We start from the raw sequence: 56,922 nt of genomic DNA on the forward strand, positions 1-56,922 counted from the left end.
CCCCAGCAGCCGAAGACGATGGAAACGGGCACCGGACGACCTAAGCCGGACCGCAGCTGCTCGCAGCTTCTATGCAACGTCGTATGACGGCCCAGTCGGCATAGCCGGCACACAACGCCTCCCGCACCAATAAAAAAGCCGCGCCCAACCAAGGGCGCGGCTTTTTGTCATTCCCCACACACCCGGGGAAGCGCGACTCAGCTAAAAAAGCTCTTGACCTTATCCAACCAGGACTGCTCCTGCGGACTATGCCGCGAGCCGCCTTCGTGGACCGAGCGATCGAACTGGCGCAGCAGTTCCTTCTGCGCCTCGGTCAGCTTGACCGGCGTCTCGACGTTGACGTGCACGTAGAGGTCGCCGGGCGTGCCAGAGCGGACGCCCTTGATGCCCTTGCCGCGCAGGCGGAAGGTACGGCCGGTCTGGGTGCCTTCGGGGACCGGGAAGCTGGCCTTGCCATTCAGCGTCGGCACTTCGAGGTCGCCGCCCAGCGCAGCGGTGGCGTACGAGATTGGCATCTGGCAATGCAGGTCGTCGCCGTCGCGCTCGAACACCGGGTGCGGCTTGATATGGACCTCGACATAGAGGTCGCCCGGAGGGCCGCCGTTGATGCCGGGTTCGCCATTGCCGGTCGAGCGGATCCGCATGCCTTCGTCGATGCCGGCCGGGATCTTGACCTCGAGGGTCTTCTGCGTCTTGATCTTGCCCTGGCCGTGGCATTTGACGCACGGCTTGGGGATGTACTTGCCGGTGCCGTGGCACTTCGGGCAAGTCTGCTGCATCGTGAAGAAGCCCTGCGACACGCGCACCTGTCCGATGCCCTTGCAGGTGGGGCAGGTTTCGACGTGCGAGCCGGGCTCGGCGCCGTTGCCGTGGCAGTGGTCGCAATCGTCCCAGTGCGGCACGCGGATCTGCGCCTCGTGGCCGTGCGCGGCCTGCTCGAGCGTGATCTCCATGCTGTAGCGCAGGTCGGCGCCGCGATAGACCTGCGGACCGCCGCGTTGCCGCCCGCCGGCCGCCTGGCCAAAGATGTCGCCGAAGATATCGCCGAAGGCCTCGGCGAAACCGCCGTAGCCCTGGGCACCGCCGAAGCCGCCCGCCATGTTCGGGTCAACGCCCGCGTGGCCGTACTGATCGTAGGCCGCCTTCTTCTCGGGATCGGAGAGCATCTCGTAGGCCTCCTTGGCCTCCTTGAATTTCTCCTCCGCATCCTTGCTGTCCGGATTGCGGTCCGGGTGGTACTTCATCGCGAGCTTGCGATACGCCTTCTTGATGTCGTCGTCGCTCGCGTTCTTGCCCACCCCGAGCACTTCGTAGTAGTCACGTTTTGCCATGGTGGCTCAAACCCTGATTGGCCGACCGGTGCGCACATGCGCGCCGGTCGACGAATAGCAAAAAGCCGAGCGGGGAAATCCGACGGCGCCGGCCCGCAGGTCCGCGCTTGGTCCGATATCCGCCGCCCGGCGTCGGGACAGGCATGGCGCCGGCGCAAGGCCCGCGCCATCCCATGTCCGTCGCATTACTTCTTGTCGTTGACTTCCTTGAACTCGGCATCCACGACGTTGTCGTCCTGCGGCTGCGCTTCGTGCGCACCGCCGGCCGCGCCAGCGCCGGCACCAGCCCCCGCCGCGCCGGTTTCGCCGGCCTTGGCCTGCATGTCGGCGTAGACCTTCTCGCCCAGCTTCTGGCTGACCTCGGACAGCGTCGCGACCTTGGCGTCGATCTCGGTCTTGTCGCCGCCGCGTGCGGCGTCTTCCAGTTCCTTGATCGCAGCCTCGATCTTTTCCTTCTCGCCCGACTCCAGCTTGTCGCCGTACTCGGTCAGCGCCTTGCGGGTCGAGTGCACCAGCGCGTCGGCCTGGTTGCGCGCGTCGGCCAGTTCGCGGGCCTTGCGGTCTTCCTCGGCGTTGGCCTCGGCGTCCTTGACCATGCGCTGGATCTCTTCTTCCGACAGGCCCGAATTCGCCTTGATGGTGATCCGGTTTTCCTTGCCGGTCGCCTTGTCCTTGGCGCCGACGTGCAGGATGCCGTTGGCGTCGATGTCGAACGACACCTCGATCTGCGGCATGCCGCGCGGCGCCGGAGCGATGCCTTCCAGGTTGAACTCGCCCAGCAGCTTGTTGCCGCTGGCCATCTCGCGCTCGCCCTGGTAGACCTTGATGGTCACCGCCGGCTGGTTGTCGTCGGCCGTCGAGAACACCTGCGCATGCTTGGTCGGGATCGTGGTGTTCTTGCTGATCATCTTGGTCATCACGCCGCCCAGCGTCTCGATGCCCAGCGACAGCGGGGTCACGTCGAGCAGCAGCACGTCCTTGCGATCGCCGGACAGCACCGAGCCCTGGATCGCCGCGCCAACCGCAACGGCTTCATCCGGGTTCACGTCCTTGCGGGCATCGCGGCCGAAGAACTCGCGCACCTGCTCCTGCACCTTGGGCATGCGGGTCATGCCGCCGACCAGGATCACGTCGTCGATATCGCTGACCTTGACGCCGGCGTCCTTGATCGCGATGCGGCACGGTTCGATGGTGCGCGTGATCAGTTCCTCGACCAGCGCTTCGAACTTGGCGCGCGTGATCTTCAGGTTCAAGTGCTTCGGACCCGAGGCGTCGGCCGTGATGTACGGCAGATTGATTTCCGTCTGCTGCGAGCTCGACAGTTCGATCTTGGCCTTTTCGGCCGCTTCCTTCAGGCGCTGCAGCGCGAGCACGTCCTTGGACAGGTCGACGCCCTGCTCCTTCTTGAACTCGGCGATGATGTAGTCGATCAGGCGCTGGTCGAAGTCCTCGCCGCCGAGGAAGGTGTCGCCGTTGGTCGACAGCACTTCGAACTGCTTTTCGCCGTCGACATCCGCGATCTCGATGATCGAGATATCGAAGGTACCGCCGCCGAGGTCATACACCGCGATCTTGCGGTCGCCCTTCTCGTTCTTGTCCATGCCGAAGGCCAGCGCGGCCGCGGTCGGCTCGTTGATGATGCGCTTGACCTCCAGGCCGGCGATGCGGCCCGCGTCCTTGGTGGCCTGACGCTGGGCGTCGTTGAAGTACGCCGGCACGGTGATGACCGCTTCGGTCACCGGCTCGCCGAGGTAGTCCTCGGCGGTCTTCTTCATCTTGCGCAGCACTTCGGCCGAGACTTGCGGCGGGGCCAGCTTCTGGTCGCGCACCGACACCCAGGCGTCGCCGTTGTCGGCCTTGACGATCGAGTACGGCATCAGGCCGATGTCCTTCTGGACTTCCTTCTCTTCGAACTTGCGGCCGATCAGCCGTTTGACGGCGTACAGGGTGTTGCGGGGATTGGTCACTGCCTGGCGCTTGGCGGGGGCGCCGACCAGGATCTCGCCGTCTTCCATGTAGGCGATGACCGAGGGGGTGGTACGCGCCCCTTCCGAGTTCTCGATCACCTTGGGCGTGTTGCCCTCCATGATCGCGACGCAGCTGTTGGTGGTACCGAGGTCGATACCGATGATCTTACCCATTTATTCTCTCCTCTTGAGCCATCGCTATCCGCGCGGCCTCAACTCAACCTGAGGCCGAAGTGTGGCCGGCCGGCACCTTTTCAAGGGCGGAACCGGCAAATCCGAGTAATTTTGTTGGTTTTTAGGGCGCCGGGCGCCGGCGCCGCCGGGGGCGAGAATCGGCCCGAACCGTCACTTATGTCAAATCAATTCTTGCGGCCGCGTTGCCATTGCACGTCGGTCTGCCCACCGGCCCGGTTGGCGACGCGCGCCAGCACGAACAGCAGGTCCGACAGTCGGTTCAGGTACTGGCGGGGCGCCTCATTGACCGCTTCGACCGCGCCGAGGGCGACCAGCGCCCGTTCGGCCCGCCGGCAGACGGTGCGGCAGACATGGGCCAGCGCCGCCGCGCGGGTGCCGCCCGGCAGAATGAACTCGGCCAGCCGGGGCAGATCGGCGTTGTAGTGCGCCAGCCAGTCGTCGAGTTGGGCGACCTGCTCGGGCTTGACCAGGGTGTATCCAGGGATCGACAGCTCCCCGCCCAGATCGAACAGGTCGTGCTGGATGTGCAGCAGCGCCGCGCGGATGTCGTCGGGCAGCGCCTCGGTCAGCAGCACGCCGAGCTGTGCGTTCAGTTCGTCCACCTCGCCGATGGCGGCGATGCGCAGGCTGTCCTTGCCGGTACGGCTGCCGTCCCCCAGTCCGGTGGTGCCCGCATCGCCGGTGCGGGTGGCGATCCGGCTCAATCGATTGCCCATGGAAGTCCTCCGTCTCGATGTCGCATTATGGCGCGCCATGCACGCGGCGTAGAATAACGGGGTCCGCAACACCGGGCCGCCCCGTGCGGCCGCATCCTGACACGGGCGGCGGCTCGCCCGGTCGCAATGAACGACGACCGTCCATGCCGACCGCAGCCAGACAAGGCCAAGCCGCCTGCCTGGCCCGCCCAGCCCCGCCGGAGACCAGCATGAACCATCCCACGCCCCACGCCGACCTGATTCGCCGTCCGCTGCCGCCGGAGGTGGCCGACGCCCTGCAGGCGCGCTTCGGCGAGCGCTTCACTACCTCGGCGGGCGTGCGCGAGCACCACGGCCGCGACGAATCGCCGTTCCCGCCGGCCCCGCCCGATGGGGTGGTGTTCGCCCACAGCACCGAGGAAGTCGCCGAGGTCGCCCGGCTGTGCAACGCCCACGGCGTGCCGCTGATTCCCTACGGCGCCGGCTCGTCGCTGGAAGGCCATCTCCTGGCCGTGGCCGGCGGCATCAGCCTGGACCTGTCGCAGATGAACCAGGTGCTGGCGGTCCAGCCGGAGGACCTGACCGTCACGGTGCAGCCCGGCGTCACCCGCAAGCAGCTGAACCAGGAAATCAAGGACACCGGCCTGTTCTTCCCGATCGACCCGGGCGCCGACGCCTCGCTGGGCGGCATGTGCGCGACGCGGGCGTCGGGCACCAACGCCGTGCGCTACGGCACCATGCGCGAGAACGTGCTCGCGCTGACCGTGGTGACCGCCGACGGCCGCGTGATCAAGACCGGCACCCACGCCCGCAAGTCCTCCGCCGGCTATGACCTGACCCGGCTGTTCGTCGGCAGCGAAGGCACGCTGGGCATCATCACCGAGATCACGGTGCGGCTGTATCCGCAGCCCGAGGCGATCTCGGCCGCGGTCTGCGCCTTCCCCGACATGGGCAGTGCGGTACGGGCCGTGATCGACACCATCCAGCTCGGCGTGCCGGTCGCGCGCGTCGAGTTCGTCGACGCGCTGGCGATCCGCGCGATCAACCGCCACGACCGCCTGACGCTGCCCGAAAGCCCGCATCTGTTCTTCGAATTCCACGGCACCGAGGCCGGCGTGCGCGAGCAGGCCGAGACCGTGCAGCAGATCACCGCCGAGCATGGCGGCCAGGGCTTCGAATGGGCGACGCGGCCGGAAGACCGCAGCCGGCTGTGGAACGCCCGCCATACCGCCTACTTCGCGATGCTGCAGCTCAAGCCGGGGTGCCGCGCGGTGACCACCGACGTCTGCGTGCCGATCTCGCGGCTGGCCGACTGCGTGGTCGAGACCGAGCGCGACCTGATCGCCTCGAGCCTACCCTGCCCGATCGTCGGCCACGTCGGCGACGGCAATTTCCACGTGGCGATCCTGACCGACCCCGACAAGCCCGAGGAACTGGAACAGGCGGAAGCGCTGAACGCGGCGATCGTCGCGCGCGCGCTGGCGATGGGCGGCACCTGCACCGGCGAGCACGGCGTCGGCCTGCACAAGATGGACTTCCTGGTCAGCGAGCATGGCGAAGACGCGCTGGACGTGATGCGCGCGATCAAGCGGGCGCTGGACCCGAACGGCATCCTGAATCCGGGCAAGATCTTCCGTCCGAGCCGCTGAACCGCTAAATCACTGAACCGCTGAGCCGCCCCCTCAAGCCCACCCGAAACCGACCATGGCCGCGCTGTTCAACCGCATCCCGCCGCTCCACCTGCTGATCGCCTTCGAGGCGGCGTCGCGGCTGGGCAGCTTCGCCCGCGCGGCCGAGGAGCTGTCGGTCACGCCCAGCGCGGTGTCGCACCGGATCAAGAATCTCGAGGAGCTGTGGGGCGAGGACCTGTTCGTGCGCGCCAACACCGCGCTGCGGCTGACCGCGGCGGGCACGCGCTATCTGCGCAATGTGCAGGACGCCCTCAAGTCGCTGAACGAGCTCGCCCGGCCCGAGTACAACAAGATGCGCACGCGGCTGCGGGTCGCCACGCCGCCGACCTTCGGCCGCCAGCATCTGGTGCCGCGGCTGCCCGAGTTCGGGGCGCTCTATCCGCATATCGACCTGGAACTGCAGCTGGCGATCCCCTTCCTCGACGTGAAAGCCGAGGACACCGACGTCGAGATCCGCTATGGCACCGGCCGCTACCCGGACCTGAAGACCACGCGGCTGCTGGTGGAGCCGGTGTTTCCGGCCTGCGGGCGCGAGTACTATGAACGGATCGACGGACGCGCGATCACGCGGCCCGAGCACCTGGCCAATCTGGTGCTGCTGCGCAGTCCGCTGGAGCCGTGGAAGCCGTGGTTCGAGACTGCCGGGCTGGACTGGCCCGAGCCGCAGAGCGGCCCGCAGTTCAACGACATCGGCTTCATGCTGGAGGCGGTCGCCTCGAACCAGGGTGTCGCCCTGGTGCGCCAGCGCATGGCGCGGCACTGGCTGTCGCTGGGCCAGATGGTGCGGCTGCTCGATATCGAATCGGAGTCGCCGCATGGCTACTACATCGTCGAGCGCGAACAGGCGCCGCTCAAGCCCGAGGCCCGCTACTTCGTCGACTGGCTGCTCAGCCTGGAGTGGTAGGGGCATGCCCCTCGCCGGGCGCCCGGCTGCTGCCGGCCCGGCCGCCCGGTCCCGGCATGGCCTCGGCGCCGCGCCAACCAGCCGCGCCGCACGCGTGGCAGGCCCGCCAAGCCGCCACGGCATGAGCGATTTTGATCGGCGCGGCGCGCCGAATTCACGTGCGGCGGCGGCTGCGCGGCCATCGCCTGCGCTATAGTCTGCCGTCCCCCGCCTCGCCTGCGCCGCCAGGGCCGCGAGGCCATACAGGAGTCGCCATGAACGCCCCGCAAGACGCTGCCATCCCCGCGGCCTCCTCCGCCGCGCTGGCCGCCGCGCTCTCGCCCGAGCAGACCGCCGAGCTGCTGCGCGAACTCGCGCGCATCCTCCCCGAGCCCGCGCTGCTGACGCGCCCCGAAGACACCGTGCCCTATGAATGCGACGGCCTGGCGGCCTATCGCCAGGTGCCGCTCGCGGTGGTGCTGCCCGATACCGAGGAACAGGTGATCGCGATCCTGCGGCTGTGCCACCGGCTGCGGGTGCCCGTGGTGCCGCGCGGCGCCGGCACCAGCCTGTCCGGCGGCGCGATGCCGATCGCCAGCGGCGTGGTGCTGTCGCTCGCCAAGTTCAAGCGCATCGTGTCGATCGATCCGCTGTCGCGCACCGCCATCGTCCAGCCCGGCGTGCGCAATCTGGCGATCTCCGAAGCCGCCGCACCGTACGGCCTGTACTACGCGCCCGATCCGTCCTCGCAGATCGCCTGCACCATCGGCGGCAACGTCGCCGAGAATTCCGGCGGCGTGCATTGCCTGAAATACGGCCTGACCGTTCACAACGTGCTGCGCGTGCGCGCGATCACGATGGAAGGCGAGGTGGTCGAGTTCGGCAGCGCCGCGCCCGACGCCCCGGGCCTGGACCTGCTCGCGGTGCTGATCGGCTCGGAGGGCATGCTGGCGGTCACCACCGAGGTCACCGTCAAGCTGGTGCCGCGGCCGCAGCTGGCGCAGGTCATCATGGCCAGCTTCGACGACGTCGAGAAAGGCGGCAATGCGGTCGCCGACGTGATCGCCGCCGGCATCATCCCGGCCGGGCTGGAGATGATGGACAAGCCGGCCACCGCCGCGGTCGAGGAATTCGTCCATGCGGGCTATGACCTCGATGCCGCCGCGATCCTGCTGTGCGAGTCCGATGGCACGCCCGAGGAAGTGGCCGAGGAAATCGAGCGCATGAGCGAGGTGCTGCGCGCATCCGGCGCGACCCGCATCGCGGTGTCGCAAAGCGAGCCCGAGCGGCTGCGCTTCTGGAGCGGCCGCAAGAACGCCTTCCCCGCCGCGGGCCGGATCTCGCCCGACTACTACTGCATGGACGGCACCATCCCGCGCAAGCACATCGGCACGTTGCTCAAGCGCATCGAGCAGATGGAGCACAAGTACGGCCTGCGCTGCATCAACGTCTTCCATGCCGGCGACGGCAACATGCATCCGCTGATCCTGTTCGATGGCGCGGACCATGACGAGTGGCAGCGCGCCGAGCTGTTCGGCGCCGACATCCTGGAGACCTGCGTCGAGCTCGGCGGCACCGTCACCGGCGAGCACGGCGTCGGCGTCGAGAAGCTCAATTCGATGTGCGTGCAGTTCGCGCCCGAGGAGCGCGAGGCCTTCCTGCGCGTGAAGGCGGCCTTCGATCCGGCGCGGCTGCTCAATCCGGACAAGGCCATTCCGACGCTGGCGCGTTGCGCCGAATACGGCAAGATGCACGTGCGCCGCGGCCTGCTGCCGCATCCGGACCTGCCGCGCTTCTGAGCGAGACCCGCACGCCGATGGCCGACTACCGTCAAGCCCCTCGCCAAGCACCGCGCCAGGCCACTCGCCAGGCGCCGGGCCAGCCCCGGCGCGACGATCCGCGCCGGCGCCAGGAAGCGTTCGTCCGCCAGTACCTGGGCAAGCCGGAGACCGGCTGGCGCCAGCGGTGGTACACGATCATCTTCGAGGCGGATACCCGCGAGGGCCGGCAGTTCGATGTCGCGCTGCTGCTGGCGATCGTGGCCAGCGTGATGGTGGTGATGCTCGACAGCGTGCCGGCGATCCATGCGCGGTTCGGCATAGCCTTCACGGTGCTCGAGTGGATGTTCACGCTGCTGTTCACCGCCGAGTACGTGATGCGCATCCTGGTGGTGCGGCGGCGCCTGCGCTATGTGTTCAGCTTCTTCGGCATCATCGACTTCGTCTCGATCATGCCGACCTGGCTGGCCTTCTTCATGCCGGAGCTGGCCTTCCTGATCGACGTGCGGCTGCTGCGGCTGCTGCGCGTGTTCCGGATCCTGAAGCTGACGGTCTACTTCGAGGAGGCGCAGATCCTGTATCGCGCGCTGGCCAACAGCCGCCGCAAGATCGCCGTGTTTCTCGGCACGGTGTTCATCATCACCGTGATCCTCGGCACCGTGATGTACGTGGTCGAGGGGCCCGAGAACGGCTTCGTCAGCATCCCGCGCAGCATGTACTGGGCGGTCGTGACGCTGACCACCACCGGCTACGGCGACATGGTGCCGAAGACCGCCGTGGGGCAGTTCATCACCTCGCTGACCATCCTGCTCGGCTACGGCATCATCGCCTTCCCGACCGGCATCGTCGGCGCGGAACTGGCCGCCAGCATCATCCGGCGCCCGCTGACGACGCGCACCTGCGTGCATTGCCTGACCGAGGGGCACGACCCCGACGCCTCCTATTGCAAGCACTGCGGCAAGAAGCTGCCGCCCTATCAGGTCGAGGTCGGCGACCAGACCTGACGTCCCGCGGCGACGAACGACGGAACGCCAGGACAACAGAACGACAGAACAGAAGCGCCCGCCGGGCGCGGCCATGTGCCGCCCCCAAGCGCCTGAACCGAAGACAACCAGAACCCTAGCCATCCCCTGCCCACGCCATGCAAGACAAGCTCGACGCCTTCCGCGATGCCATCCGGCACGCCGCCGCCAGCCGTACGCCGCTGCGCTTCACCGGCGGCGGCAGCAAGGATTTCTACGGCCAGCCGCCCGAGGGCGAGCTGCTGGACACGCGCGGCCATGCCGGCATCGTCGACTACGACCCCGCCGAGCTGGTGATCACCGCGCGCTGCGGCACGCCGCTGGCCGAGATCGAGGCGACGCTGGCCGAACGGCGCCAGATGCTGGCCTTCGAGCCGCCGCACTTCGCCGGCGCCGACGGCGTCAGCCGCGCGACGCTGGGCGGCGCGGTCGCGGCGGGCCTCTCGGGTCCGCGCCGGCAATCGGTCGGCGCGCTGCGCGACTTCGTGCTCGGCGTGCAGATGATGGACGGCCGCGGCGACACGCTGCAGTTCGGCGGCCAGGTGATGAAGAACGTCGCGGGCTACGATGTCTCGCGGCTGATCGCCGGCTCGCTCGGCACGCTGGGCCTGATTCTCGAAGTCTCGCTGAAGGTGCTGCCTGTGCCGTTCGACGACGCCACGCTGCGTTTTGAACTTGGCGAGGCCGACGCGCTGCAGCGCCTGAACCAGTGGGGCGGCCAGCCGCTGCCGATCGCGGCCTCGGTCTGGCACGACGGCGTGCTGCACGTGCGGCTGTCCGGCGCGGCGGCGGCGTTGCGCGCCGCGCGCGAGCGTCTCGGCGGCGAGGCGATCGAGCAAGGCGAGGCGCAGGCCCTGTGGCAAGCGCTGCGCGAGCAGACCCATCCGTTCTTCGCGCCGTCCCATGCCGGCGCGCCGCTGTGGCGCCTGGCGCTGCCGACCACGGCCGCGCCGCTGGCCCTGCCACCGGCGGCGGGCGGCACGCAGCTGATCGAATGGGGCGGCGGCCAGCGCTGGTGGATTCCCGCGCAGCCGGTACCGGCCGCGCAGGTGCGCGCCATCGCGCAGGCCGCGGGCGGGCACGCGACGCTGTTCCGTAACGGCGACAAGTCCGAAGGCGTGTTCACGCCGCAGTCGGCGCCGCTGATGGCGATCCACGCGCGGCTGAAGGCGGCCTTCGATCCGGCCGGCATCTTCAATCCGGGGCGGCTGTACCCGGACCTCTGAATTTGGCGCTCCATTCCCGGCTCCATTCCCGGCTCCATTGCGCGCCATCCCCGATCCGCTAGACAAACGCCCCGGCAAGTCCCCACGACAAACACAGGCGACAAGCCCGACGACAAGCCAAACGACAAACCGGCGCGACAACCACTCTGGTCCCTATCATGCAAACGACCCTGGCCGATTTCCTCCGCGACACGCCCGATGGCGAAGAAGCCAAGTCCATCGTCGGCAAGTGCGTGCACTGCGGCTTCTGTACCGCGACCTGTCCGACCTACCAGCTGCTCGGCGACGAGCTCGACGGGCCGCGCGGACGCATCTACCTGATGAAGCAGGTGCTGGAAGGCAACCCCGTCACCGAAAGCACGCGCCTGCATCTGGACCGCTGCCTGACCTGCCGCAACTGCGAATCGACCTGCCCGTCGGGCGTGACCTACGGCCGGCTGGTCGATATCGGCCGCCAGGTCGTCGACGAGCGGCTGGCCGAGCAGGGCCTGCATCGTCCGGCACGCCAGCGCATCGCGCGCTGGGTGCTGCGCGAAGGGCTGACGCGCCCGCGCCTGTTCGGCGCGGCGATGCGCATGGGACAGCTGGTGCGTCCGCTGCTGCCCGAGGTGCTGCGCAACAAGGTGCCGGTGGCCGCGCCGGCCGGCGCGTGGCCGCAACGCGAGCACGCCCGCAAGATGCTGCTGCTGGCCGGCTGCGTGCAGCCGTCGATGTCGCCCGACATCAATGCCGCGACCGCGCGCGTGTTCGATCGTCTCGGCGTGCAGATGGTGGTCGCGCCCGAGGCAGGTTGTTGCGGGGCAATCCGCTACCACAATGGCGACCATCCGGGCGGGCTCGACAATATGCGCCGCAATATCGATGCATGGTGGCCGCACGTCGAGGCCGGCGCCGAAGCCATCGTGATGAACGCCTCGGGCTGCGGCGTGATGGTCAAGGAGTACGGCCATCTGCTGCGCCATGACCCGAAGTACGCCGAACGCGCGGCGCGCATCTCGGCGCTGACGCGCGATGTGTCCGAACTGCTGCCCGCGTTTGCCGAGCCGCTGCAACGCCTGGCCGAGGCTGCGCCGCCGCCCGCGCAGCGCGTCGCATGGCACCCGCCCTGCACGCTGCAGCACGGCCAGCAGATTCGCGGCAAGGTGGAGGCGCTCTTGACCGCACTCGGCGTGGAGGTCAAACTCTGCGCTGACAGCCACCTGTGCTGCGGATCGGCGGGTACCTACTCGGTGTTGCAGCCGGACCTGGCCTATCGCCTGCGCGACGACAAGCTCGCCAAACTGCAGGCCACGCAGCCGGACACCATCGTGTCCGCCAATATCGGCTGCATCACCCATCTGCAAAGCGGCACGCAGACGCCGGTGCTGCACTGGATCGAACTGGTGGATCGCATGCTCGGTTGACGGTGCGCGGGAGGCTGCCGCCGGTGGAATCGCGGTGATTCCGCCTGGCCGACCAACCTGCCCCTCGCATGCTCCAGACGCTTGCCATCCTGCTGGTATTCCAATCCGTGGGCGAGGTGTTCAGCTACGCGCTGCGCCTGCCCGTGCCCGGTCCCGTGATCGGCATGATCCTGCTGTTCTGCTGGCTCGCGATCGACGATCGCCTGCTGGCGATCATCCAGGGCACCACCGCCGAGCTGCTCAAGCATCTGTCGCTGCTGTTCGTGCCGGCCGGCGTCGGCATCATGGTGCACGGCAGCCGTATCGGCGGCGAATGGATGCCGATCATCGTCGCGCTGGTGTTGTCGACCTGGCTGGCGATCGCCACCACGGCGCTGGTCACGCGCGCGCTGATGCGCAAACCCCCGGCCTCCCCGGCGTCCTCGGCGTCCTCCGCCGGCCCCTCCGCGGACGATGCCGCCACCGACGCGGGAGAGCGCCAATGACCCCGCGCCTGAACGAGATCTGGGTCTATCTGGCCGCCAGCCCGCTGCTCGGGCTGACCGCGACGCTGCTGGCCTATGTGTTCGCCTTCCGCATCTACGAACGCGCGCGTTTCTCGCCGCTGGCCAATCCGGTGATGATCTCGGTCGCGCTGCTGGTCGCAGTGCTGACGGTGACCGGCACGCCGTACCAGACCTACTTCGACGGCGCGCAATTCGTGCACTTCCTGCTTGGTCCGGCCACGGTGGCGCTGGCGGTGCCGCTCTACCAGCAGCTGCCGAAGCTGCGCGCGCACGTGCTGCCGCTGCTCGGCGGGCTGCTGGCCGGCTCGCTGGTCGCGGTGGTGTCGGCGGTCGGCATCGCCTGGCTGCTGGGCGCTTCTCCCGAGGTGGTGCGCTCGCTGGCGCCCAAGTCGGTGACCATTCCGATCGCGATGGGCGTGGCCGAGAAGATCGGCGGCCTGCCGTCGCTGACCGCGGTGCTGGTGATGGGCACCGGCATCATCGGCGCGATCAGCGCGACCAAGATCCTGAACCTGCTCGGCATGCGCGACTACAGCGTGCGCGGCTTCGCCACCGGGCTGGCGGCGCACGGCATCGGTACCGCACGGGCCTTCCAGGTCAATCAGGAGGCCGGCGCCTTTGCCGCGCTCGGCATGGGCCTGAACGGCGTGCTGACCGCGGTGCTGGTGCCCTTGCTGGCGACGTGGATGCCGCGCTGAGCCGGGCTTCGCGGCTGGTACACGCAAGCATGCGCTTGGGCGTGCCTGGGCCCGTGTCTGAACGCGGGCCTGGGCGCGCCTGAGCCTGGCTGAGGTTCCTGAACGCAGCCAAACGCATCCAAGCACGCTCGCGCCCGGCGCCGCAGGACCGAACGACAACCGAAGGGAGAACGCGATGGTACTGAAGCTCGCTCTGGCGCTCGTCTCGCTGTTCGTGCTGTGGGGCGCGCTGGCGCCCGACCAGCTCGGCACCACCATGCAATGGCTGCTGACGGGCGTGATCGCGCGCTTCGGCTGGTTCTACCTGCTGTCGATGTTCGGCTTCCTGGTGTTCGCGCTGTACCTGGCGTTCGGCCGCTTCGGCAGCATCCGGCTCGGCGGGGAGGACGCCGAGCCGCAGTTCCACCGGCTCAGCTGGTTCTCGATGCTGTTCGCCGCCGGCATGGGCATCGGCCTGGTCTTCTGGGGCGTGGCCGAGCCGGTCTCCCACCTGATCAAGCCGCCGCTCGGCCTCGAAGCGCTGACGCCGCAGGCGGCCGGCACCGGGCTGCGCTACGCCTTCTTCCACTGGGGGCTGCATCCGTGGGCGGCCTACTCGATCGTCGCGCTGGCGCTGGCCTTCTTCCAGTTCAACCGCGACCGGCCGATGCTGATCAGCACCACCTTCGAGCCGCTGATCGGCGAGCGCGCCAACGGGCCACTCGGCAAATGGATCGACGTGCTGGCGCTGATCGCCACCGCCTTCGGCGTGGCCACCTCGCTGGGACTGGGCGCGCTGCAGATCAATGCCGGCCTGTACCGGGTGTTCGGCATACCCAACGATATCGCGGTCGAGCTGATCATCATCGCGGTCGCCGGCGCGCTGTACATCCTGTCGTCGCTGAGCGGCCTGACGCGCGGCATCCAGTGGCTCAGCAACCTGAACATGGTGCTGGCCGTGCTGCTGCTGTTGACGGTGTTCGTGCTGGGGCCGACGTCGTTCATCCTGGACGCGCTGACCACCACGGTCGGCGCCTACCTGGACAACCTGGTCGGCATGAGCATGCGCATGACGCCGTTCAGCAAGGGCACCTGGGTCGCCGACTGGACGCTGTTCTACTGGGCCTGGTGGATCGCGTGGGCGCCCTTCGTGGGCACCTTCATCGCGCGCATCTCGAAGGGCCGCACCATCCGCGAGTTCATCGTCGGCGTGCTGCTGGCGCCGACGCTGATCAGCTTCCTGTGGTTCGGCGTCTTTGGCGGCGCGGGGCTGTATGCGTCGATGTTCGAGAACGTGCCGGTGGTGCAGGCGGTGCAGCAGGACCCCTCGCTGGCGCTGTTCGCGCTGCTGGAGGCCTACCCGGCGGCGACGCTGACCTCGATCCTGGCGATCGTGCTGGTCACGGTGTTCTTCGTGACCTCGGCCGACTCGGCCACCTTCGTGCTCGGCATGATGTCCGACCACGGCAATCCGCGTCCGCCGGCGCGGCTCAAGCTGATCTGGGGCGTGCTGATCGCGCTGATCGCCGGGGTGCTGCTGGTGTCCGGCGGGCTGAAGGGGCTGCAGTCGATGTCGATCCTGGCGGCGCTGCCCTTCGCGGTGGTGATGGCGGCGATGTGCTTCAGCCTGTTCCGCGCGCTCGACGAGGAATCGAACCGGCTGGAGCGCCGCCACCGCGCGCGCGACCGGCTGCTGGAGCGGCTGCTGCGCGACCGCGAGACCCAGCCGCCGGCGGGGCCGCCGCAGGACTGAGCCCCCGGGCGCCGGCCAGCATCGGCTCAGCGCGGTTTCGGCGCAGGTTTCGGCGCAGGTTTCGGCGCAGGTTTCGGCGCAGGTTCGGCGCAGGTTCGGCGCAGGTTCGGCGCAGGTTCGGCGCGAGTTGGGCGCGAGTTGGGCGCGGGTTCGGCCGGCTGCGGCTTCCGCTTCAGCGCGCCGGCTCGGCCAGCAGCGTCTCGATGTCGGCCTCGATGTCCTCGGGCTTGGTGGTCGGCGCATAGCGCTTGTACACCGTGCCGTCGCGGCGCAGCAGGAACTTGGTGAAGTTCCACTTGATCGCCTCGATGCCGAGCAGGCCGGGCTTCTGCCCGGTCAGCCAGCGATACAGCGGATGCGCGTTGGCGCCGTTAACGTCGATCTTGGCGAACATCGGAAAGCTGACCTGGAAGCGCGTTTCGCAGAACTGGCCGATCTGCTGCGCATCGCCGGGCTCCTGCTTGCCGAACTGGTTGCACGGGAAGCCGAGTACCGCGAAACCGCGCCCGGCATGGCGCTCGTGCAGCCGCTGCAGGCCGGCGTACTGCGGCGTGAAGCCGCATTCGCTGGCGGTATTGACGATCAGCAGCACCTTGCCCTCGAACTGCGATAGCGAAACCGGCTGGCCGGCCAGCGATTCGGCGCTGAACTGGTAGACGTTGTCCATGGCGTGTTCCTGTCGGCGAATGGGTTGGGAGCAAACACTATAATGGCCTACCCCTTGTTGCCAACCGTTTCTTTCGATGTTTGCCGAACCATGTCGGTCATAGCCGCGAATCTCCAAACCGTGCGGCGTCGCCTTGCCGCCGCCGAACTCGAGGCGGGCCGATCGGCCGGCGAGGTGTCGCTGCTGGCGGTGTCCAAGACCTTCCCGCCCGGCGCGGTACGCACGGCCTTCGAGGCAGGCCAGCGCGCCTTCGGCGAGAACTATGTGCAGGAAGGCCTGGACAAGATCGCCGCGCTGGCATCGCTGCGCGAGCAGCTGTCGTGGCACTTCATCGGTCCCCTGCAAAGCAACAAGACGCGCGCGGTGGCCGAGCACTTCGACTGGGTGCATTCGGTCGACCGGCTGCGCATCGCCGAGCGGCTGTCGGCGCAGCGCCCCGCCTCGATGGGACCGCTGCAGGTCTGCATCCAGGTCAATATCAGCGGCGAGGCCAGCAAGAGCGGCGTCGCGCCGGCCGACGTGCTGGCCCTCGCGCGCGCCATCGCGCCGCTGCCCAATCTGCATCTGCGGGGGCTGATGGCCATTCCCGAGCCGGCGGACGATATCGCGGCGCAGCGCCGCCCCTTCGCCGCGCTGCGCGCGCTGCTGGCCGCGTTGCGCGAGGACGGCCTGGCGGTCGACACGCTGTCGATGGGCATGTCCGGCGACCTCGAGGCGGCGGTGGCCGAAGGCGCGACGATCGTGCGGGTCGGCACCGCGATCTTCGGCGCCCGTCCGCGGCCGGCCGAAAGCGGCATGAACCCGGCCGGCGCGCCGTGATGCGGCCCTGATGCGGCCCTGACGCTGCCCGGGCTGGCGCGAACCGTCCCGGGACCGGCTGCCGACGTTCCGATTTCCCGATTCCCCGATTCCCGACTCACAGCGAGACCCACCCATGCTCACCACTCTGACCTTCGGCTTCGTCGGCGGCGGCAACCTCGCCACCGCCCTGATCGGCGGCCTGATCGCCCGCGGCGTGCCGCCTTCGTCGATCCGCGTCGCCGATCCCTACGCGCCCGCGCGCGAACGGCTGGCGCGCGAGCAGCGCGTGCATACCGTCGAGACGCCCGACGTCGAACTGGCCGGCAGCGACGTGATCGTGATGGCGACCAAGCCGCAGCAGTTCCGCGAGGCGGCCGAGCAGCTGCTGCCGCATCTGCGCACCGCCGGCAGCCGCGGCCTGGTGGTCAGCGTGGCCGCCGGCATTCGCCTGCAGGACATCCAGCGCTGGCTCGGCGGCCATGCGCGCGTGGTGCGCTCGATGCCCAATACGCCGGCGCTGGCCGGCAAGGGCATGACGGGGCTGAGCGCGCCGGCCGCCCTGTCGGCCGAGGACCGCGCCGTCGCCACCGCGCTGGCCGAGGCGGTCGGCCAATGCCTGTGGCTGGACAACGATGCGCAGATGGACGCGGTCACCGCGGTCTCGGGCAGCGGCCCGGCCTATGTGTTCTACGTGATCGAGGCGATGGAGCGCGCCGCCACCGAGCTGGGCCTGAGCGCGGCGCAAGGCCGCCAGCTGGCGATCGAGACCTTCCGCGGCGCGGCCGCGCTGGCGGCGCAATCGAGCGAGCCGGTCGCGACGCTGCGCGAGCGTGTGACGTCCAAGGGCGGCACCACCTACGCGGCGCTGACGGTACTGGAGCAGTCGGGCGTGGGCGAGGCCTTCGTCAAGGCCGTGCACGCCGCGGCGGCGCGCGGCGCGGAAATGGGCGAGGAATTCGGCCGCGAGGGTTGAGGCGGGATTGCAGGACGGTCGTCCCCGCGCAGGCGGGGAGACCGCGACTTTCCGGCGCCGCTCGTTCCCGAGGTCGCTGGTCCCCTATGCGGGAACGACAGGACTACCGCAGCGCGTACGCCAGCGCGGTGCCGGCAAACACCCAGGCGCCCAGCCAGTTGTTGTGGCGGAACGCCGCGAAGCACTGCATGCGGTCGCGCCCGCGGATCAGCGTGTAGTGGTACACGGCGGTCGCCGCGGCCGCCGCCAGGCCGAGCCAGTACGGCCAACCCAGTCCGAGCATGCCACCGGCCAGCGCCATCAGCGCCAGGAAGCCGGCGTAGCAGATCATGATCGCCGCGACATCGAAGCGGCCGAACGTGATGGCCGAAGTCTTCATGCCGATCAGCAGATCGTCGTCGCGATCGACCATCGCATACGCGGTGTCGTAGGCGACCGACCAGAACACATTGGCCAGCAGCATCAGCCAGGCCACCGGTGGCACCTGCTCCTGCACCGCGGCGAAGGCCATCGGGATACCGAAGCCGAACGCGATGCCCAGGTACGCCTGCGGAATCGCGAAGAAGCGCTTGAAGAAGGGATAGGTCGCCGCAACGATCACCGCCACCACCGACAGCCACTTGGTCAGCGCATTGAGCGGCAGGATCAGCAGGAAGGCCAGCACGGCCAGCGTGCCGGCCACCGCCAGCGCCTCCCAGGGCTGGATGCGCCCGGCTGTCAGCGGCCGCTCGCGGGTGCGCTTCACATGCTTGTCGAAGTCGCGGTCGGCCCAGTCGTTCATCGCGCAGCCGGCCGAGCGCATCAGGAACGTACCGACCACGAAGATCCAGAAGATGGGCCACGGCGGCGGCCCGCCGGCGGCCATCCACAGCGCCCACAAGGTCGGCCACAGCAGCAGCAGCGTGCCGATCGGCTTGTCGATGCGCACCAGGCGCGCGTACAGGGCGAGACGTTCGAACATCGGGGTCGGGTGGTGGGACGGGGACAGCGGCACGGGATTGGCGGAGGGATCGGGAGCGGCGAGGGATCGGAAGGACCGGCGAGGGACCAGGATGGAGCGGACGAGGATCGGATCAGGATCGGCATCGTGGCCCGGCGGTCGCGGGCAGATCGATCGCCCCTGGCGAGGCCCCTGCCACAACCTGGAACGATACGCCGCCGGCGCGGCGGCGGCGCATCGTCAGGACGCGAGCCTGCTCAGGCCAGCATCGAGCGCAGCATCCACGCGGTCTTTTCGTGCGTCTGCATGCGCTGGGTCAGCAGGTCGGCGGACGGCTCGTCGGCGGCGGCCTCGACCAGCGGGAAGATCGAGCGCGCGGTGCGCACCACGGCCTCCTGGCCCTCGACCAGCTTGCGGATCATCTCGGTGGCCTCGGGCACGCCCTCTTCCTCCTGGATCGACGACAGCCGCGCGTATTCCTTGTAGGTGCCCGGTGCCGGATAGCCCAACGCGCGGATGCGTTCCGCGATCGAGTCGACCGCCAGCGCCAGTTCGGTGTACTGCGTCTCGAACATCAGATGCAGCGTGTTGAACATCGGGCCGGTGACGTTCCAGTGGAAGTTGTGCGTCTTCAGATAAAGCGTGTAGGTGTCCGCCAGCAGCTTGGACAGGCCCTCGGCGATCTTCTTGCGGTCCTTGTCCGAAATCCCGATGTTCACGCTCATCTCGTTCTTCTTCGCCATGATCGATACGCTCCGTTCTGATGTGGCCACGACTAACTGCGGAAAAAAATGCGACAGGGGCCGCCAGCTCTGCGCCAGCGGCCCCGGCATCGCATTATGGCATCCGAACGGCGGCGCGGACAAACCCGCGCCGGCCGTTCGGGCGCCCTGCGCCGACCTTCAGCGTACGGTCAGCGGACGTTCAGCGCCCGCTCCACCCCTTCCGCATAGGCCGGATCAACCTTGCGGAAGTGCGCGAGCTGGACCTGCACGATGTCGGCCGGCACGCCCTGCATCGCCGCCGCGATATTGCCGAACAGGCGCTGGCGCTGACCCTCGTCGAACAGCTGGAACAGCGCGCGCGGCTGGCTGTAGTAATCGTCGTCGTCCGCCCGGTGGTCGAAGCGGTCCGCCACCGCGCCCACCGCCAGCGGCGGCTCGACCGCGCGCTCGCCGGCGGCGAAAGCGCCCTGCCGGTTCGGCTCGTAGTTCAGCTTGCTGCCCTGGTTGCCGTCCACGCGCATCGCGCCGTCGCGGTGGAAGCTGTTGTGGAACGGGCATTTCGGCGCGTTGACCGGGATCTGGTGGTGATTGACGCCCAGCCGGTAGCGCTGCGTGTCCCCGTACGAGAACAGCCGGCCCTGCAGCATCCGGTCCGGCGAGAAGCCGATGCCGGGCACGATGTTGGACGGGTTCATCGCCACCTGCTCGACCTCGGCGAAATAGTTGTCCGGATTGCGGTTCAGCTCCAGCACGCCGACGTCGATCAGCGGGTAGTCGGCATGCGGCCACACCTTGGTCAGGTCGAACGGATTGATGCGATACGTCGCGGCGTCGGCCTCGGGCATGATCTGCACCTGCAGCTTCCAGCGCGGGAAATTGCCTTGCTCGATGTTCTCGTACAGGTCGCGCTGCGCGCTCTCGCGGTCGCCGGCGACCACTTTGGCCGCTTCCTCGTTGGTCCAGTTGGCGATGCCCTGCTGCGACTTGAAGTGGAACTTGACCCAGAAGCGCTCGCCCGCCGCGTTGATGAACGAGTACGTATGCGAGCCGAAGCCGTGCATCTGCCGGTAGTTCTGCGGCAGGCCGCGGTCGCTCATCAGGATCGTGACCTGGTGCAGCGATTCGGGATGGCGCGACCAGAAGTCCCAGACCGCGATCGGATCGCGCAGGTTGGTGCGCGGATTGCGCTTCTGCGTGTGGATGAAGTCGGGGAACTTGAGCGGATCGCGGACGAAGAACACCGGCGTGTTGTTGCCCACCACGTCCCAGTTGCCCTCGTCGGTATAGAACTTGACCGAGAAGCCGCGCACGTCGCGCTCGGCATCGGCGGCGCCGCGCTCGCCGGCCACCGTCGAGAAGCGCAGGAACAGCGGGGTCTGCTTGCCGACCTCGGCGAAGATCGAGGCCTTGGTGTACTGCGTGATGTCATGCGTCACGGTGAAGGTGCCGTGGGCACCCGAGCCCTTGGCATGCACGCGCCGCTCGGGAATGACCTCGCGATCGAAGTGCGCCAGCTTCTCCAGGAACCAGACGTCCTGCAGCAGCATCGGACCGCGCACGCCGGCGGTCAGCGAATTCTGGTTGTCGGCGACCGGCGCGCCGGCGGCGGTGGTGAGGGTGTCCTTGTCCTTGCTCATCGTGACCTCTGCTGGTGGGGATAGGGTGGTACGGAGTAACCGGGGAATACCGGAAATACGGAAATACCGGGATGCGCGAAACGGCTGCATCAACGACCGCGAGACTACGCGGCGTTTGCGATGCCGCCGTGACGCCGCCGCAGGCTGTCGCCCATCAATAGACGGTGGCGAAACAGGCCAGGCAGTCGGTCAGCTGACGGCGCAGGTCGCGCCAGACGGCGCCCGGGGCGGGCAACGGCAAGGGACGGTTGCGGTTCATGCTGACTCCTTTTGCGAGCGGTATCGTGCGTCGATGGAAGGAGTTTAACAATCACCTATTGGTATAGGAATTTAATTATTTAAAACTATGATATAGCGTAAAGCTAACAGGCGGGCCGGCGGGGAAGAAGGCGGAACGAAGCGGCAGACGGCGAGGAAAAGGCGGCGGGGGAAGCGAGCCGAAAGGAGCCCGAAAGAGGTCGCTGCATCCGGCGGGTCCGAGGCGCAGCGCGGCGCCGGCCGCGCTCGGAGAAACGGTCTGGAGAGGGTCCGGAAAGCCTCAGGCCGCCTTGGCCAGCGCGTCCGGCGTCAGCTTCCGCACGCCCGGCAGTTCGCAGGCCGCCACCGCCGCGCACAGCGCTTCCATTGCCGGCAGCCGGGTGAAGCTCTTGCGCCAGGCGAGCACGACGCGGCGATCGGGCACCGGCTCGGCGAACGGCACGTAGGACAGCAGATCGTTGCCGGCGTGCATGTCGGGCACCGAGGTCCGCGGCAGCACGGTAATGCCGACACCGCTGGCCACCATATGGCGGATGGTCTCGAGCGAGGAGCCCTCGAAGGTCTTCTGGATGCCGTCGGCGGCCTGCGAGAAGCGCGACAGTTCCGGGCAGACGCCCAGCACATGGTCGCGGAAGCAGTGGCCGCTGCCCAGCAGCAGCATGGTTTGCTGCTTCAGTTCGTCGGGCGCGACGTTTTCCGCCTTTTCCAGCTGATGCCCGCGCGGCACCGCGACGACGAAGGGCTCGTCGTACAGCGGCCGCACCGTCAGGCCGGAGTCCGGGAATGGCTCGGCCATGATCGCGCAGTCGATCTCGCCCTGCTTGAGCAGTTCGATCAGCTTGACCGTGTAGTTCTCCTGCAGCATCAGCGGCATCTGCGGCACGGTGTGGATCATCTGCTTGACCAGCGCCGGCAGCAGGTACGGCCCGATCGTGTAGATCACGCCGACGCGCAGCGGCCCGGCCAGCGGGTCCTTGCCCTGCTTGGCGATCTCGCGAATCGCCATGGTCTGTTCCAGCACCCGCTGCGCCTGCGCGACGATCTGCTCGCCGACCGCGGTCACCGAGACCTCGGAGGTGCCGCGCTCGAAGATCTGCACGTTCAGCTCGTCTTCCAGCTTCTTGATGGCCACCGACAGCGTCGGCTGCGACACGAAGCAGGCCTCGGCGGCACGGCCGAAATGGCGCTCTCGCGCGACGGCAACGATGTACTTCAGTTCGGTCAGCGTCATGTCGTATCGGCTTGGGATTGTGGTGGAGCGGGCGATGCCGGGATGGTCCGAAAGAGGTGTCCCGGCGGGCTGATGCAGCCGGCGAGACAGTCGGATCGCCGGTCGAATCGCCGCGAAAGCACGTGACAGAAGTGCTTCGCAAATTATCGCTTTTCAGAAGCGATAGATTTTACCTTCGAATCGAGGTTCTGTCAGAGCCGCGCGGCAAAGCGGCGTGCACTGCTCTTGACCACCGGCGCGGCGAAGGCGGACTTCCGAGCTTGCGGCCCGGGATTCTCGGCTCCCACGCCCTCACGCCCTCACGCCCTCACGCCCTCACGCCCTCGGGCCCTCACGCCCTCAGGCCCTCACGCCCCGACGCCCTCGCCCTTTCACGCCTTCACGCCTTCACGCCTTCACGCCTTCAAGTAATGCTCCCGCCCGCCCAGCCAGCGCGACAGATGCGCCTGCGCCGCTTCGGGGTAACGGCTCAGCAGCAGTTCCGCCGCCTGCTGCGCCGGCTCGACCAGCCAGGCGTCGGTTTCGAGATCGGCAAAGCGCAGCATCGCCTCGCCCGACTGGCGCGCCCCCAGGAACTCGCCCGGCCCGCGAATCTGCAGGTCGCGCCGGGCGATCTCGAAGCCGTCGGTCGTCTCGCGCATCGTCGCCAGCCGCTGCTTGGCGGTCGGCGACAGCGGCGCCTGGTACATCAGCAGGCAGACCGACTCCGCGCTGCCCCGGCCGACGCGGCCGCGCAGCTGATGCAGCTGCGCGAGGCCGAAGCGCTCGGCATGCTCGATCACCATCAGCGAGGCGTTGGGCACGTCGACGCCGACCTCGATCACCGTGGTCGCCACCAGCACCTGCAGCCGGTTGGCCGAGAACGCGTCCATCACGGCGGCCTTCTCGGCCGGCGGCAGGCGCCCATGGACCAGCCCGACCTCCAGGTCCGGCAAGGCGGCGGCCAGCGTCTCGTAGGTTTCCTGCGCGGTCTGCAGCTGCAGCGCCTCGCTCTCCTCGATCAGCGGACAGACCCAGTAGACCTGCCGGCCCTGCGCGGCGGCGTGGTGCACGCGCTCGATCACCTCGTCGCGGCGCGCGTCGTTGACCAGCCGCGTGACCACCGGGCTGCGGCCGGGCGGCAGCTCGTCGATCACCGACACGTCGAGGTCGGCGTAGTAGGTCATTGCCAGCGTGCGCGGGATCGGCGTGGCCGACATCATCAGCTGGTGCGGCACGGTGGCGGGCTCGTCGGCGTGTGGTGCGGACCCCGCGCCGTCCTGCTCGGCCCCGTCCGCCTTGCCGCGCAGAGCCAGCCGCTGCGCCACGCCGAAGCGGTGCTGCTCGTCGACGACCGACAGACCCAGCTTCGCGAAACGCACCGTGTCCTGGATCAGCGCGTGGGTGCCGATCGCAAGTTGCGCCTGGCCCGACTCGACCCGTGCCACGGCCTCGCGCTTTTCGGTGCGCTTCAGGCTCCCGGCCAGCCATACCACCTCGACGCCCAGCGGCGCGAGCCAGCCCGACAGCTTGCGGTAATGCTGCTCGGCCAGGATCTCGGTCGGCGCCATCAGCGCGGCCTGGTAGCCGGCGTCGATCGCCTGGCAGGCGGCCAGTGCCGCGACGATGGTCTTGCCGCTGCCGACATCGCCCTGCAGCAGCCGGTGCATCGGGTGCGGCGCGCCCATGTCGGCGGCGATCTCCTTGACCACGCGCTGCTGCGCGCCGGTCAGCGCGAACGGCAGCGCGGCGAGGAAACGGTCCAGCAGGCCGCCGGCGCGGCGCGGCATCGGCGGCGCGTTGCGGGCGCGGCGCGCCGCCTGCGCGCGCTTGAGCGACAGCTGCTGGGCCAGCAGTTCGTCGAACTTGATGCGCACCCACGCCGGGTGCGAGCGGTCGATCAGCGCGGCCTCGTCGACCTGCGGCGGCGGCGCATGGAGCAGCCGCAGCGATTCGGCCAGCGGCTGCAGCTTCAACGGCGCCAGCGGGCCGTCCAGCAGCGGCCGCGGCAGCGTCTCCGGCAGCGGCGTGCGCTGCAGCGCCCCGCCGATCGCCTTGCGCAGATAGGCCTGCGAGATGCCGGCGGTAGCGGGATAGACCGGCGTCAAGCGGTCCGGCAGCGGCTCGTCGGGGCCGACCGGGCGCACGACCGGATGGATCATCTCGGCGCCGAAGAAGCCGCCGCGGACCTCGCCGCGCACGCGCAGCCGCACGCCCTCGGCCATCTGCCTGGCCTGGCTGCCGTAGAAATTGAGAAAGCGCAGCGTCAGCTCGCCGCTGTCGTCGGCGATGCGCACCACCAGTTGCCGGCGCGGCCGCAGCGTGACCTCGCTGGACACCACCTCGCCCTCGACCTGCACGGCGAAGCCCAAGCCCGCGCGATGCACGGCCTCCCTGATCGGCAGCAGCGTGGTCTCGTCCTCGTAGCGCATCGGCAGATGCAGCACCAGGTCGACGTCTCGCTTCAGGCCCAGCTTGGCGAGCTTGGCCATGGCCGACGACGGTGCGGCGGCCTTGCCGGATTTGGCGGGCGCGTCGGCCTTGGCGGGCGCGCCGGACTTGGCCGACTTCGCGGCCTTGGCGGCCGGCTTGGCCGATGGCGGCTGGGCGTCTGGCTCGGGCGTGCGTTCGCTGGCGGTGACGGGCATCGAGGCGTGGTCGGCAGGGCGCGGCGGCGCCGCGGGCGTGTCGGATCGGATCGTGGGAAACGGCGGGGCCGTCGGCGCTCCGCGGGTCGCCCCGGCGGAATACCCGCCATCACGGCCATGGCGGCAAGCCTGGCGGCCGAAGCCTTACAATAGCGGGTCCGCCGATTGTACCCATGCCTGCGCCGCGCGCTCCAGGCGCCACCGGCGGTATCCCGACCCGCTGCCCCTTTTGCACCTGCCGCCGGCCTCGTTGCGAGGCGCCGGTCCCTGTCCTTTTATGCTGACGCTGTCCGATTTCGACTTTCCGCTGCCCCCCGAACTGATCGCCCAGACCGCGCTGCCCGACCGCAGCGCGAGCCGGCTGCTGGTCGTGCGGACCGGCGCGGACGGCGCCACCGAGCTGGACGATCGCGCCTTCGCCGACCTGACCGACTATCTGCGCCCGAACGACCTGCTGGTGTTCAACGACACCCGCGTGATCAAGGCCCGCTTCTTCGGCCAGAAGGCCAGCGGCGGCAAGGTCGAAGTGCTGGTCGAGCGCGTGCTCGACGCCGACACGGTGCTGGCCCAGGTGCGCGCCTCGAAGACGCCGGCCGAGGGCAGCACGCTGCGGCTGGCCGATGCCTTCGATGTCACGGTCGGCCCGCGCGTGGACCAGTTTTTCACGCTGCGCTTTCCCGAGCCGGCGCTGGACCTGATCGAGCGCTTCGGCCGCCTGCCGCTGCCGCCCTATATCACGCACGATCCGGACGCCTACGACGAGAGCCGCTACCAGACCGTCTATGCGCGTCATCCGGGCGCGGTGGCGGCGCCGACGGCCGGGCTGCATTTCGACGACGCGCTGTTCGCCCGGCTCGACGCCCACGGCGTGCAGCGCGCCTTCCTGACGCTGCACGTCGGCGCCGGCACCTTCCAGCCGGTGCGCACCGAGAACCTGGCCGAGCACAAGATGCATTCGGAGTGGTACGCGATCTCCGAGGAACTGGCGCAGGCGGTGCGCGACACCCGCGCCGCCGGCGGCCGCGTGATCGCGGTCGGCACCACCTCGCTGCGCGCGCTGGAATCGGCCGCGACGCCCGAAGGCGAACTGCGGGCCGGCAGCGGCGACACCGACATCTTCATCACGCCGGGCTATTGCTTCCGGCTGGTCGACGCGCTGATCACCAACTTCCATCTGCCCAAGTCGACGCTGCTGATGCTGGTGTCGGCGCTGGCCGGCATCGAGCCGATCCGCATCGCCTATCGCCATGCGGTCGAGCAGCGCTATCGCTTCTTCAGCTACGGCGACGCGATGCTGCTGCAGCGCCAGCCCTGAACCGCCGCCCGCGCCCTGCCCCGGCACGCCCCGGCCCACCGAATCTCCGCCACCCCTACGCCATGCTCGAATTCGAACTGCTCACCACCGACGGCAACGCCCGCCGCGGCCGCGTCACCCTGAACCACGGCGTGGTCGAGACGCCGATCTTCATGCCGGTCGGCACCTATGGCTCGGTCAAGGCGATGTCGCCGCTGGAGCTCAACGGAATCGGCGCGCAGATCATCCTGGGCAATACCTTCCATCTGTGGCTGCGGCCCGGGCTGGAGGTCATCGACACCCACCAGGGCCTGCACCGCTTCATCGGCTGGGACAAGCCGATCCTGACCGATTCGGGCGGCTTCCAGGTGTTCTCGCTGGGCGAGCTGCGCAAGATCACCGAGGAAGGCGTGACCTTCGCCTCGCCGGTCAACGGCGACAAGCTGTTCCTGTCGCCCGAGATCTCGATGCAGATCCAGCGCACGCTGAACTCGGACATCGTGATGCAGTTCGACGAATGCACGCCGTACGAGATCGAGGGCCGCCCGGCCACGCACGAGGAGGCCGCGCGCTCGATGCGCATGAGCCTGCGCTGGGCCAAGCGCTCGCGCGACGAGTTCGAGCGGCTGGCCAACCCGAACGCGCTGTTCGGCATCGTCCAGGGCGGCATGTTCGAGGACCTGCGCGACGAATCGCTGGCCGGGCTGTCGGAGCTCGGCTTCCATGGCCTGGCGATCGGCGGCCTGTCGGTCGGCGAGCCCAAGGAAGACATGATGCGGGTGCTCGAACACGTCGGCCCGAGGCTGCCGGCGGACAAGCCGCACTATCTGATGGGCGTCGGCACGCCGGAGGACCTGGTGGCGGGCGTGGCCTCCGGCGTCGACATGTTCGACTGCGTGATGCCGACCCGCAATGCCCGCAACGGCTGGCTGTTTACCCGCTTCGGCGACGTCAAGATCAAGAACGCGGCGCACCGCAACGACCCGCGGCCGCTGGACGAAAGCTGCGCCTGCTACACCTGCCGCAATTTCTCGCGGGCCTATCTGCACCATCTGCACCGGGTCGGAGAAATTCTGGGCGCGCGGCTCAATACGATCCACAATCTGTATTACTACCTGCAGCTGATGCGCGAAATCCGCGAGGCGATCGAGCAGCACCGCTTCGACGCCTTCCGCCGCCAGTTCGCCGCCGACAGGGCGCGCGGCACGCAGTAAGACGGCCCCGGCCGCCCTGCCGCCGGCGGCCCGCGACGGGCGGGCCCGGCAAGGCGACACAAGCCGCTGAACGGGCCGAACCGGGTGATAGAATGCCCGATTCCTTGAATCAATTTTGTGACGGAGAAGCAACGTGCTGATTTCGAACGCATTTGCCCAGACCGCCGGCGGGGCCGGCGGCGCGGCGGGTGGCCTGATGAGTTTCCTGCCGATCATCCTGATGTTCGCGGTGCTGTGGTTCATCATGATCCGCCCGCAGATGAAGCGGCAGAAGGAAGCCAAGGCGATGCTGGAAGCGCTGGCCAAGAACGACGAAGTCGTCACCGCCGGCGGCATCCTGGGCCGGGTCACCAAGGTCAACGAGCAGTATGTGACGCTGGAAATCGCCGAAGGCACCGAGATCACGGTGCAGAAGAACGCCGTCACCGCGGTGCTGCCGAAGGGTTCGCTGAAGGCGCTCTGAGCCCCTCGCTCTCTCAGGCCTTGCGGGTCCGCCGCAAGGTTCCGGCACGCCGCCAATAGCGTGCCCGCACAGCCGCCTGGCCCAGCCCCGGGAAGTCTCCGGTCGGGCCAGGCGGCTGTTTGCCAACCGGTTGCCTGCGCGATACGCCCGCGGAATCCCGTCCGCGCGCTGCGCCGGCCGTAGAAAGACCGTAGAAAGACTGGCCGAAGATGAATCGCTATCCGCTTTGGAAATACCTCGTGATCCTGGTGGCGCTTGCCATCGGCATCATCTATACGCTGCCCAACTTCTTCGGCGAGGCGCCTGCGGTGCAGGTCTCGTCGGGCAAGGCCACCGTCAAGGTCGATCTGGCGATGCAGAAGCAGATCGAGCAGGTGCTGGCGCAGAACGGCTTGCAGCCCGACGGCGTGTTCTATGACGTGTCGGGACAGTCCGGCTCGGTCAAGGCGCGCTTCCGCACCACCGACGAGCAGCTGCGCGCCAAGGACGTGCTGTCGCGCGCGCTCAATCCCGATCCCAACGATCCGACCTATGTGGTCGCGCTGAACCTGCTGTCCGGCTCGCCGAAGTGGCTGACCTCGCTGCATGCGCTGCCGATGTACCTGGGCCTGGACCTGCGCGGCGGCGTGCACTTCCTGCTGCAGGTCGACATGAAGGGCGCGGTCGACAAGAAGCTGGACAGCCTGGCCGGCGACGCGCGCACCGTGCTGCGCGACAAGGGCATCCGCCACGGCGGCGTGGACCGCAACGGCGACCGCGTGACGGTGCGCTTCAACAACCCCGAGGACGCCACCCGCGCCCGCGGCGTGCTGGCCGACAGCCTGCCGGACCTGACCTTCGCGATGGACGGCAACAACGTGGTCGGCACCTTCACCGAGGTGGCGCGCCGCGCGGTGCAGGACGCCGCCGTGAAGCAGAACATCACCACGCTGCACAACCGCGTCAATGAACTGGGCGTGGCCGAGCCGGTGATCCAGCAGCAAGGCGCGGAGCGCATCGTGGTGCAGCTGCCGGGCGTGCAGGACACCGCCAAGGCCAAGGACATCATCGGCCGCACCGCCACGCTGGAGGCCCGCCTGGTCGATCCGGACGCACCGCGCGCCCCGCGCCAGGGCGATCCGATCCCGTTCGGCAGCGAGCTGTTCCTGCACGGCAACGGCGCCCCGGTGGTGCTGAAGAAGCAGGTGATCTTCACCGGGGACCGCATCGAAAGCGCGTCGGCCGGCTTCGACCAGAACCAGCGCCCCTCGGTCAACATCAAGCTCGACGCCCAGGGCGGCCGCGTGCTGCGCGACGTCTCGCGCGAGAACATCGGCAAGCCGATGGGCATCGTGCTGTTCGAGAAGGGCAAGGGTGAAGTGCTGACGGTGGCGACGATCCAGTCCGAACTGGGCTCGAGCTTCCAGATCACCGGCTCGTACTCGACCGAGGCCGCCAACGACCTCGCGCTGCTGCTGCGCGCCGGCTCGCTGGCCGCGCCGATGGACATCATCGAGGAACGCACCATCGGCCCGTCGCTGGGCGCCGACAACATCGAGAAGGGCTTCGACTCGGTGGCCTACGGCTTTGCCGCGATCGCCGTCTTCATGGTGCTGTACTACCTGCTGTTCGGCGTGTTCTCGGTGATCGCGCTGGGCGTCAACCTGCTGCTGCTGATCGCGGTGCTGTCGATGCTGCAGGCCACGCTGACGCTGCCCGGCATCGCGGCCATCGCGCTGGTGCTCGGCATGGCGATCGACGCCAACGTGCTGATCAACGAGCGCATCCGCGAGGAACTCCGCGCGGGGGCGTCGCCGCAGATGGCGATCGCGGTCGGCTTCGACCGCGCCTGGGCCACGATCCTGGACTCGAACGTGACCACGCTGATCGCCGGCCTGGCGCTGCTGGCCTTCGGCTCGGGCCCGGTGCGCGGCTTCGCGGTGGTGCACTGCCTGGGCATCCTGACGTCGGTGTTCTCGGCGGTGTTCTTCAACCGCGGCCTGGTCAACCTCTGGTACGGCCGCAAGAAGAAGCTGCAGAGCGTGTCGATCGGCCAGATCTGGAAGCCCGGCCCGGACAACAAGGGCACCGTGGCCAACAAGTGAGGGCAATGAGCGTGAGCGCGGCGGGGCCCTGCCCCGCGGCTCCGGCCTGACGGCCAGACTCGAACGTCACCCTCGAACGTCACCTTCGCACGATACCCTCGAACGAAACACCCGAACGCAGCACGCTGCAGCAGATACAGGATTCACCATGGAATTCTTCCGCATCCGGCGCGACATTCCGTTCATGAAGCACGCGTTGATCTTCAACGTGATCTCCTTCGTGACGTTCTTCGCCGCCGTCTTTTTCCTCTGGCAGAAGGGCCTGCACCTGTCGATCGAATTCACCGGCGGCACGGTGATGGAGGTCAGCTACCAGCAACCCGCCGACCTGGAACGGATCCGCGGCCAGGTCGGCAAGCTCGGCTACACCGACGTGCAGGTGCAGAACTTCGGCACCTCGCGCGACGTGATGATCCGCCTGCCGCTGCAGAAAGGCGCCGACGGCAAGCCGGTCAGCTCGGCACAGCAGAGCGAGCAGGTGATGGGCGCGCTCAAGGCGGTCTCGCCCGACGCCAACCTGCAGCGCGTCGAATTCGTCGGCCCGCAGGTCGGCAAGGAGCTGGCCACCGACGGCCTGCTGGCGCTGCTGTGCGTGATCGCCGGCATCGTGATCTACCTGTCGATCCGCTTCGAATGGAAGTTCGCGGTGGCGGGCATCATCGCCAACCTGCACGACATCGTGATCATCCTGGGCTTCTTCGCCTTCTTCCAGTGGGAATTCTCGCTGTCGGTGCTGGCGGCGGTGCTGGCGGTGCTCGGCTATTCGGTCAACGAGTCGGTGGTGATCTTCGACCGGATCCGCGAGAACTTCCGCAAGTTCCGCAAGATGAATACCCACGAGGTCATCGACAACGCGATCACCAGCACCATCTCGCGAACCATCATCACGCACGGCTCGACCGAGATGATGGTGCTGTCGATGTTCTTCTTCGGCGGTCCGACGCTGCACTACTTCGCGCTGGCGCTGACGGTGGGCATCCTGTTCGGCATCTATTCGTCGGTGTTCGTCGCCGCGGCGCTGGCCATGTGGCTGGGCGTCAAGCGCGAGGACCTGATCAAGGGCGAAAAGAAGGCCGGCGGGGCAGACCGCGACGATCCGAACTACGGCGCGCAGGCATGACGTGCCGCTAGCCAGTAAGCAGGCGTAAAAAAACGGGGCTCAGGCCCCGTTTTTTCATTGCCCCGCTCCCGGCGGAAGGAAGCAAACCGGCTTCCTTCAGATGCTGTCAGGTTCGGTCAGAACTGCTCGATCCAGATCGCCAGCCGGTCGGCGCCGAACTGCGTCGACGCCGGCGCCAGGCGCGAGACGATGGTATTGCCGTCGCGCAGCATCTGCAGCGCATTGCCGCTGCGATCGAGCCACAGCAGCGCGGCAAACCACGCTGCGTGCTGGTCCGACACCGCGGTGCCGACCGGCGCGCCGAGGAATTCGGACAGCACCGGCAACGACAGCCACACCAGCGCGTCACCATCGCGGCGCACCGCCTCGCCCAGCTGCTGCGCGATCACCGCCAGCGCGTCGGCACCCGCCGCGGCGTCATGCGCGCTGCGCAGTTGTGCCAGCCGGCTCGCCACCGCATGGCCGAAGGCGCCGCTGCGCTGGCTTTCGGCGCCGATCAGGTCGGCGTAGTCCATCCTGGCCCAGTCGGGCTCCGGACCCTTGGCACCGGCCATCACGGCGGCGGCCAGATAGGTCTCGACCGGCTGGAAGCGCTCCGGACCGATCAGGCTGGCGCACAGCGCGCGCACCATGCCGATGCGCCCCGCCAGCGTCTGGCGCTGGATCACGCTCAGCTTCTCGCGCACCAGCTGGTCGCGCTCGCGGCGCAGGCCGGCGATCTCCAGCGCCTGCTTGAGCTCCATGCGCAGCGCGGTAATGTCCCACGGCTTCTTGATATAGCGGTGGATCTGCCCTTCGTTGACCGCCTGCACGGTCGACTCGAGCTCGGAATACGCGGTGGTCAGGATGCGGACGATATGCGGATAGTGCTCGCGCGCATGGCGCAGCAGCTCGTTGCCGTATTCGCCCGGCATGCGCTGGTCGGAGACCAGCACGGCCAGCGTGTCGCCATGGGCTTCGAGCAGCGCCTTGCCCTCCTCGACCGAACCGCCGGTGACCACGGGCGCCAGCCCGCCGATCGCCCTCTGGAAATACTTGACCGCGGTGGCCTCGTCGTCGACGAACAGAATCGCGGGAGGCGATGCCTGGTTGTCGTTCGGTTCGTTCATTGACCGCTCCTATTGCTGTGCATTCGATTCTTCGTCTGAGGGAATTCCAGCGTCACGGTGGTGCCGGCGCCCGGAATCGATTCGATCCGGATGCCGCCGCCGAACGACTGCATGACGCGGTTGCAGAAAATCATGCCGAGGCCATTTCCGCCCGCGGCGGCATGCGTGGTGACCGGATCGACCAGCAGGCGCTCCATCACGTCGGGCGGAATGCCTGGACCGTTGTCGCTGATGCAGATCACGGGGTCGGGCTGCGCCACGACACGGAAGCGCAGCGACGGCTTGGGGACATCGGTCAGCGCCCGCAAGCCATTGTTCAGCAGCGACGACAGCACCAGCGACACGCAGTTCGGCAGCGTATGGACGATGAAGTCGCCGTGCAGTTCGACCTCGACCCAGTTGCGCTGCGGTCCGGTGAACGGATAGCTGTCGAGCAGCGCCATGATCAGGCTGCCTGCGGTGATGTCGCGATCGTTCTCGCTGGTCAGCGGCCGTTCGCCATTGCCGCGCACCGACTGCAGGAACGACGAAATCACCGCCAGGCAGTACTGCGCATTGCTGTGCATCACCGCGGCCGCCTGGCCGATCTCGGCCTGGCGCTGCGGATCGTATTCGGCGCTGCTGCGGCTTTCAACACCGCGGGCGAAATTCGCGATAGCCGCCAGCGGGGTGTTAAGTTCGTGCGCGAGGAAAGCCAGCGTCTCGTCGATCGCGGTCAGCCGCTGGTGCCGCGACTGCCGTTCGCGATGACGCTCCCGCGCGAGCGCCAGCACATCCCGCACCGCCTGCAGGCCGAGCGGCTTCTCGAGGATGCGAAACACCTCGCCGCTGTTGACGGTCTGCAGCAGCATGTCCTTGTCGGCGTAGGCCGTCACCAGGATCCGCACGATCTGCGGATACTCGGCGGCGACCTGCCGCAGCAGATCGGCGCCGTTGCGCCCCGGCATGCGGAAGTCCGTGACCAGCACCGCGGTGCGGCCGCTGTCGTTGCGCAGCATCTCGATGGCCTGGTCCGCGCCCTGGGCGAGCAGCACTTCGTACTCCGCGCCGGCCGCGCGGGCGAAATACTTGCAGGCCATCTCCTCGTCGTCGACGTAGAGCACGGTCAGCCGCGGCTGGCGCAAATCGGTCCGCAGTTCGGTCCGCGGCTCTGTCCGCATGTCTGTCCGCTGTTCCGTCATGGCGCGCTCATTCCGCCCGCGGCAGATCGAAGCTGAACGCGGCCCACTGGCCCAGTTCGCTTTCGGCGAACAGCACGCCGCCATGCCGCTCGATCACCGCATAGCTGATCGACAGGCCCAGGCCCAGGCCCTGGCCGACCTCGCGCGTGGTGAAGAAGGGCTCGAACACGCGCGCGAGATTCTCGCTGGGGATGCCCGGGCCGTTGTCGCGTACGTTGACGTGCAGCCGGCCGTCCTTCCACACCACGGTGGTATGGATCGCCGGTGCCGGCGTGCCGGCCTTGCGCATCGCCAGCGCGGCGTTCGAGAACAGGTTGATCAGCACGCCGATGATGGCGGCCTCGTCGCCGAACACCAGCGTGTCCGGCGGCAGCTCGCGCGTCATCCGCACGCCGCGCAGTTCGTGCGCGGTCAGCCGGCTGGCCGAGTCGAGCGCCTTCTCGAACAGAAAGGGGCGGCCCTCGACCTCGGCGCCGGGTTGCCGATAGGCAAAGATCTTCAGGTCCGAGACGATATGCTGGATCCGCTGCATCCCTTGCCGGGCGTCGATCAGGCATTCCTGCAGCGAGGCGCTCTCCTTGGCCTGCGGTTCCTCCAGCGCGATCTCGATCGCCATCAGGCAGAAATTGACCGGGTTGTTGACCTCGTGCAGCAGCCCCGCGGCCAGCGTACCGACCGCGGCCATCTTCTCCTGCTGCAGCAGCTGGCCCTTGATCTGCGCCAGATTCTCGTTGATGCGGGCCAGCTCGTCGTTCTTGTTGGCCAGTTCTTCCTTCAGCCGGAACAGCTGGAAGCGGCCCTTCTCGTTGAAGTAGGTGTAGACCGCGCTGGCGGCGCCGGCAAACAGCACGAACAGCGAGTTGACCAGGAAGGTGCCGACCGGATGCAGGCCGTCCGGATGCAGCAGGCAGGCCACCAGATAGCAAAGGTACGACAGGCCGCCGAACACCACGTTCTGCCACAGGCCGAACGGCAGCGCGATACCCGAGGCGAAGATCGCCAGGTTCAGGCCGACGTAGTACGGCGAGGCGACGCCATCGGTCTCCCAGATCATCCACGCGATCATCAGCTGCGGCAGCAACAGCCACGACAGCGTCAGCCATGGCGCCAGCCTGCGCCCGTGCTGGCTGTACAGCACCACGACGATGCCGGCGATCAGCATCGAGACGACGATGCGCGCGACCGCGAAGGGTCCCTGCCACTCCGGGTACTGGCCGTAGTCGAGACCCATGCCGAGCAGCACCAGCACGATGGCGGTGTAGGCCCCGCCGCGGCTGAACGCCAGGCGAAAGTCGGCCAGTTCGGCCTGGTATCCGGCGTAGAGTCGGTTGACAGTCATGGCAGATCGGCGGCGCCGCCTCAGGAGATGGTGGCTTCAGCGAACACGTTGACGCCCGTGGCATCGACATAGACCTCGTGGTCGGTCGACTGCTCGGGCAGCAGGCTCAGCATCTTCGGTTCGTCGCGATAGATCAGGTACCACTCGAGCAGATGTTCCATCCCGTATCGCTCGGGATTGTTCGAATGGACGTTGGTGACCAGCACCCGCCCGCCCGGGCGCGTGCGCGCGGCGAAATGGCTCAGCAGACGGGCGCAGACCTTGTCGGACAGATAGTCGAACAGGCCGGCGCAATAGACCGCATCGAACTCGCGCACCGAAGGATCCTCGACCGCGATACGCCGCTTGAGCAGCTCGTGCACCGACTCGTGCACCATCTCGACCTGCAGGCTGCGTCCCGCCTCCCGGGCGGCGCGCTGGATGGAGCCGCGGGTAAATTCGAGGGTCTCCTCGCTGAAGTCGACCAGCTGGAACGACAGCCGGTCCGGCTCGGCGTATTCGCGCGCAAAGCGCTGGATCTCGAAGGCCGGGCCGCAGCCGACGTTCAGCACGCGGAACGGCCGCCCCGCCGCGCGGGCGCTGTCCGCCTGCCGGCTGAGGAAGTTGACCAGCAGATCGATGCGGTTGCGGTGCGCGGTGGCGACCGCCGCCTTCAGGAAGGCGGTATTGACGATCTGGAAGTAGGTGGTCGGTCCCTGCTGCGGATCGCTCAGGATCTGGTTCACCATCTCGTAGTCGCCGGCGTAGCCGAGCGGCTTGGTGAAGGTGCGATAGACGAACGGCGCGCGCAGCAGCAGCGGATGCAGCGCCGATTGCGCATAGGTTCGATGCACCGGCGCCAGCTCGACGTCGACGCGCTCGGCCTCCCCTTCGAGCCGGTCCAGGTACGACTTGACCTTCACCATCAGCGGCGTGGCCAGCTCCTGGAACACGTCTGCGCGCAAGCGGCCGTCGACCTTGGGCAGGCTTTCGGTCAGGTCGACCTGCTCGACCCAGCGCGAGACCTCGGACAGGAAGGCGCGCATCTCGTTGACGGCGATCTGGTAATCGCGGCGGATGTTGAAGCGCGTGTCCCAGTCGCTGACGAACAGCTCGGCCTCGCGCCCCACCGAGCGGGGCTCGTTGGGCAGGTCGCTCAGTTCGCGCCATTCGTCGATCAGCGTCAGCGAGACCACCGCCGTGAGACCGGTATTGACCAGGCTCATCACCACCGCTTTGCCAAGATAGGCGTTCTTGGCCCCGATCCTGACGCTCAGGTCGCTCAATACCTCGCTGACCTGGACAATCGAGTACGGGTTATAGACTTCCATCACCAGAGATTTTCTCTGGAGATTAATGATCGTGCCCCGCACCTGCTCGCCCTGCGAGTTGCGGAAGCTGACCACCGGATCAATTTGCGTTTGGGAGTACACGGTTTTGCGCCAGGGAAAATCCGAAGGATGCGGCTGGCTCATGCCGACACGGTGGTCGGAACGGTCCGGCGCGGCATGGGCGAAGGAACTCGCGAACGGCTCGGCGAAGGCGATGCACGGAAACTAGGGGTTGGGCATACGCTTGCGATCCTGATCGGGAAGTGAGCGGCGAAGGGGCAAGCTGCGGGACTGCCGCCGGGCCAACGACAGGCCGATGCGGGCCAGTAGCCTGACCGAAAGCCGGCCGGCAACGGCCTGGAGCGCGGGCCGGCAATGCCTGCCCCCGGTCTCGCTCCCGGGCCGCCAGGTGCGAATCAGCGACCGATTGTACTGTGCGCTCGCTGCAGTGGACAACGGCCCTCATCCCAACGAGGGGAGCCACCCCACATGACCCCCCACCGCGGGAGGGTTGCCGCCAATGAAAAAGGGCCGGATGAACCGGCCCTCGAACTGCTGACAAACTGGTGTCACGATGCTGTCGTTCCCGCGCAAGCGGCAATCCGGCGTCCTTGAAATTCAACGGGACCCCGCTTGCGCGGGAACGGCAGGTTCGGACGCCGCAGCCTCAGTCGGCGCGCACGCCCTCGACCTGGATCGCCAGCTTGACCTCGGGCTTGAAGCCCATCTTGACGCCGTAGTCGATGCCGAAGTCGGTGCGGTTGAAGGTGGCATAGGCGTCGGCACCGCAGGCCTCGCGCTTGAGCATCGGATGCTGCATGCACTTGAACTCGCGGATCTCCAGCTTGACCGGCTTGGACACGCCGCGCAGCGTCAGCACGCCATCGACCTCGGTCGGCACGTCGCCGGCGAACTTCGAGAACTTGCCCTTGTAGGTCGCCTCGGGATAGGCCTGGACGTCGAACATGTCCGGGCTCTTGGCGTGCTCGTTCATCTTGCCGTGGCCGAAGTCGATCGACGCGGTATCGATCTTGATGTCGAGCGTGCCGGTCTTGGCGGCGCGGTCCAGCGTGACGACGCCGCTGGACTTCTCGAACTTGCCGCGCCACTTCGACAGCCCGCCCAGGTGATCGGCCTCGAAGCTCGGATACGTATGGGTCGGATCGAGGTTGTAGGTCACGGCGGCCGCCGAGGCGAGGCCGGCGAAGGCGGTGGCGGAAGCGGCGGCGAGGATGGCGGCGGCGGTACGCAGTTTCATGGGTTCTCCGGTAAGCGTTGGTTCGGCGATTGGATTCAGCCGTTGGTTTCGTCGGGCAGGTGCGGCGGTGACCGCAACGATGGTTTCAGGGCGGGATCGCGATTCCCTGGGGCGGTGGTCGTCCGGCTCAGGACTTGGCGGCCGTGACGAGGCGGAACTTGATCTGGACCTCGTCGGCGACCACCGAGGTGTCCTTCCACTCGCCCTCGCCGATATTGAAGACGCTGCGCTTGATCGGCAGCACGCCCTCGAAGACCTGATTGGCGCCTTCCTGGCGATAGGTCGCGGGCACCACCACGTCCACGGTCTTGCCCTTGATGGTCAGCTTGCCGGCGACATCGAACTTGCCGGCGGCGGCCGGCTTGATGCCGGTCGATTCGAACACCGCCTTGGGGAAGCGCGCGGCATCGAACCAGTCCTTGCCCTTGACCTCCTTGGTGGTGGCGGCGTCGCCGATCTCGAAGCTGGCCACGTCGATCTCGACCTTGGCGCTGGAGCTGGCCAGCCTGGCGGGATCGAAGTCCACCGCGGCGGCAAAGCGCTTGAACTTGCCTTCCATCGGCACGCCGATCTGGCGCGCGACCGCGGTCACCGAACTCTTGCCGGCATCGAGCTGGGCGGCGGCGAGATTGGCGGCAAAGCCGGCGCAGGCCAGCGACGCGGCCAGCAGCAAGGCACCGGGACGGGGAATACGTTTCATCGAGGACTCCTCGGTTTCATTCGGTCAATGCGGAACAGCAGAACAGCGGAACAGCGGCAGCGATCGGCCGGACTCAGCGCAGGAACGGCAGCATGCGGCCGAGCGTGCCGTCGCGGTCCAGCCACTGGTGCTTGAGCGCCGCCGCGGCATGCAGCACGACCAGCGCGGCCATCAGATAGTTCAGCCAGACATGGGCGAACTTCAGCGTTTCCTTCAGCGCGTCGTTCGGCTCGATCAGCGTCGGCAGCGGCCACATGCCCAGATAGACGACGGGCACGCCGGCGGCGAGGCTGTACAGATAGCCGGTTACCGGCACCACCAGGATCAGCAGATAGAGCAGCCCGTGGGCGGCCTTGGCCGCGCCGGCCTGCCAGGCCGGCATGCCGGCCACCGGCGCCGGCGCGGCATGCGTCAGACGCCAGAGCACGCGCAGCACGGCCAGCGCGAACACCGTCACGCCCAGCCACTTGTGCCACGAGTACAGCTTGAGCTTGGTCGGCGTGAAGCCCGGGATGTCGGTCATGTAAAGACCGAGCCCGAAGGCCGCGAAAATCAGCAGAGCGACGATCCAGTGCAGGCCGATCGCGGTCGCGCCATAGCGCGCTGGGGTAGTGGAACGCATCGATGAAATCCGGCTTCAGTCTTTATTCTTTCGGCAGACGCTGTTAATTCTCGCATTATTGCGTCCGCAAAGTGACGCCGGGAAGGCGGAACTTCATTGAGTCGTTCAAAGCGTTTGAATAGATCCGGTCCCCGACGTCGGCGCAGAACCGGTCGGATTATGGTGTGTCGCAAAAGTCGCAACCACAAGTTTGACCGATTCGAGGATCAAGCGGTTTCGGCGGCAAGTGGTCGATATCCCGCCGGCTTTCCGGGAGCGGCTCCCATTTCTCGAGCAGTTGCCAGTCACCGCTCCAAAGAAAAAGCCGCCCGGAGGGACGGCTTTAAGGAATCGTCGTGCGCCACCGACACAAGATCGTGTCGGCACCCCTCGAGGCCTTACTTCAACCTTTCCGCCAACTCCACCGCCCGGCCGATATAGCTGCCCGGGGTCATCGCCAGCAGGCGAGCCTTGGCCTCGTCGGGGATCGCCAGGCCTTCGATGAAGGTGCGCAGCGCCTCGCGGGAGATGCCCTTGCCGCGGGTCAGTTCCTTCAGTTGCTCATAGGGATTGGCGATGCCGTGGCGGCGCATCACGGTCTGCACCGGCTCGGCCAGCACTTCCCAGCAGTTGTCCAGGTCCTCGGCCAGCCGCTCCGGATTGGTTTCCAGCTTGCCCAGGCCGCGCAGGCAGGCCTCGTAGGCCAGCAGGCTGTAGCCGAAGGCGACGCCGATATTGCGCAGCACCGTCGAGTCGGTCAGGTCGCGCTGCCAGCGCGAGACGGGCAGCTTCTCCGACAGGTGGCGCAGCAGTGCGTTGGCCAGGCCCAGGTTGCCCTCGGAGTTCTCGAAGTCAATCGGGTTGACCTTGTGCGGCATCGTCGACGAGCCGATTTCGCCGGCCTTGGTCTTCTGCTTGAAGTAGCCCAGCGAGATATAGCCCCAGACGTCGCGGTCCAGGTCCAGCAGGATGGTGTTGGCGCGGGCCACCGCGTCGAACAGCTCGGCCATGTAGTCGTGCGGTTCGATCTGGATCGTGTACGGGTTGAAGGCCAGGCCCAGCCGGTTCTCGATGACGTCGCGCGAGAAGGCCTCCCAGTCGAACTCGGGATAGGCCGACAGATGCGCGTTGTAGTTGCCCACCGCGCCGTTCATCTTGCCCAGCAACTCGACCCGCTCGATCCGTTCGATCGCGCGCGCCAGGCGGGCCGCGACGTTCGCCATTTCCTTGCCCAGCGTGGTCGGGCTGGCGGGCTGGCCGTGCGTGCGCGACAGCATCGGCTCGCGGGCGTTGGCGTGCGCCAGTTCCACCAGCCGCGCATGCACGCGGCGCAGCGTCGGCACCAGCACGCTGTCGCGCGCGCCCTTGAGCATCATGCCGTGCGAGGTGTTGTTGATGTCCTCGGAGGTGCAGGCGAAGTGGATGAATTCGCTGGCGGCCACCAGCTCGGCGTTGTCCTGCACGCGCTCCTTCATCCAGTACTCGACCGCCTTGACGTCGTGATTGGTGACCGCCTCGATTTCCTTGATCCGGGCCGCGTCGGCCTCGCTGAAGTTGTCGACCAGCGCCAGCAGCGCGGCTTCGGACTGCGCCGAGAACTTCGGCATGTCGGGCAGGCCGGTGCGGGCCAGCGCGATCAGCCAATGGACTTCGACCTTGACGCGGTGGCGCATGAAGGCGGCCTCGGACAGCCATTCGCGCAGCGGGTCGGCCTTGGCGGCATAGCGGCCATCGATCGGGGACAGGGCGGTGAGCGGCGAGAGCGCGGCGGGGGAGGCGGTAGCGGACATGCTGGCAGACGGCGGGAGGGAATGAAGAGGGAAACTGGAACGGTGTCGGCAGGGGCGTCGGCGCACGCGGCAGCGGCGAGCTGCGCTGGCACATCCCATGTACTCAAGCGCATACAAAGCCGGGAAGTACGATCCTGCGCGATCCGGGGCGATCCGGCGCACCAGCCTGGCAGCCGGCGCTGGAAAGCCGCGATTTTACCACCGCCCTTCCCGCTGCGCCGCGCGATCGTCGTCAGTGTTGCGGGCAATCCCGCCGGCCCGCCGCTGCACGCCGGCGCCGTGCCGGAACGGCCGCCCGGGCGGTTATACTCGCCACGCCGAGCCAGTAGCCTGTTACGAAGTGCATCAAGGCAGACAGGACCCGCGCGCCACCGCCGGCGCACGAGGCCAGCCGCTCCATCGCGAAGCGCCCGATGCACTCCATAACGAGCTCAAGGGGAGAACATGAAGCTGTACGCATCGCAGACCAGCCCTTACGCGCGCAAGGTGCGCGTGGTGATGGCCGAGAAGAAGATCGACTATCAGCTGGTGGAAGTCGACGTGTGGTCGCCGGACACGGTGATCGGTCAATTCAATCCCCTCGGCAAGGTGCCCTGCCTGGTGATGGAAGACGGCGGCGCGGTGTTCGATTCGCGCGTGATCGTCGAGTACGTCGACACGCTGACGCCGGTCAGCCGCATGATCCCGCAGGGCAGCCGCGAGCGGCTCGAGGTGCGCTGCTGGGAAGCGCTGGCCGACGGCCTGCTCGATGCCGCGCTGCTGGCGCGTCTGGAACATACGCAGCGCGAGCCGGCCCAGCGCAGCGAGCGCTGGGTGCGCCGCCAGCTTGGCAAGATCGACGGCGCGCTGGTGGCGATGGCCAACGGCCTGGCCGACCGCACCTGGTGCGCCGGCAACCATTATTCGCTGGCCGACGTCGCGGTCGGCTGCGCGCTGTCCTATCTGGACTTCCGCTTCCCGGACATCGCCTGGCGCGAACGCCATCCCAACCTGGTCGCCTTTCACGACAAGGTCAGCAAGCGCCAGTCGTTCATCGATACGGAGCCGCCGCGGGGCTGAGGATGACCGGGGTCACCGTGGCCACCGAGGTCGCTGTGGCCACCGTGAACCGTGCCGTCCGCGGCCACCGACACGCCGTCGCTGGAGGACGGCGTGCGCGGCATCACTGGATGATGCCGCCGCCCAGGCAGACCTCGCCGTCGTACAACACCGCTGATTGCCCCGGCGTCACGGCCCATTGCGCTTCGTCGAAGCGCAGCTGCAGGTTGTCGGCATCGACCGCGTCGACGAGGCACGGGGCATCGCTCTGCCGATAGCGCGTCTTGGCGCTGAGCGCGGTGCCCGCGCGCGGCGCATCGCCGGCGACCCACGACAGGTCGGCCGCGCGCAGCGTCGGCGACAGCAGCCACGGATGATCGTGCCCCTGCACCACGTACAGCGTGTTCGACGCCATGTCCTTGCGCGCGACGTACCAGGCATCGCCGCTGCCGTCGCGGCTGCCGCCCAGGCCGATGCCCTTGCGCTGGCCCAGCGTGTAGAACGCCAGCCCGATATGCTCGCCGACGACCTTGCCGTCGGCCGTCTTCATCGGCCCCGGTTTGGTCGGCAGATAGCGATTCAGAAAATCCCGGAATGGGCGCTCGCCAATAAAGCAGATTCCGGTGGAATCCTTCTTCTTCGCGTTCGGCAGGCCGATTTCCGCGGCGATTTCGCGCACCTGCGTCTTCGGCAGCTCGCCCAGCGGAAACAGCGTGCGCGACAGCTGCGCCTGGTTCAAGCGGTGCAGGAAGTAGCTCTGGTCCTTGGTATGGTCCAGCGCCTTGAGCAGTTCGAAGCGGCCGTGCCCGCCCTGCCGCACGCGCGCATAGTGGCCGGTGGCAATGCGCTCGGCACCGAGCGACATCGCATGGTCGAGGAAGGCCTTGAACTTGATCTCGGCGTTGCACAGCACGTCGGGATTGGGCGTGCGCCCGGCCGAATACTCGCGCAGGAAATCGGCGAACACGCGGTCCTTGTACTCGGCGGCGAAGTTGACCGCCTCGACGTCGACGCCGATCAGGTCGGCCACCGACACCACGTCGAGCCAGTCCTGGCGCGTCGAGCAGTACTCGCTGTCGTCGTCGTCCTCCCAGTTCTTCATGAACAGGCCGACCACCTCGTAGCCCTGCTGCTTGAGCAGCCAGGCGGTGACGGACGAGTCCACCCCGCCCGACATGCCGACCACGACGCGTTCGCCGCGGCCGATGCCGGGATTCAGTTCGGGGCGGGCCGAAGTGGCGGCGCTCGTGACGACGCTCATGGCAGCGCTCCCGGCATCAGCGCCGACGGATGCGTGTACAGCGCGTCGAGTGCGAAGCGCTTGCCGGCCAGATAGTCCTCGACACAGGCCAGCACCAGCGGCGAGCGATGGCGCTCCGGGCAGGCGCGGATCTCGTCGGCGCTGAGCCAGACCGTGCGCACGATGCCGGTATCGAGGGGACGGCCGCTGTCGAGCGGACCCAGATCGCCGGTGAAGGCGAACCGCACATAGGTGATGTTGCCGTCGGGATGCTGGCCGGTCGGCGAGGTCACCGAACCGGCCAGATAGCAGCCGAGCAGCGCGCGCGGCTCGAAGCTGTGCGCGGTTTCTTCCAGCGTTTCCCGGATCACGGCGCGCACCAGGCTCTCGCCCGGGTCCAGATGGCCGGCCGGCTGATTCAGCTTCAGGCCATCGCGGGTTTCTTCTTCGACCAGCAGGAAGCGGCCGCCGCGCTCGATCACGGCCGCCACGGTGACGCTGGTTTTCCAGTCTTGGGACATGATGCACAAGTTTTAGGCAATCCGGCATTCTACCGGCTGGCGCGCGGCGCTGCAGCGCCGCGGACCGCGCCCGGGCCCCGCGCGGAACGCACCCCGATCGCACCCATTGCCGTCAGATTCCTGTAAGCTGCGAAAAAATTGTGCGCTGCGCTGGACGGCGGCGCCCACAAACGAGCCCGGATGCCTGCCCGGCCGTAGCCCGGAGCGGCACCGCAACAGGAGAAGCTGACGATGCAGATCGGTATCCCGCTGGAGACACGGGCCGGCGAAGCGCGTGTCGCCGCCACCCCCGAGACCGTCAAGAAGTACGTCGCCCAGGGCCATCAGGTGCTCGTGCAAAGCGGTGCCGGTGTGCGTGCCAGCTGTCCGGACGCGGCCTACGAGGCGGCCGGCGCCAGCATCGTCGATGCGGCCCGCGCGTTCGGCGCCGAGCTCGTGTTGAAGGTCCGCTCCCCCGATCCGCAGGAACTGTCGCAGATTCGCCCCGGCGCCACGCTGGTCGGCATGCTCGATCCGTTCGACGCCGACAACAATGCGCGCATGGCCGCCGCCGGCATCGTCGCCTTCGCGCTCGAGGCCGCGCCGCGCACGACCCGCGCGCAAAGCATGGACGTGCTGTCCTCGCAGGCAAACATCGCCGGCTACAAGGCCGTGCTGGTCGCCGCCAACCACTATCAACGCTTCATGCCGATGCTGATGACCGCCGCCGGTACGGTCAAGGCCGCGCGCGTGCTGATTCTCGGCGCCGGCGTGGCCGGCCTGCAGGCGATCGCGACCGCCAAGCGGCTGGGCGCGGTGATCGAGGCCTCCGACGTGCGGCCCGCGGTCAAGGAACAGATCGAATCGCTGGGCGCGAAGTTTCTCGACGTGCCGTTCGAAACCGACGAGGAGCGCGAGATCGCGCAGGGCGTCGGCGGCTACGCGCGGCCGATGCCGGCCAGCTGGATGCAGCGCCAGGCCGCGCTGGTGCACGAGCGCGCGAAGCAGGCCGATATCGTCATCACGACCGCGCTGATCCCCGGGCGACGCGCGCCGGTGCTGCTGAAGGAAGAGACCGTACAGGCGATGAAGCCGGGCTCGGTGGTGGTCGACCTGGCCGCCGCGCAAGGCGGCAACTGCCCGCTGACCGTGGCGGACGAGGTCGTCGAGCGCCATGGCGTGACGCTGGTCGGCTACACCAATCTGGCCAGCATGGTCGCGGCCGATGCCTCCGCGCTGTACGCGCGCAACGTGCTCGACTTCCTCAAGCTGATCGTCGACAAGGACGGCAAGCTGACAATCAACCCGGAAGACGATATTGTCGCGGCCTGCCTGATCAGCAAGGACGGCGCGCTGGCCCGCCAGGCCGCCTGAGCGGCTGCCGGATCGGCGCTGCCTGTGCGATCGGCGCGCCGGCAGCGCCAACCCTCCAGATCGATTCAACCCGGATTCAACCCGCGCCCATCCCGGGCGCGTTTTCACGGTGCCGCGGCCACCCGTTCGAGCCGTCGCGGCGCCAGCATCAACGAAGGAAAGCAACACCATGCAACGCATCATTCTGCGCGCCAAGCTGCATCGCGTCACCGTGACGCAGGCGGACCTGCACTACGAGGGGTCGTGCGGCATCGACGAGGATCTGCTCGACGCGGCGGACATGAAGGAGTACGAGAAGATCGAGCTCTACAACGTCAACAACGGCGAGCGTTTCTCGACCTACATCATCAAGGGCAAGCGCGGCACCGGCGAGATCTCGCTGAACGGCGCCGCCGCGCGCCGGGCCCATCTGGGCGACCACCTGATCATCTGCACCTACGCGCCGATGAGCGATGCGGAACTGGCCGACTACAAGCCGAAGATCGTGCTGGTCGACGACAACAACCGCATCAAGGAAATCAAGAAGGTGTGATCCCATGATCGCCGCGCGCAGGCAGTCTCGCCCGCAGTCCCGGCATGCCGACGGTGGCCCTGGCGCATGGCGCCGCTGGCTCATCGTTGTCGTGGCGGCGGGCTGTGCGGCCTGCGCCGGCGTATCGGCACCCAGTACGGCACCCAGTACGGCACCCGTTACGGCACCCGTTACGGCACCAGCTGCGGCGCCGGTTACGGCCCCGGTGTCGGCGTCCGACTCGACGCCGGCATCGCCATCGCCTGACGTCGGCGCCCCGCCCGCTTCGGCGGCGGACCCGCTACCCTCCTGGCGCGACGGCGCCGCCAAGCAGGCGATCCTGCGCTTCGTGCGCGACACCACCACCCCGGGCGGCCGCGACTTCATCGCCCCGGCCGACCGCATCGCGATCTTCGACAACGACGGCACGCTGTGGCGCGAGGACCCGCGCGCCGAGCTGCTGTTCGTCGCGCATCTCGCGCGAGCGCGCACCGAGGCCGATCCGACGCTCGGCGCGCAAAGCCCCTACCGCGAATTCCTCGCCGATCCGCGCGGCTATCTGCAGCGCGGCGACACCGCGGCGCTGCAGCTGCTGCACGCGGTGTACGGCAACACCGCGGTCGAATCGTTCCAGGACGAGGCGCGGCGCTTTCTCGCCGTCGCCCGCCATCCCCGCAGCCGCGCGCCGCTGCGCGACGGCATCTACCAGCCGATGCTGGAATTGCTCGGCTTGCTGCGCGCGCAGGGCTACCAGACCTGGCTGTGCGCGGGTTCCACCGCCGACTTCATGCGCGCCTTCGCCGCCGACTACTACGGCATCGCGCCGCAGCAGGTGATCGGCTCGCGGCTGGCGCTGCGCTTTCGCGAGACCGCGCAGGGCAACGCCGTCTGGCGCGAGCCGCGCGTCGACAGCTTCAACGACAAAGAGAACAAGCCCGCCAATATCGCGCTGCAGATCGGCAAGCGTCCGGTGTTTGCCGCCGGCAATGTCGGCGGCGCGGGCGATATCGCGATGCTGGCCTACAGCCAGGGACGGCGCGGGCCGTCGTTCCAGCTGTTGATCGACCATGACGACGCGCAGCGCGAGTCCGCCTACACCGAGCCGGATGGCGCCTCGCTGAAGGCCGCCGCCGCGCACCGCTGGACCGTGGTCAGCATGCGGCGCGACTGGGAACGCGTGTTCGTGGCGCCGTCGGCGCCAGGCCGGGCACTGGCCGGCGAGCCAATGGCGAGGCCGGCCGCGCCGTAACGCGGAACTGTGCGGAAAAGCTGCGCGGGAAACCGCGGGCGCAACTGCGCTGGGAAGAGCGGACAACCGAATTCAAGCAACGGGAGGAGAAGTCGATGGAGATGGTGAACCACACGGTGATCAACCTGATCATCTTCGTGCTGGCGATCTACGTGGGCTACCACGTGGTCTGGACGGTCACGCCGGCGCTGCATACCCCGCTGATGGCGGTCACCAACGCGATCTCGGCGATCATCATCGTCGGCGCGATGCTGGCCGCCGGGCTGACCGAGGGCGGCGTCGGCCGCGCGATGGGCACGCTCGCCGTGGCCCTGGCCGCGGTCAACGTGTTCGGCGGCTTCCTGGTGACCCAGCGCATGCTGGAGATGTTCAAGAAGAAGGAGCCGAAGAAGGCCGCGCAGGCCGCCAGCAAGGAGGGCGCGCAATGAGCATGAACGTCGTCACGCTGCTCTACCTGGTGGCCTCGGTCTGCTTCATCCAGGCCTTGAAGGGGCTCTCGCATCCGGCCACCGCGCGCCGCGGCAATGCCTTCGGCATGATCGGCATGGCGATCGCCGCGCTGACCACCGTCGCGCTGATCGTCAAGCTGAAGAACGAGTTCCTGGCCGCCGGCATCGGCCAGTCGTCGATCGGCACCGGCCTGGGCCTGATCCTCGCCGGACTGGTGGTCGGCGGCGGCATCGGCGCCTACGTCGCGAAGAAGGTCGAGATGACCAAGATGCCGGAACTGGTCGCGGCGATGCACTCGCTGATCGGCCTGGCCGCGGTCTTCATCGCCATCGCGGCGGTGGCCGAACCGGCGGCCTTCGGCATCACGGCGGCCGGCTCGCACGAGATCCCGCTGGGCAACCGCATCGAGCTGTTCATCGGCTGCTTCGTCGGCGCGATCACGTTCTCGGGCTCGGTGATCGCCTTCGGCAAGCTGGCCGGGCGCTACAAGTTCCGGCTGTTCCAGGGCGCGCCGGTGGTGTTCTCGGGCCAGCACTGGCTGAACCTGGCGCTGGCGGTCGCGATGGTCGGCTTCGGCATCGCCTTCTTCATGACGCAGCAGTGGCTGCCCTTCCTGGTGATGCTGGCGATCGCCTTCGTGCTCGGCGTGCTGATCATCATCCCGATCGGCGGCGCCGACATGCCGGTGGTGGTGTCGATGCTGAACTCGTACTCGGGCTGGGCGGCGGCGGGCATCGGCTTTTCGCTGAACAATCCGATGCTGATCATCGCCGGCTCGCTGGTGGGCTCCTCCGGTGCGATCCTGTCGTACATCATGTGCCGGGCGATGAACCGCTCGTTCTTCAACGTGATCCTGGGTGGCTTCGGCGGCGAGGCGAGCAGCGCGGCCGCGGCGGGCTCGCAGGCGCAGCGCAACGTCAAGTCGGGCTCGCCGGACGACGCGGCCTTCCTGATGGGCAATGCCGAGACCGTGATCATCGTGCCCGGCTACGGCCTGGCGGTGGCGCGCGCCCAGCATGCGCTCAAGGAGCTGACCGAGATGCTGTCCGAGAAGGGCGTCACGGTGAAGTACGCGATCCACCCGGTGGCGGGCCGCATGCCGGGCCACATGAACGTGCTGCTGGCCGAGGCCGAAGTGCCGTACGACCAGGTCTTCGAGATGGAGGACATCAACAGCGAGTTCGGCCAGGCCGACGTGGTGCTGGTGCTCGGCGCCAACGACGTGGTCAACCCGGCGGCCAAGACCGACCCGAACTCGCCGATCGCCGGCATGCCGATCCTCGAGGCCTACAAGGCCAAGACCATCATCGTCAACAAGCGTTCGATGGCAGCCGGCTATGCCGGGCTGGACAACGAGCTGTTCTACATGGACAAGACGATGATGGTGTTCGGCGACGCCAAGAAGGTGGTCGAGGACATGGTCAAGGCGGTCGCCTGACCGGGGGAGTCCGGCCCGGAAATCGCCTCGCGCCGGCCCCCTCCGGGGTCGGTTGCGCCCCCGCTCCGGCGCGCTATACTGGCCCTCGGCCGCGGGGGCCGGCATGCGCCGGCCATCACGGCCCTGGCGCCGGCCCCGCGTTCCCTGCTGCAGCCGGACCCGCTCCTTGCCTCCCGGGGTCGCACGCGACATGACATTCAATCCGCAGGACAGGCATCTGCCGGTCTTCCAACATCCGATCCTGACCGTACTGGTCGACGACAGCCGTTCCTTCATGGACAGCCTGGTCTTCCAGATGGACCGGACCCGCCCGGTGGTCACCTTCACCGACCCGCGCGAGGCGCTGCAGTGGATCCGCGAGGCCTACACCACGCGCTTCACCGGCTTCCTGCCGGTGCGCGTCACGCACGACGATCTGACCTTCCTGACCGAGCGCCGCACGGTGCAGCTCGATATCGACCGCATCCATCGGCAGATCCACGACATTCACCGCTTCGTGCAGCCGGGCGTGATCGTGGTCGATTATTCGATGCCGCAGATGGACGGGCTCGAGTTCTGCCGCGCGCTGCAGGACCTGCCGTGCAAGACCATCCTGCTGACCGGTACCGCGGATGAAGGCGTCGCGGTGCAGGGCTTCAACCACGGCCTGATCGACCGCTACGTCAAGAAGCACGACAGCAATATGGTCGAGCGGCTGGACCAGGAGATCGACGCGCTGCAGCAGCAGTACTTCACCACGCTGTCGCACACGCTGCGCGACCTGCTGACGCGGCACTCGTTCTCGTTCCTGTCCGATGCCGCGATGGCCGAGCGCGTGCGCCAGCTGGCGGCGCGCTACGGCTTCGTCGAGTACTACCTGTACCCGAACCCCGCCGGTATCCTGCTGCTGACCGCGCAGGGACAGGCCACGCTGATGGTGATCGAAACGCGCACGAGCCTCGCCAGCCAGGTCGAGTCGGCCGAGGCCTACGACGCGCCCGCTGCGCTGACCGAAGGCCTGCGCGAAGGCCGCATCGTGCCGTTCTTCTGGCCCGGCAACGGCATGTACACGCCGGCCTGCGTCGACTGGGAGCAGTACTGCCTGCCGGCCGAACGCGTCGAGGGCCGCGAGGAATTCCTGTACGCGCTGTTCGACCTGCCCCGCCATCTGCTCGACGAGCCGGTGGTCAGCTTCCGGACCTTCCTGACGGAATTCGAGCGCAACGAGGGAAGCCTGACGGGGCGTTGAGCGTCACGTCGGTCCACTCCCTCTCCCGCTGGCCGAAGCCCGGTTGGGGGAGCGCGAGGACGCCCTCGCTTTCTACGACTGCGCCCGGTTGCCGCCCTTCACCATCTCGAAGCGGAACAGCCGGCATTCGATATTGCCGTTGTAGAGCGGCACGCGCCGCGATTCCTTCAGCCGCAGCCGGCGCGGCAGCGACAGGTCGCCGGTGAAGATCCAGGCCTCCCAGCCCGAGAAATGCTGCTTCAGCGTGGTCGCGAACGCGCTGGCGAACTGGTTGGCGGCGGCCTCCTCGGCGCTGTCCACCGGCGCCTCGTCGAACGCCGGCCGGCGCTGGCCGCGCACAGCGATCCGCTCGCCATAGGGCGGGTTCAGCAGCAGCAGGCCCGGTTCGGCGAACGGCGGCTGCACGTGGCGCGCGTCGACCTGCTTGGCCCGCAACTCGCCCGGCAGGCCCGCACGCTGCCAGTTGGCGCTGGCCATCGCCAGCATGTCCGTCGAGATATCGCTGCCGGCAATGGCCAGGTCCGCCGGCGCGGCGGCCGCGGCGCGCTGGCTCGCGGCCTGGGCCTCGCTCTTGAGCGCCTTCCAGGGCTTCAGGTTGATTCCCTTGAGCCATTCGAAGGCGAAGCTGCGCGCCGCGCCCGGGGCCAGCCCGAGCGCGACCTGCGCCGCCTCGACCAGGAACGTGCCGCTGCCGCACATCGGGTCGTAGAAAGGCCGCGAGGTCTTGCCCGGCGTCCAGCCGGCCAGCCGCAGGATGCCGGCGGCCAGGTTCTCCTTCAGCGGCGCCTCGCCCTTTTCCATGCGCCAGCCGCGCTTGAACAGCGGCTCGCCGGTGGTGTCCAGGTACAGCGTGCAGTCGTGCTCGGTCAGATGCGCGTAGATCCGTACGTCGGGGCTGGCGGTGTCGACGCTGGGCCGCGCACCGAGGCGCTCGCGCATCGCGTCGCAGACGCCGTCCTTGACCCGCAGCGCGGTGAAGTTCAGGCTGCGCAGCGGCGAGCGGTGCGCGGTCAGCTCGATCTTGATGGTCTCGTCCGGGCCGAACCACTGGTCCCAGCGCTGCGTGCGCGCCAGCTCGTAGATATCGTCCTCGTGGCGGTAGCCGCGGGCGGCAACCCGCAGCAGCACGCGGCTGGCGATGCGCGAATGCAGATTGACCGCATAGGCGGCCGCCATGTCGCCGGAGAAGCTGACGCCGCCAGGCACCTCGCGATGGACGTCGAACGGTGCGAGGGCATCCACATCGGGCCGCACGGCGATCTCGCGCAGCTCGTCGGCGAGCGCGCTCTCGAGGCCGCGCGGGCAGGGGGCGAAGAAGGCTTGGGTCATCACAGCGGTCCGGCAAAAAGGGGGCGCGAACGGGTCGCAAAGGTCGCGAACGGTCGCAACGGGTCAAGTCAACAGCAGGCGAAACGGGGCAACCGCTTCAAACAAAAACGTCCGCCGTGGCGGACTGCAGGCGCCGGCGCCAGCCCCGGGCCGGACCGGCAGGACCGCGCTCAGGCGGCCGCCAGCGCGCGATCGAGAAAGTCGAGCCGGTCCTGGCCCCAGTACGGCTGGCCGTCGTAGACGTACCAGGGCGCGCCGAACACGCCGGCCGAGATCGCATCCTGGGTATGGCGCGCGTATTCCTCCTGCACGCCCTGCCCTTCGCTGGCCTTCAACAGCGCCGCGCCATCGAGGTCCAGGCGGTCGGCCAGCTCGGCCAGCGTGGCGGCATCGGCGATATTACGCTCCTCCGCCCACAGCGCCCGGCCGATCGCACCGAGCAGCGCCATCGCGCGCGCCGTGCCATGGGCCAGCCGCGCCGCGATGATCAGCCGGCTGGCGGCGTCGCCGGAGACCGGAAAGTATTTGGGCTCCAGATTGAGCGGCACGCCGAGGTAGTCGCGCCAGCGCGCCAGTTCAACCAGCCGGTAGGCCTGGCGCTGCGGCGGCCGCTGGGCCAGCGGCAGGCCGCCCGAGGTCGCGAACACCTTGCCCAGGTCGCAGGGCTTCAGATTGACCTGCGCGCCATGGCGGGTCGCGATCTCGGTAAAGCGCGCGTGGCCGAGGTACACGTACGGCGACTGCGGCGAGAAGTAGTAGTCGATCTGCTTGCTCATCGGTTCCTCGGGGTAGGTTCAGGCGGGGGAATTCAGGGCGTTGCGGCCGATCCAGGCAATGCCGAGGGTTCGGCCATGCCGCCCGACATGGAGGCGTCAGAACGGCTTGACCACCACCAGCACCACGATCGCCAGCAGCACCAGCACCGGCAGTTCGTTGAACCAGCGGTAGAAGCGATGCGAGCGCGTATTGCGTCCGGCCTCGAATTTGCGCAGCAGCACCGCGCAGCCATGGTGATAACCGAGCAGTACCAGCACCAGCGCCAGCTTGGCATGCATCCAGCCCTGTCCCGGCCCGCGCCCGATGCCATAGCCCAGATAGAGCCACAGCCCGAACGCCAGCGCGGGGATCGCCAGCATCGTCATGAAGCGCAGCAGCTTGCGCGCCATCGCCAGCAGCCGCGCCACCGCGGCGGGATCGGTCTCCATCGCCAGATTGACGAAGATGCGCGGCAGGTAGAACAGCCCCGCGAACCAGGAGACCACGAAGACGATATGCAGCGATTTGACCCAGAGCATCGGCGATCCGTATGACCCGGTAATTTACGTGCGAACTTCGCCGTGGCCGAACACCACGTACTTCAGCGAGGTCAGCCCTTCGAGGCCGACCGGGCCGCGTGCGTGCAGCTTGTCGTTCGAGATGCCGATCTCCGCGCCGAGGCCGTACTCGAAGCCGTCCGCGAAACGCGTCGACGCGTTGATCATCACGCTGGCCGAATCGACCTCGCGCAGGAAGCGCATGCCGGCCGAATAGTTCTCGGTGACGATCGAATCGGTGTGGGCCGAGCCGTAGGTGTTGATGTGGGCGATCGCCTCGTCGAGGCCGGACACGGTGCGGATCGCCAGCACCGGCGCCAGGTATTCGAGGCGCCAGTCTTCCTCGGTCGCATCGACCAGGCCTTCGATGCCCGCGGCTTCCAGCGTGGCGCGCGTGGCCGGGCAAACCCGCAGCTCGACGCCCTTCTGCTGATAGATCGTGCACAGCGGCGGCAGTACGCGCGCGGCAATCGACTCGGCCACCAGCAGCGTTTCCATCGTATTGCACGGCGCGTAGCGCTGCGTCTTGGCGTTGTCGCAGATGCGCACCGCCTTGTCGAGGTCGGCGTCGCCGTCGACATAGACATGGCAGATGCCGTCCAGATGCTTGATCATCGGCACGCGCGCCTCTTCCATCAGCCGCGCGATCAGGCTCTTGCCGCCGCGCGGCACGATCACGTCGACATACTCGGTCATCGTGATCAGGCGCCCGACCGCGGCGCGGTCGGTGGTCTCGATGACCTGCACCGCCTCGGCCGGCAGCCCGGCCTCGGCCAGGCCCTCGGCGACCAGCCTGGCCAGCGCGGTATTCGATTCGATGGCTTCCGAGCCGCCGCGCAGGATGGTCGCGTTGCCCGACTTCAGGCACAGCGCCGCTGCGTCGATGGTCACATTGGGGCGCGACTCGTAGATGATGCCGATCACGCCGAGCGGCACGCGCATCTGGCCGACCTGGATGCCGGTCGGCCGGTATTTCATGTTGCCGATCTCGCCGATCGGATCGGGCAGCGCGGCAATCTGTTCCAGTCCGGCGGCCATGGTGGCGATGGCCTTGTCCGACAGCGTCAGTCGATCGACGAAGGCGGCGTCCTGGCCGTTGGCGCGGGCGCGCTCGACATCGCGCGCATTGACGGCCTTCAGCTGCTCGGCGTCGCGGCGGATCGCGGCGGCGATGGTCAGCAGCGCGCGGTTCTTGTCGGCGGTGGAGGCGCGCGCCATCGCGCGCGACGCGGCGCGGGCCTGGCGGCCGACGCGGTCCATGTACTGGTAGAGGTCGAGCTGGTTCATATCGGTGGCCGGTCGGTGCGGCCTGGCAATCTTGTATTTGGCGGGCGCGCTGCGGGCGGCGCGACGTCGCGGGTTCCGGCGGCGCTCGGCCGCAGCGTTGGGGCAGATCAGCGTGCCGTTCTTCCGCGCAATGGTGAGCGCAAGATGGTCAGCGAAACCTCGTCAGCGCCAAACCATCAGCCCGACATCGTCAGCCCGAAGCCATCAGCGCGCGATCATCAGCGCCAGCTGCAGCAGGCCGTCCCACGGCTCGGCCGGCATGCCGTCGACGCGCAGGCCCTTGGTCTGCCGGTCCAGCTTCGCGGCCATCGCCAGCGCGGCCTCGAGCCGCTCGGTGGACAGCCGCTGCGCGGCCTGCGGCACCAGCTTCTCGCGCGGTCCCCAGATGCGCAGCTCGCGGGTCAGCACGCCCATCGGCTTGCCGCCGGCCAGCCCCTGCCGGACCTTGGATAATACGCGAATTTCCTCGGTCAGCGCCCACAGCACCAGCACCGTGGCCTCGCCCTCGCCGCGCAGTCCTTCAAGCATCCGCACCAGCCGCGGCACGTCGCCGCCGAGCATCGCCTCGGACAGCTTGAACACGTCGTAGCGGGCGACATTGAGCACCGCGTCGTGGACCTGGTCGAAGGTCAGCACGCCGGCGGGATACAGCAGGCCGAGCTTCTGGATTTCCTGATGGGCGGCCAGCAGGTTGCCCTCGACCTTGTCCGCGATGAACTGCAGCGCGCGGCGGCCCGGTTCGCCCGGCTCCACGCGCTGGTTCTGCAGCGCCAGCCGTTCGCCGACCCAGGCCGGCAGCCGGGTGCGATCGACGCTGTCGACCTTGATCGAGACGCCGGCGCCTTCGAGGGCCTGGAACCAGGCGGACTTCGACGCGGCAAAATCCAGCCGCGGCAGCGTGATCAGCATCACCAGATCGGAGGCGACCGGCGAAGCCGACAGCTGCGCCGCGACAGCGCGCAGCACCTCGCCGCCTTCCTTGCCGGGCTTGCCGGACGGAATGCGCAGCTCGACGATCTTGCGGTCGCCGAACAGCGACATCGACTGCTGGGCCTCGAGCAGCTGGCTCCACTGGAAGCCGCGCTCGGACACCAGCACGTCGCGCTCGCTGTAGCCGGCCGCGCGCGCGGCCTGGCGCAGGCGATCGACCGCTTCGAGCACCAGCAGATGCTCGTCGCCGTGCACCACGTACAGCGGCGCCAGCCCGCGCGCCTGGGCCTGGCGCAGGTGACCGTCGAGAGCGTCGAGCTTGAGCTGCATCCGGTGGTGGTATTCGCCTGTCCTGGCTGTCTTGGCTGTCGTACCTGGGCGCGCTGCGTGCGCGGCCTCAGGCGGGCTTGGCGGCGGCGAGCCGGCGCATCAGCTGCTGCACGATGTCGCGCTGCATGTCGCGGTACAGCTGCTCTTCCTCGTAGCCCTTGGCCAGCGCGTTGGCCTCGTTGTAGGTCAGGTCGCGGAACAGCACCATCTGCGACGGCGCGATCATCTCGCGGCCGGCCGCATCGCGCAGCCGGAACGTGAAGCGCTGCGTCAGCCGGTATTCGCGCACGACGCCCGCCGTCGTGATCGACAGCACGGTCTTGGTGCGGCTGTCCTCGAGCACGTCGAGCAGCGCGTCGGCCTGCTTGGGATCGGTGACGACGATGGTGTCGGAACCGCCCTGGATGGCGCGCGTCAGTTCGGCGCCCATCAGCGAGTTCTTCGGGATGCCGACATACAGCCGCTTGAAGGCGAAGTCCGAGCTGCCGCGCAGATGGAAGCCGCAGCCGGCCAGCGCACCGGCGGCCAGCAGCGCGGCCAGCACGGCGCGGCGATTCGGGTTCGGTCTAGTCATGGCGCGATTCCTTTGATTGGGTCGATGGCGCGGCGGCGGGATGCCATTGCGGTGGCGGCCCGCCTCAGATCACCACATTGACCAGGCGGCCGGGCACCACCACGATCTTCTTCGGCGCGGCGCCCGCGGCGAACTTGGCGACGGTCTCGCTGGCGGCGGCCATCGCCTCGATCGCGGCGCGGTCGGCATCGGCGGGCACCGTCAGGCTGCCGCGCACCTTGCCGTTGACCTGCAGCACCAGTTCGATCTCGCTCTGCACCAGCGCGGCCTCGTCGACCTGCGGCCACGGCGCATCGAGCAGGTCGCCATGCGCGGCGGCGTAGCCCAGTTCCTGCCACAGCACGTGGGTGATGTGCGGCACCACCGGGTACAGCACGCGCAGCAGGATGCCGAAGCCCTCGCGGCGCGCGGCCGGCGACGCCGACTTGGCATCTTCCAGCGCGTTGAGCATCTTCATCGCGGCGGACACCACGGTGTTGTACTGGATGCGCTGGTAGTCGTAGTTGGCCTGGCGCAGCACGCCATGCACGTCGCGGCGCAGCGCGCGGTCGGCGTCGACGGTCTCGCCGCCGGCACCGGCGGCACGGATCGCCTCGGCGTTCGCCTGCCCATAGGCCCAGACCCGGCGCAGGAAGCGCGAGGCACCCTCGACGCCGGAACTGCTCCACTCGAGCTGCTGCTCGGGCGGCGCGGCGAACATCGTGAACAGGCGCGCGGTATCGGCGCCGTACTGGTCGATCAGCGCCTGCGGGTCGATGCCGTTGTTCTTGGACTTCGACATCTTCTCGACGCCGCCGATCTCGACCGGCTGGCCGTCGGCCTTCAGCGTGGCGCCGACCGGGCGGCCGCGCTCGTCGGTCCTGACGTCGACGTCGGCCGGATTGAACCAATGCTTCTTGCCGTTCGCGTCCTCGCGATAGTACGTCTCGTTCAGCACCATGCCCTGCGTCAGCAGGTTGGTGAACGGCTCGCCGAACTTGACCAGGCCGAGGTCGCGCATCACCTTGGTCCAGAAGCGCGCGTACAGCAGGTGCAGGATCGCGTGTTCGATGCCGCCGATGTACTGGTCCATCGGCATCCAGTAATCGTTGCGTGCATCGACCATCGTGTCCGCGTCCGGGCAGGTATAGCGCATGTAGTACCAGCACGAGTCGATGAACGTGTCCATCGTGTCGGTCTCGCGCCGGGCCGGCTTGCCGCAGGACGGGCACGTGCATTCGAGGAAGCGCGGGTCCTTGGCCAGCGGGTTGCCGCTGCCGTCCGGCACCAGGTCCTCCGGCAGCACCACCGGCAGGTCCTTCTCGGGCACCGGCACCACGCCGCAGCTGTCGCAATGGATCAGCGGGATCGGCGTGCCCCAGTAGCGCTGGCGCGAAATGCCCCAGTCGCGCAGGCGCCAGGTCACCTTCTTCTCGCCCAGGCCCTTGGCCGCCAGGTCGGCGGCGATCGCGTCCACCGCGGCGCGATGGTGCAGGCCATCGTAGTGGCCGCTATGGATGCAGCGGCCATGTTCCTTGTCGGCGTACCAGTCCTGCCAGGCCTCGGTCGAGAACGGCTGGCCCTTGACGTCGATGACCTGCTTGATCGGCAGGCCGTACTTGCGCGCAAAGGCGAAGTCGCGCTCGTCGTGCGCGGGCACGCCCATCACCGCGCCGTCGCCGTAGGTCATCAGCACGTAGTTG

Annotated in this window: 51 protein-coding genes (2 of these 51 running past the window's edge); 25 read left to right on the top strand and 26 right to left on the bottom strand. The window is 68.1% G+C overall.

Annotation, left to right across the window (positions count from 1 at the left end; genetic code table 11):
- Positions 1-87: the final stretch of a hypothetical protein gene (locus F1599_RS13280; RefSeq protein ID WP_150083378.1), read on the top strand. Its footprint begins 741 nt before the window's first position; the window shows 87 of its 828 coding nt (coding positions 742-828); its start codon lies beyond the left edge, outside the window; it ends in the stop codon at positions 85-87.
- Positions 88-197: 110 nt separating this feature from the next.
- On the opposite strand, the gene dnaJ is transcribed toward F1599_RS13280, so the two are convergent.
- The 3 genes from dnaJ to F1599_RS13295 form a co-directional block, all read right to left on the bottom strand.
- Positions 198-1,331 carry a molecular chaperone DnaJ gene (dnaJ, locus tag F1599_RS13285; protein WP_006575623.1) on the bottom strand — a complete coding sequence of 378 codons (1,134 nt, stop codon included), beginning with the start codon at positions 1,329-1,331 and terminating at the stop codon, positions 198-200.
- Between the two features lie 185 nt (positions 1,332-1,516).
- Positions 1,517-3,472, bottom strand: a complete 1,956-nt coding sequence (gene dnaK / locus F1599_RS13290) for a molecular chaperone DnaK (protein ID WP_149316678.1) — start codon at positions 3,470-3,472, stop codon at positions 1,517-1,519.
- 185 nt (positions 3,473-3,657) lie between these two features.
- Positions 3,658-4,209, bottom strand: a complete 552-nt coding sequence (locus tag F1599_RS13295; RefSeq protein ID WP_053822473.1) for a cob(I)yrinic acid a,c-diamide adenosyltransferase — start codon at positions 4,207-4,209, stop codon at positions 3,658-3,660.
- A gap of 209 nt (positions 4,210-4,418) precedes the next feature.
- Between F1599_RS13295 and F1599_RS13300 the strand changes: the two genes are divergently transcribed.
- From F1599_RS13300 to F1599_RS13340, 9 genes are all read left to right on the top strand, one after another.
- The gene (locus F1599_RS13300; RefSeq protein ID WP_150083379.1) at positions 4,419-5,837 is read left to right on the top strand and encodes an FAD-binding oxidoreductase; all 1,419 of its coding nucleotides are present in this window, start codon (positions 4,419-4,421) and stop codon (positions 5,835-5,837) included.
- A 55-nt stretch (positions 5,838-5,892) separates the two neighbouring features.
- A complete protein-coding gene (locus F1599_RS13305) occupies positions 5,893-6,783 on the top strand; it encodes a LysR substrate-binding domain-containing protein (RefSeq protein ID WP_149316676.1) in 891 nt (296 codons plus the stop codon).
- Between the two features lie 254 nt (positions 6,784-7,037).
- Positions 7,038-8,561 (top strand): FAD-linked oxidase C-terminal domain-containing protein, encoded by a 1,524-nt coding sequence (locus F1599_RS13310; RefSeq protein ID WP_149316675.1) that lies wholly within the window; start codon positions 7,038-7,040, stop codon positions 8,559-8,561.
- A 17-nt stretch (positions 8,562-8,578) separates the two neighbouring features.
- The gene (locus F1599_RS13315) at positions 8,579-9,544 is read left to right on the top strand and encodes an ion transporter (RefSeq protein WP_223819617.1); all 966 of its coding nucleotides are present in this window, start codon (positions 8,579-8,581) and stop codon (positions 9,542-9,544) included.
- 137 nt (positions 9,545-9,681) lie between these two features.
- Positions 9,682-10,788: a glycolate oxidase subunit GlcE gene (gene glcE, locus F1599_RS13320; protein ID WP_150083380.1), complete on the top strand. Its 1,107-nt coding sequence runs from the start codon at positions 9,682-9,684 to the stop codon at positions 10,786-10,788.
- 158 nt (positions 10,789-10,946) lie between these two features.
- Complete coding sequence (gene glcF / locus F1599_RS13325) at positions 10,947-12,191, top strand: glycolate oxidase subunit GlcF (RefSeq protein WP_150083381.1); 1,245 nt, start codon at positions 10,947-10,949, stop codon at positions 12,189-12,191.
- A 68-nt stretch (positions 12,192-12,259) separates the two neighbouring features.
- Positions 12,260-12,676 carry a CidA/LrgA family protein gene (locus tag F1599_RS13330; RefSeq protein WP_150083382.1) on the top strand — a complete coding sequence of 139 codons (417 nt, stop codon included), beginning with the start codon at positions 12,260-12,262 and terminating at the stop codon, positions 12,674-12,676.
- A complete protein-coding gene (locus tag F1599_RS13335; protein WP_006578593.1) occupies positions 12,673-13,395 on the top strand; it encodes an LrgB family protein in 723 nt (240 codons plus the stop codon). Before F1599_RS13330 ends, F1599_RS13335 begins: the two co-directional genes overlap by 4 nt.
- Before the next feature lie 175 nt (positions 13,396-13,570).
- Positions 13,571-15,127: a glycine betaine uptake BCCT transporter gene (locus F1599_RS13340; RefSeq protein ID WP_150083383.1), complete on the top strand. Its 1,557-nt coding sequence runs from the start codon at positions 13,571-13,573 to the stop codon at positions 15,125-15,127.
- 172 nt (positions 15,128-15,299) lie between these two features.
- On the opposite strand, the gene F1599_RS13345 is transcribed toward F1599_RS13340, so the two are convergent.
- Positions 15,300-15,794, bottom strand: coding sequence for a glutathione peroxidase (locus F1599_RS13345; protein ID WP_149316670.1), 495 nt, complete (start codon positions 15,792-15,794; stop codon positions 15,300-15,302).
- Positions 15,795-15,884: 90 nt separating this feature from the next.
- Between F1599_RS13345 and F1599_RS13350 the strand changes: the two genes are divergently transcribed.
- Together F1599_RS13350 and proC are read left to right on the top strand one after the other, a co-directional pair.
- Positions 15,885-16,613 carry a YggS family pyridoxal phosphate-dependent enzyme gene (locus tag F1599_RS13350; protein WP_150083384.1) on the top strand — a complete coding sequence of 243 codons (729 nt, stop codon included), beginning with the start codon at positions 15,885-15,887 and terminating at the stop codon, positions 16,611-16,613.
- A gap of 115 nt (positions 16,614-16,728) precedes the next feature.
- A complete protein-coding gene (gene proC, locus F1599_RS13355) occupies positions 16,729-17,568 on the top strand; it encodes a pyrroline-5-carboxylate reductase (protein WP_149316668.1) in 840 nt (279 codons plus the stop codon).
- A gap of 103 nt (positions 17,569-17,671) precedes the next feature.
- Here the strand turns inward: proC and ubiA are convergent, their stop codons facing one another.
- From ubiA to recG, 5 genes are all read right to left on the bottom strand, one after another.
- Entirely contained in the window at positions 17,672-18,529 is an 858-nt protein-coding gene (gene ubiA, locus F1599_RS13360) for a 4-hydroxybenzoate octaprenyltransferase (RefSeq protein ID WP_150083385.1), read from the bottom strand.
- Positions 18,530-18,765: 236 nt separating this feature from the next.
- Positions 18,766-19,251, bottom strand: coding sequence for a Dps family protein (locus tag F1599_RS13365; RefSeq protein WP_149316666.1), 486 nt, complete (start codon positions 19,249-19,251; stop codon positions 18,766-18,768).
- A 170-nt stretch (positions 19,252-19,421) separates the two neighbouring features.
- Complete coding sequence (locus F1599_RS13370) at positions 19,422-20,870, bottom strand: catalase (RefSeq protein WP_150083386.1); 1,449 nt, start codon at positions 20,868-20,870, stop codon at positions 19,422-19,424.
- Positions 20,871-21,408: 538 nt separating this feature from the next.
- On the bottom strand, positions 21,409-22,359 hold the full coding sequence (locus tag F1599_RS13375; RefSeq protein ID WP_149316664.1) for a LysR substrate-binding domain-containing protein: 951 nt from the start codon (positions 22,357-22,359) through the stop codon (positions 21,409-21,411).
- Between the two features lie 395 nt (positions 22,360-22,754).
- Positions 22,755-24,986, bottom strand: a complete 2,232-nt coding sequence (recG, locus tag F1599_RS13380; RefSeq protein WP_150083387.1) for an ATP-dependent DNA helicase RecG — start codon at positions 24,984-24,986, stop codon at positions 22,755-22,757.
- Between the two features lie 277 nt (positions 24,987-25,263).
- Here recG and queA point away from each other — a divergent pair, with 277 nt between their 5' ends.
- From queA to secF, 5 genes are all read left to right on the top strand, one after another.
- A complete protein-coding gene (gene queA / locus F1599_RS13385; protein WP_150083388.1) occupies positions 25,264-26,301 on the top strand; it encodes a tRNA preQ1(34) S-adenosylmethionine ribosyltransferase-isomerase QueA in 1,038 nt (345 codons plus the stop codon).
- Between the two features lie 62 nt (positions 26,302-26,363).
- Positions 26,364-27,494, top strand: a complete 1,131-nt coding sequence (gene tgt, locus F1599_RS13390; protein ID WP_150083389.1) for a tRNA guanosine(34) transglycosylase Tgt — start codon at positions 26,364-26,366, stop codon at positions 27,492-27,494.
- A 133-nt stretch (positions 27,495-27,627) separates the two neighbouring features.
- Positions 27,628-27,957 (top strand): preprotein translocase subunit YajC, encoded by a 330-nt coding sequence (gene yajC, locus F1599_RS13395; protein ID WP_149316660.1) that lies wholly within the window; start codon positions 27,628-27,630, stop codon positions 27,955-27,957.
- 209 nt (positions 27,958-28,166) lie between these two features.
- A complete protein-coding gene (secD, locus tag F1599_RS13400; protein ID WP_150083390.1) occupies positions 28,167-30,041 on the top strand; it encodes a protein translocase subunit SecD in 1,875 nt (624 codons plus the stop codon).
- Positions 30,042-30,189: 148 nt separating this feature from the next.
- The gene (gene secF, locus F1599_RS13405) at positions 30,190-31,161 is read left to right on the top strand and encodes a protein translocase subunit SecF (protein WP_149316658.1); all 972 of its coding nucleotides are present in this window, start codon (positions 30,190-30,192) and stop codon (positions 31,159-31,161) included.
- Between the two features lie 116 nt (positions 31,162-31,277).
- Here the strand turns inward: secF and F1599_RS13410 are convergent, their stop codons facing one another.
- From F1599_RS13410 to purB, 8 genes are all read right to left on the bottom strand, one after another.
- On the bottom strand, positions 31,278-32,270 hold the full coding sequence (locus F1599_RS13410; RefSeq protein WP_149316657.1) for a response regulator: 993 nt from the start codon (positions 32,268-32,270) through the stop codon (positions 31,278-31,280).
- Positions 32,267-33,430 carry a hybrid sensor histidine kinase/response regulator gene (locus tag F1599_RS13415; RefSeq protein ID WP_187829093.1) on the bottom strand — a complete coding sequence of 388 codons (1,164 nt, stop codon included), beginning with the start codon at positions 33,428-33,430 and terminating at the stop codon, positions 32,267-32,269. The genes F1599_RS13410 and F1599_RS13415 overlap by 4 nt, the downstream gene beginning before the upstream one ends.
- A 28-nt stretch (positions 33,431-33,458) precedes the next feature.
- Positions 33,459-34,790 carry a sensor histidine kinase gene (locus tag F1599_RS13420; RefSeq protein ID WP_149316656.1) on the bottom strand — a complete coding sequence of 444 codons (1,332 nt, stop codon included), beginning with the start codon at positions 34,788-34,790 and terminating at the stop codon, positions 33,459-33,461.
- 20 nt (positions 34,791-34,810) lie between these two features.
- Positions 34,811-36,202 (bottom strand): SAM-dependent methyltransferase, encoded by a 1,392-nt coding sequence (locus F1599_RS13425; RefSeq protein ID WP_150083391.1) that lies wholly within the window; start codon positions 36,200-36,202, stop codon positions 34,811-34,813.
- Between the two features lie 565 nt (positions 36,203-36,767).
- Positions 36,768-37,358: a YceI family protein gene (locus tag F1599_RS13430; protein WP_149316654.1), complete on the bottom strand. Its 591-nt coding sequence runs from the start codon at positions 37,356-37,358 to the stop codon at positions 36,768-36,770.
- Positions 37,359-37,485: 127 nt separating this feature from the next.
- Positions 37,486-38,058 (bottom strand): YceI family protein, encoded by a 573-nt coding sequence (locus tag F1599_RS13435; protein WP_149316653.1) that lies wholly within the window; start codon positions 38,056-38,058, stop codon positions 37,486-37,488.
- Positions 38,059-38,131: 73 nt separating this feature from the next.
- Positions 38,132-38,680 (bottom strand): cytochrome b, encoded by a 549-nt coding sequence (locus F1599_RS13440; protein WP_150083392.1) that lies wholly within the window; start codon positions 38,678-38,680, stop codon positions 38,132-38,134.
- A gap of 377 nt (positions 38,681-39,057) precedes the next feature.
- Positions 39,058-40,449, bottom strand: a complete 1,392-nt coding sequence (gene purB / locus F1599_RS13445; protein ID WP_149316651.1) for an adenylosuccinate lyase — start codon at positions 40,447-40,449, stop codon at positions 39,058-39,060.
- A gap of 444 nt (positions 40,450-40,893) precedes the next feature.
- Here purB and F1599_RS13450 point away from each other — a divergent pair, with 444 nt between their 5' ends.
- Positions 40,894-41,508, top strand: coding sequence for a glutathione S-transferase family protein (locus tag F1599_RS13450; RefSeq protein ID WP_149316650.1), 615 nt, complete (start codon positions 40,894-40,896; stop codon positions 41,506-41,508).
- A gap of 103 nt (positions 41,509-41,611) precedes the next feature.
- Here the strand turns inward: F1599_RS13450 and mnmA are convergent, their stop codons facing one another.
- Positions 41,612-42,748 (bottom strand): tRNA 2-thiouridine(34) synthase MnmA, encoded by a 1,137-nt coding sequence (gene mnmA / locus F1599_RS13455; RefSeq protein WP_262484825.1) that lies wholly within the window; start codon positions 42,746-42,748, stop codon positions 41,612-41,614.
- Positions 42,745-43,248, bottom strand: coding sequence for an NUDIX hydrolase (locus F1599_RS13460; protein WP_187829092.1), 504 nt, complete (start codon positions 43,246-43,248; stop codon positions 42,745-42,747). The genes mnmA and F1599_RS13460 overlap by 4 nt, the downstream gene beginning before the upstream one ends.
- Before the next feature lie 231 nt (positions 43,249-43,479).
- Here F1599_RS13460 and F1599_RS13465 point away from each other — a divergent pair, with 231 nt between their 5' ends.
- The 7 genes from F1599_RS13465 to F1599_RS13490 all read left to right on the top strand — a co-directional run bounded on the left by F1599_RS13465 (position 43,480) and on the right by F1599_RS13490 (position 49,477).
- On the top strand, positions 43,480-44,601 hold the full coding sequence (locus F1599_RS13465) for a Re/Si-specific NAD(P)(+) transhydrogenase subunit alpha (protein WP_149316648.1): 1,122 nt from the start codon (positions 43,480-43,482) through the stop codon (positions 44,599-44,601).
- Between the two features lie 169 nt (positions 44,602-44,770).
- A complete protein-coding gene (gene panD, locus F1599_RS13470) occupies positions 44,771-45,133 on the top strand; it encodes an aspartate 1-decarboxylase (RefSeq protein WP_006577190.1) in 363 nt (120 codons plus the stop codon).
- 66 nt (positions 45,134-45,199) lie between these two features.
- The gene (locus tag F1599_RS26230) at positions 45,200-45,379 is read left to right on the top strand and encodes a hypothetical protein (RefSeq protein WP_223819618.1); all 180 of its coding nucleotides are present in this window, start codon (positions 45,200-45,202) and stop codon (positions 45,377-45,379) included.
- Positions 45,339-46,361 (top strand): HAD family hydrolase, encoded by a 1,023-nt coding sequence (locus tag F1599_RS13475; protein ID WP_223819619.1) that lies wholly within the window; start codon positions 45,339-45,341, stop codon positions 46,359-46,361. Before F1599_RS26230 ends, F1599_RS13475 begins: the two co-directional genes overlap by 41 nt.
- 95 nt (positions 46,362-46,456) lie before the next feature.
- A complete protein-coding gene (locus F1599_RS13480; RefSeq protein WP_150083394.1) occupies positions 46,457-46,789 on the top strand; it encodes an NAD(P) transhydrogenase subunit alpha in 333 nt (110 codons plus the stop codon).
- Positions 46,786-48,249: an NAD(P)(+) transhydrogenase (Re/Si-specific) subunit beta gene (locus F1599_RS13485; protein WP_149316645.1), complete on the top strand. Its 1,464-nt coding sequence runs from the start codon at positions 46,786-46,788 to the stop codon at positions 48,247-48,249. Before F1599_RS13480 ends, F1599_RS13485 begins: the two co-directional genes overlap by 4 nt.
- A gap of 190 nt (positions 48,250-48,439) precedes the next feature.
- On the top strand, positions 48,440-49,477 hold the full coding sequence (locus F1599_RS13490) for a response regulator (RefSeq protein WP_006580100.1): 1,038 nt from the start codon (positions 48,440-48,442) through the stop codon (positions 49,475-49,477).
- 72 nt (positions 49,478-49,549) lie between these two features.
- Here the strand turns inward: F1599_RS13490 and F1599_RS13495 are convergent, their stop codons facing one another.
- From F1599_RS13495 to leuS, 7 genes are all read right to left on the bottom strand, one after another.
- The gene (locus tag F1599_RS13495; RefSeq protein WP_150083395.1) at positions 49,550-50,806 is read right to left on the bottom strand and encodes a THUMP domain-containing class I SAM-dependent RNA methyltransferase; all 1,257 of its coding nucleotides are present in this window, start codon (positions 50,804-50,806) and stop codon (positions 49,550-49,552) included.
- 170 nt (positions 50,807-50,976) lie between these two features.
- A complete protein-coding gene (locus tag F1599_RS13500; protein WP_150083396.1) occupies positions 50,977-51,582 on the bottom strand; it encodes a 2-hydroxychromene-2-carboxylate isomerase in 606 nt (201 codons plus the stop codon).
- 96 nt (positions 51,583-51,678) lie between these two features.
- On the bottom strand, positions 51,679-52,101 hold the full coding sequence (locus F1599_RS13505) for a CopD family protein (protein ID WP_149316642.1): 423 nt from the start codon (positions 52,099-52,101) through the stop codon (positions 51,679-51,681).
- A 24-nt stretch (positions 52,102-52,125) separates the two neighbouring features.
- On the bottom strand, positions 52,126-53,406 hold the full coding sequence (locus F1599_RS13510) for a glutamate-5-semialdehyde dehydrogenase (RefSeq protein ID WP_149316641.1): 1,281 nt from the start codon (positions 53,404-53,406) through the stop codon (positions 52,126-52,128).
- 204 nt (positions 53,407-53,610) lie between these two features.
- Complete coding sequence (gene holA, locus F1599_RS13515) at positions 53,611-54,666, bottom strand: DNA polymerase III subunit delta (RefSeq protein WP_150083397.1); 1,056 nt, start codon at positions 54,664-54,666, stop codon at positions 53,611-53,613.
- A 67-nt stretch (positions 54,667-54,733) separates the two neighbouring features.
- Positions 54,734-55,240 carry an LPS-assembly lipoprotein LptE gene (locus tag F1599_RS13520; RefSeq protein ID WP_149316639.1) on the bottom strand — a complete coding sequence of 169 codons (507 nt, stop codon included), beginning with the start codon at positions 55,238-55,240 and terminating at the stop codon, positions 54,734-54,736.
- A 64-nt stretch (positions 55,241-55,304) separates the two neighbouring features.
- On the bottom strand, positions 55,305-56,922 hold the 3' portion of the coding sequence (gene leuS, locus F1599_RS13525) for a leucine--tRNA ligase (RefSeq protein ID WP_150083398.1). 1,007 nt of this gene lie beyond the right edge of the window; the window shows 1,618 of its 2,625 coding nt (coding positions 1,008-2,625); the start codon falls outside the window, past its right edge; its stop codon occupies positions 55,305-55,307.

The sequence above is a fragment of the Cupriavidus cauae genome (genome assembly GCF_008632125.1).
In the GTDB taxonomy this organism is placed as follows: domain Bacteria; phylum Pseudomonadota; class Gammaproteobacteria; order Burkholderiales; family Burkholderiaceae; genus Cupriavidus; species Cupriavidus cauae.

Excerpts from the sequence above, each read along its gene's own strand:
- dnaJ (WP_006575623.1), bottom strand. The coding sequence starts at position 1,331 with ATGGCAAAACGTGACTACTACGAAGTGCTCGGGGTGGGCAAGAACGCG.
- dnaK (WP_149316678.1), bottom strand. The coding sequence starts at position 3,472 with ATGGGTAAGATCATCGGTATCGACCTCGGTACCACCAACAGCTGCGTC.
- F1599_RS13295 (WP_053822473.1), bottom strand. The coding sequence starts at position 4,209 with ATGGGCAATCGATTGAGCCGGATCGCCACCCGCACCGGCGATGCGGGC.
- F1599_RS13300 (WP_150083379.1), top strand. The coding sequence starts at position 4,419 with ATGAACCATCCCACGCCCCACGCCGACCTGATTCGCCGTCCGCTGCCG.
- F1599_RS13305 (WP_149316676.1), top strand. The coding sequence starts at position 5,893 with ATGGCCGCGCTGTTCAACCGCATCCCGCCGCTCCACCTGCTGATCGCC.
- F1599_RS13310 (WP_149316675.1), top strand. The coding sequence starts at position 7,038 with ATGAACGCCCCGCAAGACGCTGCCATCCCCGCGGCCTCCTCCGCCGCG.
- F1599_RS13315 (WP_223819617.1), top strand. The coding sequence starts at position 8,579 with ATGGCCGACTACCGTCAAGCCCCTCGCCAAGCACCGCGCCAGGCCACT.
- glcE (WP_150083380.1), top strand. The coding sequence starts at position 9,682 with ATGCAAGACAAGCTCGACGCCTTCCGCGATGCCATCCGGCACGCCGCC.
- glcF (WP_150083381.1), top strand. The coding sequence starts at position 10,947 with ATGCAAACGACCCTGGCCGATTTCCTCCGCGACACGCCCGATGGCGAA.
- F1599_RS13330 (WP_150083382.1), top strand. The coding sequence starts at position 12,260 with ATGCTCCAGACGCTTGCCATCCTGCTGGTATTCCAATCCGTGGGCGAG.
- F1599_RS13335 (WP_006578593.1), top strand. The coding sequence starts at position 12,673 with ATGACCCCGCGCCTGAACGAGATCTGGGTCTATCTGGCCGCCAGCCCG.
- F1599_RS13340 (WP_150083383.1), top strand. The coding sequence starts at position 13,571 with ATGGTACTGAAGCTCGCTCTGGCGCTCGTCTCGCTGTTCGTGCTGTGG.
- F1599_RS13345 (WP_149316670.1), bottom strand. The coding sequence starts at position 15,794 with ATGGACAACGTCTACCAGTTCAGCGCCGAATCGCTGGCCGGCCAGCCG.
- F1599_RS13350 (WP_150083384.1), top strand. The coding sequence starts at position 15,885 with ATGTCGGTCATAGCCGCGAATCTCCAAACCGTGCGGCGTCGCCTTGCC.
- proC (WP_149316668.1), top strand. The coding sequence starts at position 16,729 with ATGCTCACCACTCTGACCTTCGGCTTCGTCGGCGGCGGCAACCTCGCC.
- ubiA (WP_150083385.1), bottom strand. The coding sequence starts at position 18,529 with ATGTTCGAACGTCTCGCCCTGTACGCGCGCCTGGTGCGCATCGACAAG.
- F1599_RS13365 (WP_149316666.1), bottom strand. The coding sequence starts at position 19,251 with ATGGCGAAGAAGAACGAGATGAGCGTGAACATCGGGATTTCGGACAAG.
- F1599_RS13370 (WP_150083386.1), bottom strand. The coding sequence starts at position 20,870 with ATGAGCAAGGACAAGGACACCCTCACCACCGCCGCCGGCGCGCCGGTC.
- F1599_RS13375 (WP_149316664.1), bottom strand. The coding sequence starts at position 22,359 with ATGACGCTGACCGAACTGAAGTACATCGTTGCCGTCGCGCGAGAGCGC.
- recG (WP_150083387.1), bottom strand. The coding sequence starts at position 24,986 with ATGCCCGTCACCGCCAGCGAACGCACGCCCGAGCCAGACGCCCAGCCG.
- queA (WP_150083388.1), top strand. The coding sequence starts at position 25,264 with ATGCTGACGCTGTCCGATTTCGACTTTCCGCTGCCCCCCGAACTGATC.
- tgt (WP_150083389.1), top strand. The coding sequence starts at position 26,364 with ATGCTCGAATTCGAACTGCTCACCACCGACGGCAACGCCCGCCGCGGC.
- secD (WP_150083390.1), top strand. The coding sequence starts at position 28,167 with ATGAATCGCTATCCGCTTTGGAAATACCTCGTGATCCTGGTGGCGCTT.
- secF (WP_149316658.1), top strand. The coding sequence starts at position 30,190 with ATGGAATTCTTCCGCATCCGGCGCGACATTCCGTTCATGAAGCACGCG.
- F1599_RS13410 (WP_149316657.1), bottom strand. The coding sequence starts at position 32,270 with ATGAACGAACCGAACGACAACCAGGCATCGCCTCCCGCGATTCTGTTC.
- F1599_RS13415 (WP_187829093.1), bottom strand. The coding sequence starts at position 33,430 with ATGCGGACAGAGCCGCGGACCGAACTGCGGACCGATTTGCGCCAGCCG.
- F1599_RS13420 (WP_149316656.1), bottom strand. The coding sequence starts at position 34,790 with ATGACTGTCAACCGACTCTACGCCGGATACCAGGCCGAACTGGCCGAC.
- F1599_RS13430 (WP_149316654.1), bottom strand. The coding sequence starts at position 37,358 with ATGAAACTGCGTACCGCCGCCGCCATCCTCGCCGCCGCTTCCGCCACC.
- F1599_RS13435 (WP_149316653.1), bottom strand. The coding sequence starts at position 38,058 with ATGAAACGTATTCCCCGTCCCGGTGCCTTGCTGCTGGCCGCGTCGCTG.
- F1599_RS13440 (WP_150083392.1), bottom strand. The coding sequence starts at position 38,680 with ATGCGTTCCACTACCCCAGCGCGCTATGGCGCGACCGCGATCGGCCTG.
- purB (WP_149316651.1), bottom strand. The coding sequence starts at position 40,449 with ATGTCCGCTACCGCCTCCCCCGCCGCGCTCTCGCCGCTCACCGCCCTG.
- F1599_RS13450 (WP_149316650.1), top strand. The coding sequence starts at position 40,894 with ATGAAGCTGTACGCATCGCAGACCAGCCCTTACGCGCGCAAGGTGCGC.
- mnmA (WP_262484825.1), bottom strand. The coding sequence starts at position 42,748 with ATGAGCGTCGTCACGAGCGCCGCCACTTCGGCCCGCCCCGAACTGAAT.
- F1599_RS13460 (WP_187829092.1), bottom strand. The coding sequence starts at position 43,248 with ATGTCCCAAGACTGGAAAACCAGCGTCACCGTGGCGGCCGTGATCGAG.
- F1599_RS13465 (WP_149316648.1), top strand. The coding sequence starts at position 43,480 with ATGCAGATCGGTATCCCGCTGGAGACACGGGCCGGCGAAGCGCGTGTC.
- panD (WP_006577190.1), top strand. The coding sequence starts at position 44,771 with ATGCAACGCATCATTCTGCGCGCCAAGCTGCATCGCGTCACCGTGACG.
- F1599_RS26230 (WP_223819618.1), top strand. The coding sequence starts at position 45,200 with ATGGCGCCGCTGGCTCATCGTTGTCGTGGCGGCGGGCTGTGCGGCCTG.
- F1599_RS13480 (WP_150083394.1), top strand. The coding sequence starts at position 46,457 with ATGGAGATGGTGAACCACACGGTGATCAACCTGATCATCTTCGTGCTG.
- F1599_RS13485 (WP_149316645.1), top strand. The coding sequence starts at position 46,786 with ATGAGCATGAACGTCGTCACGCTGCTCTACCTGGTGGCCTCGGTCTGC.
- F1599_RS13490 (WP_006580100.1), top strand. The coding sequence starts at position 48,440 with ATGACATTCAATCCGCAGGACAGGCATCTGCCGGTCTTCCAACATCCG.
- F1599_RS13495 (WP_150083395.1), bottom strand. The coding sequence starts at position 50,806 with ATGACCCAAGCCTTCTTCGCCCCCTGCCCGCGCGGCCTCGAGAGCGCG.
- F1599_RS13500 (WP_150083396.1), bottom strand. The coding sequence starts at position 51,582 with ATGAGCAAGCAGATCGACTACTACTTCTCGCCGCAGTCGCCGTACGTG.
- F1599_RS13505 (WP_149316642.1), bottom strand. The coding sequence starts at position 52,101 with ATGCTCTGGGTCAAATCGCTGCATATCGTCTTCGTGGTCTCCTGGTTC.
- F1599_RS13510 (WP_149316641.1), bottom strand. The coding sequence starts at position 53,406 with ATGAACCAGCTCGACCTCTACCAGTACATGGACCGCGTCGGCCGCCAG.
- holA (WP_150083397.1), bottom strand. The coding sequence starts at position 54,666 with ATGCAGCTCAAGCTCGACGCTCTCGACGGTCACCTGCGCCAGGCCCAG.
- F1599_RS13520 (WP_149316639.1), bottom strand. The coding sequence starts at position 55,240 with ATGACTAGACCGAACCCGAATCGCCGCGCCGTGCTGGCCGCGCTGCTG.